This is a genomic window from Pseudomonas sp. CFBP2511, from assembly GCF_030209255.1.
GTDB classification, from domain to species: domain Bacteria; phylum Pseudomonadota; class Gammaproteobacteria; order Pseudomonadales; family Pseudomonadaceae; genus Aquipseudomonas; species Aquipseudomonas avellanae.
The window spans coordinates 57,672-112,764 of record NZ_JARVSI010000023.1; the positions used below are offsets into that span (position 1 = coordinate 57,672).

Sequence of the window (55,093 nt, forward strand, 5' to 3'; positions counted from 1 at the left end):
ATGCCCGCCGCCGACGTGTCAGGCACCCGGACATTGCGCCGAGGTGCCTGTGGTCATCGGTTCAGGAAAACAGATCGGCGTCTTTCAGGCTTTTGCCTTGCTGATCCTTGGCTGACAGGCTGGGCTCGCCGTTGAACTGCCAGTCGATCGCCAGGTCCGGGTCGTTCCAGGCGATACAGCGCTCGGCCGAAGGCGTGTAGTAGTCGGTGGTCTTGTAAAGGAACTCGGCATGCTCGCTGAGCACCACGAAACCATGCGCAAACCCTTCCGGAACCCACAACTGACGGGCGTTTTCAGCGGACAGCTCGACGCCGACCCACCGCCCGAAGTTCGGCGAAGTGCGGCGGATGTCCACAGCCACATCCAGCACTTTGCCGACAGTGACGCGCACCAGCTTGCCCTGCGCGTTTTCGATCTGATAATGCAGGCCGCGCAGTACGCCTCGTTGCGAGCGCGAGTGATTGTCCTGTACAAACTGCCGGGTCAGGCCAGTGGCTTCCTGAAAGGCCCTTGCGTTGAAGCTTTCATAGAAGAAGCCTCGTTCATCACCGAATACCTTGGGCTCCAGAATCAGGACTTCCGGCAGTTGTGTGGCTACTACGTTCACGTGACTTCCCCTGCAATCTTCAATAAATAGTGGCTGTTCGACAGTTTGCACTCAGGCGTGCCGGTCGAAAAGTGCGGCGCTCAGGCAATCAGGTCTTTCGGGTCAGTAAAACCCAATCGCTGGCCCTGATAACTGCCGTCCTGAACCCGGCGGCACCAGTCCAGGTTGTCCAGGTACCACTGCACGGTCTTGCGCAGCCCGGACTCGAAGGTTTCTTCAGGCGTCCAGCCCAACTCGTTGTCGATCTTGCTGGCATCAATGGCGTAGCGCTGATCGTGGCCCGGCCGATCAACCACATAGGTGATCAGGTCGCTGTAATGCTGCACGCCGTCCGGATGCTGCGGGGCGAGCTCGTCGAGCAGTGAGCAGATGCCACGCACCACGTCGATGTTCTTCTGCTCGTTATGGCCACCAATGTTGTACGTCTCACCGACTTCGCCCTCGGTCACGACCTTGAGCAGCGCCCGCGCGTGGTCTTCGACGTACAGCCAGTCGCGCACTTGCAGGCCGTTGCCGTATACCGGCAGTGGCTTGCCCGCCAGCGCGTTGAGAATCACCAGCGGGATGAGCTTTTCGGGGAAGTGGAACGGTCCGTAATTGTTGGAACAGTTGGTCACCACCACCGGCAGGCCATAAGTGCGATGCCAGGCGCGAACCAGGTGGTCGGACGCAGCCTTGCTCGCGGAGTAAGGCGAGCTGGGCGCATAGGGCGTGGTTTCAGTGAACAGATCATCGACACCGTGCAGGTCGCCATACACTTCGTCGGTGGAAATATGGTGAAAGCGGAACGCCTGACGCTCGACGTCCGGCAGCTTCAGCCAATAGGCGCGCGTGGCCTCCAGCAGGCTGTAAGTGCCGACGATGTTGGTCTGCACAAACTCGGCCGGGCCATCGATGGAGCGGTCGACGTGGGACTCGGCCGCCAGGTGCATGATCGCCTGGGGCGCGAACCGCTCCAACACTGCGCTGACCTTGGCTTGATCGCAAATATCGGCCTGCACGAATTCATAACGCGTGTTGCTCGCAATCGACTGCAGCGACTCAAGGTTGCCGGCGTAGGTCAATTTGTCGAAGTTCAGCACGTCGTGTTCGGTGTTGTTTATCAGATGGCGGATCAGTGCGGAGCCGATGAAGCCCGCGCCCCCAGTGACGAGTATTCGCATGAACTGACCTTCTTGTGTGTTCTGGAAGTAGTGCAGCATAGCGCTTGAGCGCGTATGACAGGATGAGGTCATTAAACCTGAGCACTCGAACGAATAAAACTCAGCCGATTTTCGATCTGAATCAATCGGCCTGATTGCTATAGTCGCCCGGCTGCCTATAAAGCCCTGCTCGCCGAGCCGGGGCCTGACAACATGATCGAGGTTTCCTCAATGCCGCTCGCCACGCTCATCCGCCGCTCCAGTCTGCCGTGCCCCGAAGTGAGCGTGGATCAGGCGCTGCAACTGCTTGCGCAGCATTACGGCCTGAGCGGCACGCTGAAAACGCTGGGTAGCCAGCAAGATCGTAATTTTTTGCTTGAAACCGACAAGCGGCGTTACGTGCTGAAAATCTGCCACGGGGCGTATTCGACCCGCGAGTTAATGGCCCAGCACGCGGCATTGCAACACCTGGCCAGCCACCGCGCAGTCAGTGTGCCCGGCGTGATACGCGCCAATGACACCGAGCCGCTGTTGTCCGTCGATGTCGACGGGCAGGCGGTGCACGTACGCTTGCTGGAATTTATCGACGGGCAGTCGCTGGGGCATGTCGGGCACCTGAGCCATGACATCGTGGTCGGGCTGGGCGAGTTGTGCGCCCGCGTTGATCTGGCGCTGGCCGATTTCGAGCATCCTGGCCTGGAGCGCATCCTGCAATGGGACCCGCGCCATGCTCAGGCGCTGATCAAGCACCTGTTGCCCGTCATCAAGGACGCCGATGCCCGTGCCTGCGTGATTGAAGCGGGCGAGCAGGCTCATCGTCGCCTGTTGCCGTTGATCCCTTCACTGCCGATACAGGCGGTGCACCTGGATATCACCGAGCACAACGTGGTCTGGCTGCGTGATTCGCAGCGCCAGTGGCAAATGCAGGGGCTGATCGACTTCGGCGATCTGGTGAGCACCTGGCGAGTGGCTGACCTTTCGGTAACCTGCGCGGCGCTGTTGCACCATGCCGAGGGCGATCCGTTGTACATCCTGCCGGCCATTCGCGCCTACCACGCGCTCAATCCGTTGAAGCGCGAAGAGTTACAGGCGCTCTGGCCGCTGATCGTGGCGCGTTCTGCGGTGCTGGTACTCAGCAGCGAACAGCAGGCCAGCGTCGAGCCAGGCAACGCTTACATTCAGGCCAACCTTGCTGGCGAATGGAACATCTTCGACGTTGCGACTTCAGTGCCGATGGCCCTGATGGAAGCGGCGATTCTGCAGGCGGCAGGGGTAGATCTCCCGTCTGTCGATCAGCCCGTCTACCAGCCGCTGTTGCCCGGTCTGCCGGGGCTCACGCCGACAGTGGTTGATCTGGGCGTGCTCAGTGAACACTTCGTTGCAGGCAACTGGGAGCAGGGCGGTATCGATGAATACCTGCTCTCGCAAGCGGCCGGTGACGATGGCCTGGCGGCCAGTCGTTTCGGCGAGTATCGGCTGTCGCGCACCTTGCCTGACTGCGCGAAAGAGCCCGAGACGTTCGCCTTGCACGTTGAACTGCACGTGCCCGCCGGCACCGCTGTGCATGCTCCCTTCAGCGGCACTTTACGACTGACGGCAGATGCGGCATTGCTGCTGGTCGGTGACGCAATAAGCCTGAAGCTGTGGGGCGTTTTGCCGGATGCTTCGTTGGCGGATCACGTGTCAGCAGGCACGTTGATCGGGCAGGGCGGCGGTTCGCTGTTGCTGCAACTGTGCACCGCGCCAGACCTCAGCCCGCCACTTTTCACCACGCCATCCTGGGCGGCCGCCTGGCGCAGGTTCTGCCCATCGCCTTCAATGCTGCTCGGCTTTGACTGCGACGCGCCGGCGCTTGCAGACCCCGCGCAGTTGCTGGCGCGCCGTGATGCCAGCTTCGCCCGCTCGCAAAAACACTACTATCAGGCGCCGCCGCAGATCGAGCGCGGCTGGCGCAATCACCTGATCGACATGCAGGGCCGTTCCTATCTGGATATGCTCAATAACGTCGCGGTCCTCGGCCACGGCCACCCGCGCATGGCTTATGAAGCGGCGCGGCAGTGGTCGCTGCTCAACACCAATTCGCGCTTTCACTATGCGGCGATTGCCGAGTTTTCCGAGCGCCTGCTCAAACTTGCGCCCGACGGCATGGACCGGGTTTTTCTGGTCAACAGCGGCACCGAGGCCAACGATCTGGCGATCAGGCTGGCCTGGGCCTACAGCGGCGGGCGCGACATGCTCAGCGTGCTGGAGGCTTATCATGGCTGGTCAGTGGCAACCGATGCCATTTCCACGTCAATCGCCGACAATCCGCAGGCGCTCAGCACCCGTCCCGACTGGGTGCACCCGGTCACTGCGCCCAACACTTATCGCGGGCCGTACCGTGGCGCAGACAGCGCGCCGGAGTACGTGCGCAGTGTCGATCAGGTGCTGGCAGCGCTCGCCGAACAGCAGCGCCAGGTGGCGGGTTTTATCTGTGAGCCGGTGTATGGCAATGCGGGCGGCATCTCGTTGCCGGCGGGCTATCTGCAGCAGGTGTATCAAAAGGTTCGCGCGGTGGGTGGCGTGTGCATTGCAGATGAAGTGCAGGTGGGCTATGGCCGCCTGGGTCATTACTTCTGGGGCTTTGAAGAGCAGGGTGTGGTCCCGGACATCATCAGTATGGCCAAGGGCATGGGCAACGGCCACCCGCTGGGCGCGGTCATTACCCGTCGTGAGATTGCCGAAGCGCTGGAGGCTGAAGGCTACTTCTTCTCGTCATCTGGCGGCAGCCCGGTCAGTTGCCGAATCGGCATGGCGGTGCTGGAGGTCATGGAGGAAGAAAAACTGTGGGACAACGCGCGGATTGTCGGCGACCACTTCAAGGCACGCCTGCAAGCACTGACCGATAAACATCCGCTGGTGGGCGCGGTGCATGGCATGGGGTTTTATCTGGGCGTTGAGTTGGTCCGCGACCGCCAGACCCTGGAACCCGCCACAGAAGAAACCGCGCAACTCTGCGAGCGCTTGCGTGAGCTGGGCATCTTCATGCAGCCGACCGGCGACCACCTGAACATCCTGAAAATCAAACCGCCGATGTGCACCACTCGCCAGAGTGTGGATTTTTTCGTCGATAACGTGTCGAAGGTGCTGTACGAACTGGAATAGAGGACGCAGAGCGTCCAGAACGGCATACCCACGCGGAGCATGGGCACGATAGGTGGCGCCCGGACGTCCATCGTTCCACAGCGTGGGAATGCCGTTCGTGACGCTCCGCGTCATACCCAGCTCGCAGGAATAGGCACAGTCATGAAATATAATCAGATTAATATCGGCAAAAATAACAAAATACCGTGCTATCGCTGAATTTTTCGCTTTTAATACCGATTTTTATCCGCTATAAAGACCCCCCATAATCGTCATCGCCCGTCTGCTATGGTGATAAGTCCTTTGCATCCGCCCCTGGAGATATTTTCATGAGCCGTATCGTTTCTGTCGCTGCTACCCAGATGGCCTGTTCCTGGGATCTGGAAGCCAACATCGAAACCGCTGAAAAGCTGGTGCGTGAAGCTGCCGCCAAGGGCGCACAGATCATCCTGATTCAGGAACTGTTCGAAACCCCGTACTTCTGCCAGAAGCCGAACGCGGACTATCTGCAGTTGGCGACTACGCTGGATTCCAACGTTGCGATCAAGCATTTCCAGAAAATCGCCAAAGAGCTGCAAGTCGTGCTGCCGATCAGCTTCTTTGAGCTGGCGGGGCGTGCGCGTTTCAACACCATTGCGATCATCGACGCAGACGGCACCAACCTGGGCATCTACCGCAAGAGCCACATACCGGATGGCCCCGGCTACCACGAAAAGTACTACTTCAACCCAGGCGATACCGGCTTCAAGGTCTGGCAGACCCGTTACGCGAAAATCGGCGTCGGCATCTGCTGGGACCAGTGGTTCCCGGAATGCGCGCGCAGCATGGCGTTGCAGGGCGCAGAAATCCTGTTCTACCCGACCGCCATTGGCAGCGAGCCGCATGACAAGACCATCAGCTCCCGCGACCACTGGCAGCGTGTGCAACAAGGCCATGCCGGCGCGAACCTGATGCCGCTGATTGCCAGCAACCGCATCGGCAACGAAGAGCAGGACGGCTACGACATCACCTTCTATGGCTCGTCGTTCATCGCCAACCAGTTCGGTGAGAAAGTCGCCGAGCTCAATGAAACCGAAGAAGGCGTGCTGGTTCACAGCTTCGACCTGGACGAGCTGGAGCACATTCGTAGCGCCTGGGGCACGTTCCGTGATCGCCGTCCGAACCTGTACGGCGCGGTCAAGACCCTCGACGGTTCGCTGGAGTCCTGATCGCCATGACCACGCTCAACAGCACGCCACGCGCCGACGGTTTTCACATGCCTGCCGAATGGGCACCGCAAACCCAGGTCTGGATGGTCTGGCCCGAGCGCCCGGACAACTGGCGCCTGGGTGGCAAGCCCGCCCAGGCCGCCCACGTTGCCATCGCCAAGGCCATCGCCCGCTTCGAGCCGGTCACGGTGGCAGTGTCTGCTGCGCAGTACGACAACGCCCGTGCGCGGCTGGACATGCCCAACATTCGCGTCGTGGAAATGAGCAGCAACGATGCCTGGGTGCGCGACAGCGGCCCGACCTTCGTCATCAATGACCGTGGCGAACTGCGTGGCGTGAACTGGGAGTTCAATGCCTGGGGCGGCTTCGATGGCGGCTTGTACGCGCCGTGGAATCTGGACTCGCAAGTGGGCAGCAAGGTGCTGGAAATCGAGCGTTGCCCACGTTATGCCACCCAAGGCTTCGTGCTGGAAGGCGGCTCGATCCATGTGGATGGCGAAGGCACACTGATCACCACTGAAGAGTGCTTGCTCAATCGCAACCGCAATCCGCACCTGACCCGCGAACAGATCGAAGCGGTACTGAGCGACTACCTGGCTGTGGATAAGATCATCTGGCTGCCGGATGGCTTGTTCAACGACGAAACCGACGGGCATGTGGATAACTTCTGCTGCTATATCCGTCCGGGCGAAGTGTTACTGGCCTGGACCGATGATCCCGAAGACCCCAACTACCCACGCTGCCATGCCGCGTTGAGTATTTTGGAAAACAGCCGTGATGCGCAGGGTCGTGCGTTTATCGTTCATAAAATGCCGATTCCCGGCCCATTGTTCGCGACAGAAGAAGAATGCGCAGGCGTCGATCAGGTGCACGGCAGCCAGGAACGCAACCCATCGGTGCGCCTGGCCGGCTCCTATGTGAATTTTCTGATCGTCAACGGCGGCATTATCGCGCCGAGTTTCGATGATCCGATGGACGAAAAGGCCCGTGAAATTCTGCAAAAGCTGTTTCCGGAGCACGAAGTGGTGATGGCACCAGGCCGGGAGCTGCTGCTCGGCGGGGGCAATATTCACTGCCTGACGCAGCAACAGCCAGCCCCTTTCAAGGCCTAGTGCTTCATGACTAGTTGTATCTGACAGCAACTGGTTGGTCCCGATCTTGCTCTATCAAGCTCATCATCTGATGGGCTTTTTTTCGTTATCTTATAACTACATTTCACGCAGGCTCAGTGGAAATTGTTGTAAATCCGATTGGCGAAAAACCGTTTCATTAGCTTGACTGTCACACGGCGGCAGTAGATTTAGCCCCTCATGAATCAAGAGGTTTTCGTTATGAACGCAGGTATGAACCAGCAGTATGTTCGTGGTTTCTCTGCTTCTCCCAGTAACGAGGCCCGCCAGTTGATGGCGGATTGGTTAAGGACAACCAGGCCTGCGAAACCAAGACCGGATGTGCGCGCGATGCTGTTGCGGCGCTACCCGGCAGGACTGTTCAACGATGCTGAATTTGAAGCATTGCTCCGCGTTCTGACTGACTAGACAACACTCAGGCCGAACGCTCTGGCTCGGCCATCTGCGCGTTTGACACCTTCAGGCACCGGGACTAGGATTCGCGCCCCACTGCCTGTGGCCAGACCCCCTGTACGTGCATCAGTAGTCCACTGCGATTCTCGTGCGGCTCTCTATACTGCTTGTTCAGAGGCTGGAAGCCAGGACGGCCATTGGCCGTCGCCACAGCGCGTGTCAATTCGCAGAAAAGGAAGACAGGATGCTAACCAAACGTATGGGCATGCTCGCTTTGGGCATCATCAGTGCCAGTCAGGCCATGGCCGAAGGGCAGGCAGATTCAAAGGGTTTTGTTGAGGACAGCAGGCTGACCGTCAACCTGCGTAACGCCTACATCAATCGCGATTATAAAAACGACCGGGAAGACAAGTCCGAATGGGGCCAGGCTTTCATGGGCACCTTCGCGTCCGGTTTCACTCAAGGCACGGTTGGCGTGGGCGTCGATGCCTTTGCGCTGTACGGCATTCGCCTGGATGGCGGCAAGGGCCGCAGTGGCAACGGCGGTATCGATTTCTTCAAGCAGGGCGACAGTGGCGCAGCGGCCGATGACCTGTCTCGGGCAGGTGCAGCGGTGAAGGCGCGCTTCTCGAAGACCGTCATCAAATACGGCGACCAGATGCCGCAATTGCCGGTGCTGAGTTACGACAATTCCCGTCTGCTGCCAGAAAGCTACACCGGCACCATGATCACCTCGAAAGAGATCGACGGGCTTGAAGTGGTTGCAGGACGTTTCACCCAAGAGGCCCGTAAAAGCGCCGAAGGTCGCGACAGCGGTGATCTGAAAAGCATCAACGTCTACGGTGCCAGCTACAAATTCACCGATGAGTTCAGCGCTGCGTTCTACGCTTCCGACAACGAAGACGTGCTCAAGAAGCAGTACGTCAACCTGAACTACGTCTTTGCCCTGCCGCAAGACCAGTCGCTGACCTTCGACTTCAACGGCTACAAGACCAAGCTGGATAAAGACTTCACCACCAGCGATGCGCGTGACAACAAAATCTGGAGCCTGGCAGCGACCTGGGCCGTCGGCATCCACTCCTTCACCCTGGCGCACCAGCGCAGCACCGGTGACATGGGCTACGCCTACGGCGGCTATCGCAACGACGGTGGTTTTGGCGACGGCGGCAACACCATCTACCTTGCCAACTCCTACTGGTCCGACTTCAACGGCAAGGACGAGCGCTCGTGGCAAGCAGCCTACGGCGTGGACTTGTCCAGCGTCGTCATGCCTGGCCTGAGCTACAAGGCTGCCTACGTGCGCGGCGACAACATCGACGATGGCACCGCTGGCAGCGGCGACGGCACCGAGCGCGAGATCTTCAGCCAACTGACCTACGTGGTTCAAAGCGGCCCGGCCAAAGACCTTTCGATTCGCCTGCGCAACTCGTTCCTGCGCGTCTCCGATGATGCACAGGCCTACAACAGCGAAGGCAACGAAACGCGCATTTTCGTTGATTATCCGATTAACGTTTTTTGATCTGAGGGCGGCGGCGTGGCACAGAGCGTCGCCTATCACTCAATCCGCAATCAACTGCACGAACACTGCGAAGCTGCCAAGGAATATCCAGAAAAAACTGAACAGCCAAGGGCTGCGCTTGGAGAACAACAAGGACTTTTTTGGCCCGGTTTCGCTGGACTCCCAGTCGCTGAATAACGGTGAGTCGTCGTAGGTCAGCCCGATGACAGGCTCGCTGAGCAGCAACTGAGACTGTTTGTGATGCCAGTGCTGAATGATGTCGCATGCCGCCCGAATGCCTGGCCAGGCGAACAACGTACTGAGCAGCCCCAGCAAGGCCAGCATCGGCGGCACCACCAGCGTGAACATCGCGCCCCATTCTGTGTTCATGTTCGCCATCGACGATGCGTAGGCAATTACCAGAAATGACTGCGCCGACAAATAAGCGTTGGTGCGGTTGGACAGGTTAGTGGTTTCGTAATGAATTTCGCGTCGATAGAAATCCAGCCGTTCCTTGGGCGAGCCAAATAATTTGACCTGCTGCTCATCCACCACATGCTGAGGTGTCTGATCCGTAATGATTCTGGGCACTGGGCTTACCGATGTGTAAAAGATGCTGGATAGACCCCCATCTGCATCAAGCGGTTCGACTTAAAACCCCGGCATAAGGGACCGTTCATCCTGTGAGCACTGTTCGACGCAAAGGGACATCGCCATGACCATTCCTGAAAAACCTACCAGCAGCAACCAGCGAGATCGCCTGAAGAACCTGGGAAAAGCCGTTCGCAAGCGACTCGACGAACAGTGAATGCCTGGCCGGTGAGGTCGGCCAGCAGAACTCAAAGCAGGCACAGAGCTCATTTTCTGGTGAAAGTGACTCCAGAATCGGGTGTCTGACATCAAGCTTTTGATACTGGAGCAAATAGAGTGCAGCAGATCTTGAAAAATGCTTCCGAAGTCACGCTAACAACCGTTCAGCCTGAAGACTTTGAAGCCCTCGTTGCACTGCGTATCGAAGCCATGCGCGAAAGCCTCGAGCGCGTTGGCCGGTTCGATCCGGTGCGCGCTCGAGAGCGTTTTCGTGAAGGCTTCTCGGCGCCGGATACCCGCTACATCGAAGTCGCCGACAACAGGGTCGGCTTCGTCGTCGTCAAGGCGCTCGCCGATGGTCTGGTGCTGGACCACCTGTACATCAAACCCGATGCGCAAGGGCAGGGCACAGGCTCTGCGGTGCTTCGCCAAGTGTTCGCCGAAGCGGACGCAACTTCGTCGACATTACGAGTCGGCGCGCTGAAAGAAAGCGACTCAAACCGTTTCTACCTCCGCCACGGTTTTCAGCTCGTTGAAAGCGGCGAGTTCGATAACTACTACGTCCGCCCCAACGCCTGATGAGTCGCTGACAGGGTGTGATCAACCTGCCGTGGCGGCCTTTTCGGCTGCACGGGCGGCATCGAAAGCGACCAGTGGGCGTGAAAATTTATAAGTGAGCTGTGCGCCTGCTTGCAAAGACAAATGTTTTTTGTCAGTGTAAAGACCAATGTCATTACAATCGGAGGCCGTACTGATGGCGTCTATTAATGTTCGTATCGACGACGATCTCAAAGCGCGTGCTTATCTCGAGCTTGAAAAGCTTGGCGTCACTCCTTCGGAATTGCTGCGTCAAACCCTGCAGTATGTGGCAGAGCGCGGCCAGCTACCGTTCAAGACCGTACTGATGACCGAGGAAGACGAAGCGTTGCTTGCAACAGTGCGCGAGCGCCTTGCGGCTCCGCAACGGGTCAAGGTTTCACTGGATGACTTATAGCCTCGAGTTTGATGCGCGAGCTCTGAAGGAATGGGACAAATTAGGGGATACCGTGCGTCAGCAGCTCAAGAAAAAGCTGGCTACGATTCTGGTTGCACCGCGCGTTGAAGCAAATCGTCTGCATGCGTTGCCCGACTGCTACAAAATCAAACTGCGCAGCAGCGGCTATCGGCTGGTTTATCAGGTTATTGACCAAGAGGTTGTGGTCTTCGTGGTTGCTGTGGACAAGCGTGAGCGAGATGAGGTTTACCGTAAGGCGGCTGATCGGTTGAGTGGGTAAATGAGGGCCGGGTTACTGCGTACCGAATGAAAACACACACGTTGCTTAGCCCGCCGTCAGCTCTGGTGCGCAGGCTAATGCAACCCATCGACTGCGGGTGGGCACGCTGAAAGAAAGCGACTCAAACCGTTTCTACCTCCGCCACGGTTTTCAGCTCGCTGAAAGCGGCGAGTTCGATAACTACTACGTCCGCCCCAACGCCTGATGAGTCGCTGACAGGGTGTGATCAACCTGCCGTGGCGGCCTTTTCGGCTGTACGGGCGGCAAGCATCGCGGCTTCCGATTCCTTGGTGTGCAGCTCACCTTTGTAAGCCAGTTGGTTGAAGAACATACCGTCTACCTGCTCCTTGGACGGCGTCGATCCCTTGGGGATAAACAATGCGCCCAGATCCAGCGAATTGGCGAAGTTCTCCTTGGTCAGGTTGTACCGCCCCAGATAACTGCCGCTCCAGGGCGAGTCGGCATCGACCAGGTCGATAGCCGTCTCCCGATAAGTGGCGGCTGCCGCTTTCAAGCCACTGGATGCATTCAACAGCGAGTTCAGCTGCTCCGTGTCCGCCTGGCTTAATTCACCGGAACTGTTGGTCGCTTTCAAATTGCCGTCGGCCTCGATCGTGAAGCCGAACTTCTTGCTCGCAAGATCCGGATACACCGACGCCAGTGTCGATTTGAATGATTCATACGACGTCTTCAACGCCTCTGTCGAGTTACTGTGTTGCGCCGCCATCTTCGGAAAGTCAGGCGACTGCGAGCGACCGATCCAGGTTTCGATCACGACCACAGGTTCAGTCGTCGCAGGGGCTTCTGTGCTCGGGTGATAAACGACTGCGGGCGTATTGGCGGCGGCGTTCTTCAGCGCTTCTTTCTGCGCGTCGGTAAGCGGCTGCGGAGTGAGTGTCACGCCAGAATGGGGAAGAGTGACAGTTGGAGAGGTGTTATTGCCGGGTGTGAGTGAGATAACCATTTCATCGATCCATGATTGCGGGGTGTAGGCAGGATATCGACGGGGTTTGGGGGAGCTTTAGTAACGGCTGCTCAGGCCAATCCATTCAAGATGTTTCGAGTAAACGACTAACGAGCGATACTGATGCTCTATCTGACCAGATCGGGAATGACGATACGAAGTGCTATTCAGTCTGGCCAGAAAGGGATTAGCCCGCGCTTGGACACGAAAAAAAAGCCCTTGGGGCTCGTCAGGCGATGGAGAGAAGGGCATCTTGTAAGTGGCATAAAAGAAGCGGCAATGGCAGTCGTCAACCACTATGGCCAGACGGCGAAAAGACCAGGCAATCAACACATAACCTTACGAGGGGTAACCATGCAGTTGACCAACGAAACCATGGCCAAACACGCCTTTCTGAAAGGCATGTATCAGGACGAGTATTTCCCTGACGCCGTTGTAAAAATGTGCGAAGACGTGCTGGTCAATCTGTGTCACGAAATCGAGCAGCAAAAGCCTTCCGGCCTGACCGCACTGTATGCCCTGACCCACAAGGCGACAGAGCAAATCAACGACCTGGAGGAAGTGTTTGAAGAAAACGGCAGCGAAATCGAGACCTTCGCCCGCGAAACCATTGGTGAGGACTTCATACGAATAGCAGACGCTTATGGTTTCCCCGATGCAGACATCGAGGAGCTGATCGCTCCGCGTGAGTGGTGATCAACGTTCTTGACGCCCCGAGACACTGATTTTCAGCAGCGCAAACTCAGCCTTCTACTACGCACGAGCCCTCGTTAATGAAGCACGTCAGGCTAATTCGTCACGGTGAAAGTGCCGCCAATGCAGGCCAATCCAGCGTGGATCACGCAACTATCCCTCTCACGCTGAAGGGTGTCGAGCAAGCGCAGTCAGTGGCCCGGTCATTCACGCATGCTCCGGCCTTGATCGTCGCCTCGCCGTTCTCACGAGCGCAGGCAACGGCGATGGCCACCGTATCTACCTTTCCTGCCACCCCATTTGAAACCTGGCCCATTCAGGAATTCACCTACCTCGAACCCGCACGGTGTACCAACACCACCGTTGCGCAGAGACGGGGTTGGGTCGAAGCCTATTGGGCGAGGTCAGACCCGGCGTTTACGGAAGGCGCAGGCGCTGAGTCTTTTCTGGAATTTATTGCCAGGGCTCAGTCTTTACTGGTTCGACTTGCAGAGCACCCTGCCCAGTACATCGCAGTGTTTTCGCACGGGCAGTTCATCAATGCCGTCGCCTGGCTGATAGAGCGCACGCCGCAGCGCATTGATGGGCGAGCAATGGCCGACTGGCGTGAGTATGAAATCACGAACCCTGTGCCCAATGGCTGTGGCTATGTGCTTTCCAGGCACCCAGACGATGCCGGCTGGAGAGTGAGATAAGACGGTCAGACGGCCTGTATGTTGTGATCCGCCCCATTGGCCTCCTCACTCACCTTTCATGGTTGGACTGCCGCCGCCAGCTTCGACGCCTCGGCCAGCGCCGCAGTGAAATTAGCCTCCGCCGTCGCAGGATCTGCGAGCGTTGCTTCCGACAGCACCGCGCCGATGGTCGGGATCCCCACCATCCGTGCCCAGGTTTTGAGGTAGGCGACTTGATGGTCATACGCTTCGGTGGGGAAATCTTCCCCAAGTGCTACCCCGCGAGAGGCGAACACCACCACGTTCTTGCCCTTGAGCAGGCCGCGCATGCCTTGGGCATCAAACTCGAACAGCACACCGCGCTGCGAGACTGAGTCAATCAAATGCTTGAGGCGGTAGGGAACACCGAAATTCCACATCGGCACACTGAACAGGATGACGTCGGCTCGGTGGAAACGCTCACCCAGCGCATGGATCTGCTTCCATACCGCCTGCTGCTCGTCGCTCATTTGCACACCTTGAAGGTCGGCGTATTTGGCCTCCAGAGCAGGGCCGTCGAAGGGCAACAGATCAGTCGTCCACACGTCCAGAACATCCACGGTGGATTCAGGATGAAGCGAGGTCAGCGTCTCAAGGTAGCGCGAGGCCAGTTTCAGCGAAACGGAGCGCTCTCCACGAGGAGAGCTGGCGATATGAAGAATATGCATCGAGTTGATTCCTGTTGGGTGCACCCGGGGGAGTTACTCAATTTAGTCTACTCGCTGAAGGCCAGTGTTCCGTACGGCGGGTGGCTTGAGAGGATTAGATTGCAGTATTGGCCGTAACGTACTGTCAAGCGTCTCTATGCCAGGAGAATTGTTCACCAAGGCTTCTGGGTGGCAAAGGCCTGGTCTAGCAAATGTGGATGACTACCTTCCTTGGCTTTTAGGTACTGTTGAATCGATAGCTGAGCAGCGTTCATGGTTGTCCGTCGCTTTCCTGATGCTCCAGATAACGACAGATTTGGGGGGGGAGTTTTATCGTTATTTTGAGTTCACAGTGACATCTACCGTTTTCTGCGGGCAGCACGCGGCAACCGGGTTATTAGCCCGTTGCGCGTATAGCCTGCAAAAAGAAGCGTTTAAATCAATTAACGGTTTTGATACGGCCGATCAAAGAGCCCGCTTCAAAGTAAGTACCCGCTGGTTGGGTAATATTAACGTCGCCAGCACAAGGGGCCAGAACCGAAGTTTCCATTTTCATCGCTTCTACCACGGCGATAACTTGCCCGGCGCTGACCGACTCGCCGTCTTCGACGACCCAGGTATGCAGGTTGCCCGCTACCGGTGTCAGTACCGCCTGAGGATCAACCGCTTCGCTTGGAGCCGCGCTTTCGCTGGCAGGGCCTGCTGCGTTCAGGCTCATGCCGCGCAACAATGCTGCAGGCAGGCCCAGTTCGTGGCGCTTGCCGTCAATTTCGACGAAGGTGCGCAGTACTTCTGGGTTCCCCGACTGGGCGTTGCGTGGGGCGATGGTGATCTGTTCGGCGAAGTCGGTCTCGATCCAGCGGGTGTGCACGCCGAATCGGACAGCGCTGGTGAAGTCGGCATGGTCCATCACGGCCCGGTGGAACGGCAGCACTGAGGCGATGCCTTCGATGTTGAATTCCGCCAGGGCGCGACGGGCGCGGGTTATCGCCTGCTCACGAGTTGCACCGGTGACAATCAGCTTGGCCATCATCGAATCGAAGGTGCTCGGCACGCTGGAACCGCTGACCACGCCGCTGTCCAGGCGCACGCCGGGGCCAGAGGGCGGCAGGAATTCTGTGATTTGCCCGGGGGTGGGCAAAAAGCCTTTGCCTGCGTCTTCGGCGTTGATACGAAATTCGAAACTGTGGCCGCGTGGCGTCGGGGTTTCGCTGAACGACAACGGCAGGCCGTCGGCGATACGCAGTTGCTCGATCACCAGGTCGATGCCGGTGGTTTCTTCTGTCACCGGGTGCTCGACCTGCAAGCGCGTGTTGACCTCAAGGAACGACAGGGTGCCGTCCTGGCTGAGCAGGAACTCCACGGTGCCCGCACCAACGTAGCCCGCCTTGGCGCAGATGTCCTGAGCCGACTGGTGAATGCGCGCGCGCTGTTCTTCGCTGATGAACGGTGCTGGCGCTTCTTCCACCAGCTTCTGGTTACGGCGTTGCAGGGAGCAATCGCGTGTACCGACAACCACGACCTTGCCGTGTTTGTCGGCCAGGATCTGGGCTTCGATGTGGCGTGGGCGGTCGAGGAACTGTTCAACAAAACATTCGCCACGCCCGAAAGCGGCTTCGGCTTCGCGCACGGCGGAAGCGAACATTTCGGCGACTTCATCAAGACGCCAAGCCACTTTCATCCCGCGCCCGCCACCGCCGAAAGCGGCTTTGATGGCGATCGGCAAACCGTGCTGCTCGGCAAAGGCCAGCACTTGGGCGGCGCTTTCGACCGGGCCGGGTGTGCCGGCAACCAATGGCGCGCCGACCAGATGAGCCAGTTTGCGCGCCTCGACCTTGTCGCCCAGCACATCGATGGTCTCGGGGTTGGGGCCAACCCAGATCAGACCGGCGTTGATCACCGCCCGGGCGAAGTCTGCCCGCTCAGACAGAAAGCCATAGCCCGGGTGCACGGCGTCTGCCCCGCTGCGTTTGGCGACAGCTAGCAGCTTTTCGATGTCCAGATAGGTCTCGGCAGGGCGTTGGCCGTTCAGAGAATAAGCTTCGTCGGCCTGGCGCACGTGCAGCGCGTCAATGTCGGCGTCGGCGTAGACGGCAACCGACTGCACACCGTAGTCGCGGCAAGCGCGAGCGATGCGGACGGCGATTTCACCACGGTTGGCGATCAATAATTTTTTCATGAATTGTTCTTCGCATCGGCAGTTGAAAAAGAGGCTTCGGTGCTGGGCTGCATTTCTTCGAACGCCCCCAGCGGGTTGAAGCGAATCTGTGCATTGACCGGTATCTGTCCTGCCAAATCCAGATGGTGGCTGGCCACCGAGGCAATCACCGGATAACCACCGGTCAGTGGATGGTCGGCCAGGAACAGCACCGGTTGGCCGCTGGCTGGAACCTGGATCGCGCCAACAGAAGTACCTTCGCTGGGCAATTCCTGATGATTACTGCGCTCCAGTGGCGTATCACCGGCCAGACGGATGCCGACCCGGTTGGATTGCGAAGTGACGCGCCACAGCTGGCTGCTCAGAAGCTGGATGGCGTTTTCGGTAAACCAGTCGGTGCGCGGCCCCATCACCACATCGAGGGTGACAATGTTGGCGGTGGTCGGCAGCTCAAAGGCTGGCGCTTCGTTCAGCGATACGCTGGTGCCGTTGACCGGTGCGGTAAAACCCAGTCGGTCGCCAGCCGCCAGCGCTTCAGGACCGAGCTGCGCCAGGGTATCGGTGGACAGGCTGCCGAGCACCGGCGTGACGTCGAAACCCCCACGGATGGCCAGATAACTGCGCAAGCCGGCCTTGGGTGAGCCCAGGCTCACGCGGTCGCCCGTTTCCAGCTCGATGGGCTGATAGTTGCTGGCTTGCCATTGCAGGCCGCTGGCGCTGGTGATGGTGACTGGGGTGTGTGCGCCGGTGATGGCGATCACAGCACTGCCATGGCAACTGAAACTCAGGCCTCCAAGTACCGATTCCACGCAGGCCATGTCCGAAGGGTTGCCGACAGCGCGGTTGGCCGAGCGCAGAGCACCCAGGTCCAGAGCGCCGGAGCGGGATACGCCTTGGCCGGTCTGGCCGGGGCGGCCCATGTCCTGCAATACGCTGTGCAGGCCTGGGCTGGTGATCTCCAGATACGTTGCTGTTGTGGCGTCGGTGCGTGCTGGCGCCGAAGGTGCTGGCAGGCCACCGGCAGGCAATGGACCGGCGTCCGTGAAGCGTACTTTATAGCCAGGGCGCAGCAGGGCAGGCTCGGCGCGGCTCAGGTCCCACATCTGCAACGGCGTCACGCCGATGATCTGCCACCCACCAGGGCTGGCTTTGGGATAGACACCGCTGAAGTCGCCCGCCAACGCCACCGCACCGGCAGGGATGCGAGTGCGCGGCGTTTGCCGACGAGGCACCTGGAACCCGGCGCCGCCCGTCAGGTACGCGAAGCCCGGCGCGAAACCGCAGAACGCCACGCTGTAGTCATGAGCGGTGTGACGCTGGATGACCTCTGCGCGGCTGATATTCAGCAGCGTTGCGACTTCGTCGAGGTCTTCGCCGTTGTAATGCACCGGGATTTCCACCCGACGGTGTTCGCCCTCACGGCGCTGGCTGAGGTCCTGGCCAGCTATGCGGTTGACCAGCGCCTGACGCTCGATGGTGCTGGGGCGGAACTGGATCAATAGCGTGCGTGCGGCAGGAACGATCTCATCCACACCCGCAATTGGCTCCGCCGTCAGGGCGTCGAACAAGGCCAGGGTTTCGTCCAGATCTTTCAATTCGACGAGCAGGACGTCCAGGTTGACCGGTAGAAAGCGCACAGAGAACTCCTAGACGTGGTAAGTGCTGTCAGGCACGTCGGTGATGAACATATAGCCGGGCGAATGGGTGATGGCGAAGGGTACACCTGATGCCATGACTGCTGCCTGAGGGGTGACACCGCACGCCCAGAAAACCGGAACTTCGCCGGGCTTGATGCTAACGGCATCGCCGAAATCGGGTCGACTCAGGTCGTTGATACCCAGCCGTCCAGGCTCGCCGATGTGGACTGGAGCGCCGTGCACCGAGGGGTAGCGCCCGGAGATAGCGCTGGCCTCGGCAACGCGATCAGCCGGAATCGGACGCATCGAAACCACCATTTCGCCGTGTAACCGACCGGCAGGACGGCAGGCGCGGTTGGTGCGGTACATCGGCACATTGCAGCCATCGGTGATGTGCCGCACTTCGATGCCAGCCTCTTGCAGCGGGGTTTCAAAGGTAAAGCTGCAACCGATCAGAAACGCGACCATGTCGTCGTGTTCAGCCCAGGCCTGAGTTGCGTCGCTGACTTCTTCCGCCAGCTTGCCATCGCGCCAGATGCGGTACATCGGGATGTCGGTGCGCAGGTCCGCGCCTTCAGCCAGGAGGGTGGTCGGGCTGCCGGCGTCGCTGACATCCAGGATCGGGCAGGCTTTGGGATTGCGTTGCGCGTAGAGCAGGAAGTCGTAGGCCCAGTCGCGGGGCAGGGCGATCAGGTTGGCCTGGGTCATCCCCGGTGCAACGCCTGCCGTGGGGGTCACCAGACCGTTGCGGTAAGTGCCACGCGCCTCGCGGGCTGCGGCGATGGCGCTCTGACGGGCTCGATCAAAGGCATTCATGAGCGTTTTCCGGCAAAGGGCTGCAAAGATGCACTGGCTTGTTCCAGTACGCGGCGCAGCTCGCGGGCCATCTCTACGGCGGCGGGGCTGTCGCCATGCACACAAATCGAGTCGGCCTCTATCCTGACCAGGCTGCCATCAATGGCTTCGATGGAGCCTGACTGAACCAGACGCAACATGCGCTGGGCCACCAGCTCCGGGTCGTGAAGCACAGCCCCGGGCTCGCGCCGCGAAACCAGAGTGCCTTGTGGCGTATACGCACGATCAGCGAAGGCCTCGGCGATGCACTGCAAACCTTCGCTACGGGCCAGCTCAATCAGGGTGGAGCCCGCCAGAGCGACGAGCACCAGCGCAGGATCAATGGCGCGGATCGCCTCAATCACCGCCATCGCCTGTCTGCGGTCGTGCGCAATGGTGTTGTACAAGGCCCCGTGAGGCTTGACGTAGCGCACCGAGGTGCCAGCAGCCTTGGCCAGGCCTTGCAGCGAACCGATCTGATAAATCACGTCGGCGGTCAGTTCGTCGCTGGCCACGTCCATGTTGCGGCGGCCAAAGCCAACCTTGTCCGGGTAGGACACGTGAGCGCCAATCGTGACGTTCTTTGCGGCAGCGGCTTTCAGGGTCCGCAGGATGCCCGCCGGGTCGCCGGCGTGAAAACCACAGGCGACATTGGCGCTGGTTACGATGTCGAGCATCGCGGCATCGTCGCCCATGCTCCAGGCGCCGAAGCTTTCACCCAGGTCGCTATTTAGATCAATCGCACGCATTTGAAATAACCTCTTCGTAATCAGGCATTTTTAATCAGGCTGCGCCAATGAACGCAAAGATGGCACCTGCCGACTTGTAGGCCATGAACCACGACAGCAGGCAGGTCAGAATACCCAGCACCAGCAACCAGCGTGGATAGTGGTAGCCATCCATCAGGTCAGACCGGGCCCAGCCCACGTACATGAAGATGCTCAGGCCCAGCGGCAGGATCAACCCGTTGAAACCGCCAGCAAACACCAGCAACGCTGCCGGTGGCTTGCCCAGCACGATATAGACAGCCATGCAGATGACGATGAAAACCACGGTCGCGAGGTTACGAACGCGCTCAGTGATCTTCTTGGAGAACACCGTGATAAAGGACATCGACGTATAAGACGCGCCGATTACACTGCTGATACCCGCTGCCCACAGCACCAGACCGAACATCATCATGCCGATGTCGCCTGCCGCTGCCTGAAATGCCTGACCAGCAGGGTTCGCGCCCTTGCCAGACACATCGATAACCACTCCGCTTGCCACCACACCCAGAATAGCCAGAAACAATACGTAGCGAGCAATGCCTGTGACCAGGATGCCGGTCAGCGCTGCGCGGGATACCGCCTGAAGATTTTCTACACCCACGGTGCCGCGATCAAGCAGACGGTGAGCGCCGGCATAGGTGATGTAACCGCCTACCGTGCCGCCGACGATGGTGGTGATGGAGGCAAAGTCGATGAAGTCAGGCCATACCGACTGACGCAGGGCTTCGCCCAGCGGAGGATGGGTCGCAAAGCATGCGAACACGATCAGGCATATTTTCAGGATGCCCAGCCCCATCATGATCCGGTCCATCGCCACGCCAGCGCGATGAGACGAGAAGATCCCAATGGCAAGCAGCGCACTTAAAGCACCACCCCATTTAGGATCAAGACCGGTCAGCGCATTCAAGCCCAGACCTGCACCGGCAATGTTACCCAGCATGAACACCAGCCCACCGCACAGCACCAACACCGTCAGCAAGTAGCCACTGCCCGGAATAGCGGCGTTGGCCAGATCGGCCGCGCGCATTTTAGTCAGCGACACGATGCGCCAGACGTTCAGCTGGACGACGAAGTCAATCAGGATCGAAGCCAGAATGCCGAATGCAAACGCAGCACCCAATGTTGCCGTGAACGTAGCGGTCTGGGTCAGGAAGCCTGGCCCGATAGCAGACGTGGCCATCATGAAGACAGCGGCGACTAAAGACGCCCGCCGCGCCTTTGTGAACTCTTTTGTGGTCGTTGTCACGGCATCATTCCTACAGTGGGAGGTATCTCGACTGAGCAATGAGCATGCCAAAACTCAAGGATCACCGCTGTCATGTAGGTTGATAAAGGATTTATTGTTGAACAATCTGTTATTCATGGCTGATACAAGAGCACCAAATTGTTACCTTAAGCGCTTGCGGTGCTACCTAATGAAGCATGTTCCAGGCTTCATCCTTGTGCCACGCACTAGGCTCTGATGGAATAACCCCGCGGTTTTCCTCATCCTGGACCTCTTAATGAACGACGCCTCTCCCACCCTTCCCCGAACACTGGGAGAAACCATCACCCGAGAAATACGCAGAATGCTGGTCGAGGGCGAACTCGTGCCCGGCCAACGCCTTTCAGAAGCCGCACTGGCAGAAAACCTCGACATTTCGCGCAACACCTTGAGAGAGGCATTTCGGGTTCTGACACGCGAAGGCCTGCTCAAACACGAACCTAACCGCGGAGTGACGGTTGCAGAACCCGACATGGCCTCGATCATCGACATCTACCGGGTGCGCCGCTTCATCGAGTGCAAGGCCATCGCCCAAGCCTACCCCCAGCACCCAGGCACCCTGCACATGCGTGAGGCTGTCGAATCAGGCGTGCAGGCGCGCGAATCGAAAGACTGGGTAGCGGTCGGCACGGCTAACATGATTTTTCACAACTCAATCGTCGAACTGGCAGATAGCCCACGCCTGCTGGTGTTTTACGGGCAGATCTCGGCTGAATTGCGGCTGGCCTTCGGGTTGCTCAACGACCCCCGATTACTGCACTTGCCGTTCCTCGATATGAACGCATCGATACTTCAATGCGTTGAAGAAGGCCGAGCGGGCGACGCGACGATCATGCTGGATGCCTACCTGGTGCAATCTGAGCGAACTGTCCTGGCCGCTTACGAGCGCAGTATGAAGCGGTAGTCGCGTTGGTGGGGTACTGGGAGTACCGGTGTGTTCGCTGGTGTTTTCGTTTATGCGGGCATTGGATGTACGGGGCGCAAATAACGCTATTTTGTGGATTGATGATCCAGCTAGGGTGGAACGTAGATCCTTTTCCGGGGTGAGGAATCGTCACGGGTCGGTGCGTTGGCTGCCCACGTCCGGCCTGTGCGAAACGACCTTTGACATTCCCACGCCCAGTGCCTGGAGCACCTTGAGGATGGTCGAGAGCTTTGGGTCGCCACCAGCCGCAATAGATCTGTAAAGGTTGGGTCGGGCCAGGCCTGTGTTCTTTGAGAGGTTCCCCATACCGCCTCTCGCCTCGATCAGGCGACGGATGGCTATAAGGAAAGCGTCTTCGCCACCGTCCTCGTCGATTTCCTCCAGCGCAACAGACAGGTACTCGATGGCAAATGCTTCGTCCTCACGAAGCATGTCGAGAACGCTTTCGTCATGAGATCGCGTATGAGTGGTCATTTCTTTTTCACCTTGTGGCATTTCCATAGCGCCTTGGCTTGGTCGATGTCGTTTTGTTGCTTGTCCTTTGAGCCACCGCCCAAGAGAAAAAGTATTTTTGGCCCTGAATCGCGTAATACACGCGGAAGCGGGGAACAAAATTCAGCTTTATTTCGAAGACCCCGTCACTCACCGGTTCTGTTACGCCGAAGTGGCCAGGCGCCGCTCGGACGACTCTGGTGGTGATCGGAAATGCCGTAGCATCCTTCAAACGTCGTGGCAGGCGCAAACCACTGCCCAGCATCAAGGTCATGCATGAATTGCCCTGTGCCTGCGGTTATGCGAAACCTCCGTCACGTTGAAAAGAGGGGGTTAGATTACGTGGATCGCTGCAACTGAGTATTGTCATAACGCTGATCCTCTTTTCATACAGCGCTTTAGTTTGAAGCGCAGTACCACGCGGATAGCATAGACAAGGTCAACGGTTTTTTATCTTGTAGCCATCAATCGGAATATCTTCTGTACGCTTATATAGTGGCGCATCGCTGAAATTGATTTGTTCAAATGCTTGTGTATCCCAGCGTCCCGCTTTCAAGGCTAAATACAACATCCCCACTCTTAGCGGTATGTTTCCGCGTCTGTCTTTGGCGCGTCTGAAGGAAAAAAAGTTGTAACCCTCTTCCAAAAAATACCGATAAGGGTCGTAATCATTGAGGTCAATAGAGAATCTTTCGAAAAACTCGACCATCAGATCATTTGCATCATCGCCATCTATACCTAGGTCCCTTGCGACATCGGTCGCCAAGCTGAAGCTTTCAAATGCCTTTCTTCCAAAGCCTACGGTATCTTGGATGCAGACGACAATGCTATCCATTATTTTGTAATCAAGGGATTCGTTCATGGCTAGAAAACCTGATCTTCGGTGCTCACAATGGAGTTATAAGTTACAACTGTCTTGTAGCCTATCATTCCTAGCTCCGCAGCCGTATATGCCCAGCCTGCGACAGGGATCGCGCGTGCTATGAAAGCGCCAATGCTAGGAGTTCTGCGAATGCGCGGGGGCCGCCAACCAACTATTGATGGGGCTCTATAGCCTCCAGGGAACCGTCGATTCTTAAGTGCGCGCCTTAATAGTATAGATAGAATGGACGTATTTTTGGTTGCACCCCCGGGTTTTGTGCGTGTGGGAATTATGTTAGCTCCGGTCACGATGCCGAATGCAGCCGCAACATCACTGATTCCCAGTTCATCCATCACAGTTTCAGATGCAATTATCCATAGCAGCTGATTAGCAGTAAGTCCGCAGTCTCCGTCATAACAATATATTCTGGCCACTTATACTATCCTTATGCGTATGTGTTGTTGCTTATCTGATCCCAGCCTGCGGAAACTTGTCCGACCAGCAGTCCGGATTCTCTGCTTTGCTGCGAATAGATCATCTTGACTTTGGCATAGTCAAAGCGAATGACCTCTTCAGGAAATGAAGAGGGTGTTCCATCGAAAAGGTTTCCTGACTCAACGCCGCTGATGATTACTTCTTCAAATGTGACTTCCATGTACTTTTGTTTTTCTCCACCTGCACGGTACAGGCTCAAAATTACCTTCTTCAGATGTTGGCCAGCGCAGCAGGCTTGAAAGATTTTTGGTGTCGATGAGTCAACCAGCTTCACGATACTGAAATCACTGAGATAGACCCGGCCTACGGTTGCACCGCCCGAAGAACTGGCAGTTCTAGAAACACCTTGCGTCGCCGCCAGATTGAAGGCAGTGGCCTCAATCCAGCCCTCGTGGGCCGAGTCCCTGGATTCTCCGGCGATACCGTCAATCCAGATAAATGCGTCAAATGCCATTCCTGCTCCTTGGAAATGAATTTTACAGTTGAGGCCGAGTAACCTCCTCAGTGAAGGCTAACGTAACGAATTTCTATTTGCACCCCCCTTCAGGTTTGTCATGTGTCATGTCTTTGTCTGCCACGGTGAGTGTCTTTGCGCTTTGGGTGGCCTCAAGCGACGTCATCAGGCCAGATCGACGATGGCTCGGGCGCCAATCAAGGGGAATACGTGAGTCTTGAACCTGCTCATTACGGTTTTGGAGTGGGGTGGTGCCCACTTGGCATACAGTCCCCTGTGCCAATCCAGCGCTACATTTTTGAATGTGCGGCCGTTGATAGCAGCAGCGGTCTCGGCGTTGCGCTTTGACTCAACGGGGCCAACGCCATTCGCCAATTATCTTTTCTCCTTGAGCCGTTTCGGCACCAGGAGTTGAAAAGAAAGATGTCTGGCTGAAAAGTCGGGTAAATTCACAAGTCCACCAGACTTGATCAATAATCTGCTAGGAGGAGATATAATTGTTATCTGCGATTTGTTGGCTTTTCGAGTTGTTCCTCAAGTCACGAACCCTAGGTTTTTAAGTCTTGCTGCGAGTGAATTAGTGGGCGATACGGATTTGAATTGAGTGATTAATGTTTGCGCTTGCTCGCTGAAGCTTTTGGCATTCCATCTATATAAAATATGTCTGATGCTGGAAATCCTTCGGTGTCAAACTGTCTCTTTATTGCATTCAGCTTTGTCAAAGTATTTCCTAGGCTTCCAACGTTTATTAGTACGAAAATCCCTTGGTCAGTGTTATCTCCACGTTTATAAATTTCAAGCTGCGTGTCATAACCATGTAGTGCCGCGCCATTGGTAGATAGTTTGAATTCAATGACTAACTTGCATGCATTGCCAGTTGAAATTTTAAAGTCGACAGGCCCATTTCCAGAATTTGCTTCAGGTGTAATGTCGAGGTCGTAGGCTTCACAGAAAACAGACGCCATGCTAAAGAAAAGATTTTGTACTGTCTTTTCACTCCTTGGTTTTTCATCAAGCCAGAGTTCTTTCCAAAGGCCGCGGTTCTCAATTTGATTTTTGAAAATGTTCAGCATATCTATTATGACGAGTTTTAGATTCTGAGCGGTATAATTTCCCTTTAGAGTATTTATTGTCTTCGAAGTAAGAGATGTATTGTTGTTGAAGACTTCTTTCCAGAATGCTGGGTTTCGTAACTCTTGGCTGATGTTGTTTATCGAACCAGTTAGGTTTCGTTCAAGTGCATCAATTCGCTCGGCTAATTGTTGCGTGTCTAGGCTTTTGTTGTGTCTTAGTCTGTTTATATAGCTAATAATTTGGGTGGGGGTAGGGGCAATGTGCATCTCGACTAATAACTCCATGGCATTACTTTGCCATTCGGTGCCTACGTGCTTTTCAAAGTTGTGAGAGAGCGCGATATCCCAAAGGGCCTGTCGCATATCAGTCGAAAAATCAGAAAGGAAATCAACATCAGGCGGTGTTAAGAGATACTCAAGGCAGTAGTCCTTCTTAAAAGGTTTTTTGATATTGGTGATCATTCTAATTAAGCCGGCACTGATGCATGCCTTTCGAAAACTCTCGTTATCATGTGATTGAATTGTTTCGAATAATTCAATCAATGGGGAGACATTGTTGAGTCTCGATATGGAGAACTCTCCGATGCCATCCCATATTTCATTTGCTAGCACGAACCCTCTATCATCAATAAGCGCATATGGAGTAATTATACATACGTGGCCATCTTCAAAAATATATGCTCTTAGGCCTTTGGTTTTATAGATGTAGTTGTGTGCGCTTGAGCCGGCAGCAGTTATGCCATCATGAAGTAAAACAGCTTTTTTCTTATAGAATTCTCCCTTGTTGTTCATGCGAGTGTTTCCTGCCATGGGCAAGTGTATTTCTGTGAGTGGCTCTGCTATGACATGAAGGTTTTCAGGAAGCAATTCAAAAAGTATATTTTGATCGAGTACCAGCTCAAAAATTTCCTTTGATAAGCTTACCAGGTCAGCCTCGATTCCTTTCGACTCCCTTACTCTTGTTTCCAGCAGTTTCTCCAATACGCTCAAATCAATGCTCCTAAAGTTTAAAGTTGAGATTGGTTATGATCGCCATATGTTATTTTGCTATCGATGGTTGGGGTTGATCAAGCAGTATCGAATTTCTAGGTAGAAACGTATACGTATCAGATCCCACTCAACGATTGAAAACCCATGACATTTCTAGACGTCGAGCCAGCAGCCGGGCCGTAAGCACGTAGTAGCGTGTCGCCTGACTGCGGTGGCACATGCGATGTTCTAGAGACCAAGAGGTATACATTTTCTGCCAACCTCGGAGAAAAGGAGACAGACTTATTTAATGGCACACATCAATCAGCGCCAAAAAACATTTGTCCCCTTTGCTAACTTTTCTAAAGCTATCCTAATTGATGTTGGTGAGACCTAAAGCCTTACTGATAAGTTGTGGGTTGGTCTGAGGTCTTTCTATTTTTGAAGCAGCTGAAATAGATACGCTAAAGCCACGCTGAGAAAGATTGTCGTAGGCGTGCACTAAATTTACCTTGCTAAAAAAAGGTAAGTTATCTTTTACCGTGCTTGGCTCATCTCCAAGTATTAAAAATACTACCTCGTAATCCGAACTCTTAAAATTATCAATTGGTACGAGGTCTCGCGCGGCATTGCCAAGCGTGGCAAGAACTTTCCTGGCTGATTTTCTAAAGTCACGGTCTCCGAGCAATATTTCTGCAGCGACACTGCCTTGAGCAAAAAGATGACTCAAGCCGGCTGAACCACCTTTTCGATGTTTTACATGGATAAACTGCTTTGCTGACGTAAGCAGGTCGCATAGTTCAACGGAACTTGTTGATTTGTTACTTTTAATAAGTCTTTTATCTAGTAAGTAATAGCTATGCGCTTGAGCCGCTCTGATGTTATAGTCGCCTTCTGCTTCGATTTTGGATTTATTGCTTTCTTCCCATGTATGTATTTGCGGAAATCGAAGAGGTGAAACGGCGATCTGTGCCAAGCTCGCATTTGTTCTTCCCAGGAACGAGTTGTCGATTTCATACCAAGCTCCACCAAAAATCATGGTGGTTTTGTTTGTTTCAGCGACTTCGTAGTATATGCATTTGTAAATCGAGTGGCTAAATTCATTGTCGTGTATGTCAAAAACGTGTAGCTGGTCCCGTTTAATTGATTCGATAGAGACCTTAGTGGTGTCGATATTAGCCAAGTATAGGTCAGTGGAAATTGTAGGCGTTTGATTGGATTTTGTGCGTGTAAAGCTGAATCCCGCGATTGAATCCCACTTTTCAATTTCTGGCAGAGTTAAAACTATATTTGCGTCGCGAGCTTTAATGGCTGCCAATAGAATAGCATCGAAGTAATCTACTCGAGACTTTTCCTTGACTTTTCTAACGTTGTCGACCCACAGAAAGTTATCTTTGTAGTCATTTTTTTGATATTGAGATTTCAGCGTTCTAGCTATATCGACTAGATCGTGTATCTCCATTTCTATACCGAAAGAAAACATAGAGTCGCCACCCGATATATTCTTAAACTCGACGCCAATTTTTGGAGTGCCGGTGACCGCTCGCAAAATGTCTTTAGAAATGTCGATGCCAAAAACACTTATTTCAGAGTCTCGCGTGGCTTGTGACTTTTTCTGCACAGGCTGATCGTCAAGGGTATGTATGTCAACGCTTCGAAGGCTTTCATGATCAAGAGTATTTAGTGCTGTTTTAAGTCCAAAATCTTGGACAAAAAATGATAGATTTATTAAGTGCCTGCCATAACCGAATGCTATTGCAAATACATCATTATCAACCCTTATGAACAGAACCGCTGAACTGGATTTGTTACCGATATCCGTAACGGTTTGCCCAGCAATTTCGTCAGCTATATCTGACCAATTTGGCTTTTTTTCAGTTGCACGCTTTACGTATAACACGCCATTGAGGTCAAGGCTTGAGGCAGTCTCATATGCAACTACGTCTTTGTCCGCAGCGAGAAGTTCAGCAAAGCCACTGTAGGTGACTTCGGGTTTTTTCAAGAAAATATTGAGATGGCGATATTTTTTCCCTGGCATCGCTTCTTCCCTAACCTAAGGTAGTGGCTATTAGCCTTTATTCATTGATATTGCTTCAATCTGCTAGCTTTGACAACCCCTGTTTAGTCAGCCCACTGGCCAGTGGCAGCGGTAGCCTGTGACGGTAATGACTAATTGGTAACTCGACCTATCGACTTAAAAATTATGGTGGCGTCTTCGCGTGCTGTTTTTTATGAGGTTTTGGAGGAAGTAATTTCCTTTAACTCAAGGCGTCGAGTGTCACCTCAAAAAGTCAGTAATTTAACTAAGTCTATGAAACATAAGGATTTCTAAGGTGGGTTGGCGGACCTTCGTATCAGGACCAGGGTTGACCATTGGCCAGCCAGCTTGGCCGGACCTCATGTCCATTTTCCAGCCTGCAGTGGGGCCGACTGAATTGATTGCAAAAATTAACGGTCACGGGGAGGGGACAGTGTTCTCGGGATGGCACAGCTGCCCATCACAAATTCACCATGACATTCAATCAACGCTATTAGAAATAGTCTCTAGCAATTAGATCTAGAGTAGTCCCCACGTCATCTCGCCAAGAATGTTGAGTGTTATCAGGGCTCAAGGCCCCTGCGGCCTGTAGGGATGTCCACTAACGCGGGACTGACGGCTCCTTACGACCGGGAGCATGGGTTTCTCATGCTCTGGCCTCCTAAGCACCGATAGCGGTGGGCGGGTTGAGGCCGCGTTGGCTAACGAAACCAGCACCGCGAGATCCTGAATCGGGCGAAGGCAGCTATGCGGTGACCGAGGCATGCCTGGCTGTCAGCCAGGTGCAGTCCAATCCATGGTCTGCGGCACCATCATCTACACCGCTGTTGCTGGTAACTTCGGTGTTTGTCACGCCGATTGTCACGAGGAGGATTGCGGCAAAGCCAAGCGCGACAAAGGCTGCAGGATGGTCTGAGCGCCCGGTTATTTCTGGAGGCGGGCAAAGGATTGGCGCAGGGAACCGAGAAGGCGGATAAATTGCTGCAGCGTAACCGGAGAAAAAATTACTTCGAGGCGAGGTTTCGTTACTTTTAACGGCGAAGCTTCAATTCCCTGACCCGCTTGATAACGTACTGCTCGAACAACGGATGATTCACTACAGCTTCGTATCGTTCGTAATTCGAGAACGCCCGATATACCGCACCGCAAATATCGTGCTCGCTTTGAGTTTTGTTTTTGTTGCAAGCGCCTGCCAAGATAGCGCTGACGCTATTAAGGTTCGCATGCATACCTGTTTCGTTGAGTATATCGATATAAATTGCACGCCAAGGTCGCGGGTCAACCTCCTTGATCTCACGGCCTACAAACCACCAGCTAACAAAGCGCTGGCCATCAATTACGAACTCTTCGTATCGGTTGTCCGCCATGAAGCAGTCTGGGCCAGTCAAGGCGCTCTGTGTGAGCAGTGAGGGAGCGGAGGGCGATCGTTGTCCATTAAGTATGCGTGAATCGCTATCAACCTGGGCGCAGATTATCGGCGTTGGCAAAGATCTGAATAATTTGTAGAAGGTCGCCTCTCTGGATGCACCCACGGTGTCTTGCACCTTACGAAAGTAGGCCTCGACGGTGTCGGCATTTTCAAACTGATCGACCAGCCAATCTGAAGGCATGAGCAATTCTGCAGCGAAGCGATTGGCTTCGGTTTCCATCTGCATGTAAGCAGCATCTGCCTGATGAGGGGCGATGTGCGAAATAATGGTGCCGGTGTGCCAAGGGATAACGATGTGCCCGAGTTCATGGGCCAAGGTGAATTTACGACGTTTCGCCGGAGCTGATTCGTTGACCAATATTCGAGGTTTTTGTGTGCTGCCGATTCCGATGGTGATGCCATCGACGTCGTAGGGAATGTTCAGGTATTCGAGTTCGCCGTATTCGGTGCAAGGGCGTCAAATGGGGGAAGTAGATTGCGTCTGGCCAGCACACGGCGCGCCATTTTTTCCTCTGGATACATCAGATCTTGCCAACGCTGCGCAGCCAGGCTTCCACTTTGGTCGCTTCGGCTACTGAGCCTGCGCGAGCGGCCATTTTAGATCTGTCCTGTGCGAGCTCTTGCTCCAGAGAGGTGCCCCGTTTTCTGGCGGCTAACACGAAAGAAAGCACTGACGGGGCTGTTGCCCATATTTGATATTCCTCCCAGCTCATGCCGAGATACTCATGCAGCTCCACGTCTGCACCTTCGCGTCCTTCATGCCAGTCCTCGACAAACTGATCGATTTCTTCTTCCAGTACGCTTCCTTCAAGGCAAAGCTCAATAAAACTCATATGAACCTCTCAGTTCGGTTTGATTCTTCGTCCGCGGACGGCGGGCTTCAAGGAAAGCCCTGTATCAGGGCAGACCGAGCCCAAATGGAAGCCGCGTCGGTCGAAAACTTCAAACTCGCCATGGAGCGAATCCCATGAATAGTATCGCTGCTCTACGGCATCAAAATAATACTTACGGCCACCTTCTGCATACGCGACTCTGAAACCGCTGACAATAGAGGGATTGGGTCTCGGCTTGCCACCCATCCAACATTCCTTATCCTGACGTTGGGCTCGGCATCGCTGCCAATGAGCTGAAACTATAGCCCAAGCTGTTCGGGGCGAGTGGCTTCGGGCGGTACTGATTGGTATCAAGAAATCGCAGATTGCTGCTTTGCTTTCGAAACGAAAAAACCCGCCAAAAGGCGGGTTTTTCGGAGATCTCAAAGGCTGCAAAAACCACCTATGAAATCTTGTATGGTGCCGGCACCAGGAGTCGAACCCGGGACCTACTGATTACAAGGAAGATGCTTTAAACCTATAAATCAATGGCTTACAGATTTTCCTATTACGTCAAAAGTTTCCCAAAACCCCGCTCAGCCGGGGGCGATCGTTCCTTGTTACGTGGCGAAAACCGCCTCGAAATGCTCCAAATGGCGCTAATGCTGCTCGCTGAGTCTTGCCTTTGTACTCGACGCCAAATTTGCTCTGTGGCTTTCCCCAAGCTGCCGTAGTAGCGTTACGCCCTTACCGATTGGATCAAGGGCTTGCGAGCCCAGCACGGAGCTCCAAAAATGGATTTTCTTGAGTCACTCAATTCTCTGTCCGCGAAAGTTCGGCAGCAAGCCGCCTCGATTCAGACAGAAGAGGCAACCAAAACAGCTCTAGTCATGCCGTTCATTCATATGGTGCTTGGCTACGATGTGTTCGACCCTTCTGAAGTCGTGCCCGAATACACCTGTGATGTAGGAACGAAGAAAGGTGAGAAGATTGACTATGCCATCGTAAAAGATGGAAATATTCAAATTCTTATTGAGACAAAGAAGGTCGGCGAACCTCTTAACATAAATCATGCTAGCCAGCTTTTTCGGTATTTCCATGTAACGACTGCAAGAATTTCAATACTGACAAATGGTAGGGTTTACAAGTTTTTCACGGATCTTGATGCACCTAACAAGATGGACGAAAAACCATTCTTAGAATTGGATCTTCTTGCAATCGATGATCATGCGATTCCTGAGCTTCAAAAGCTGACCAAATCATCTTTCGACGTTGATTCAATTCTAAACGCAGCTGGTGAGCTAAAATACGTCGGTCAAATAAAGCGCATGATTGCTGCTCAGTTCAGTCAGCCTGATGACGACTTCGTCAGGTATTTCGCATCCCGTATCTATGAGGGGGCTATCACTCAAAAAGTACGTGAACAGTTCACCGTGTTGACGAAAAAAGCCACCTCGCAATTTCTGAACGACCAAATCAATGATCGATTGAAGTCAGCTATGAGCGGGGTCACCGTGCCTACCGTCGCTGAACAACTGATAGAGGCCAATACAAGTGTCGAGAAAGATGCTTCGGTAGAGGATCGAATAGTTACTACGGTAGAAGAGATGGAAGGCTTTCACATCGTCAAGTCTATCATACGCACGGTGGTGGACGCTAAGCGGATTAACCATCGCGACACCCAAAGTTACTTTGGTATTCTCTTGGATGACAACAACAGGAAGCCTATTACACGGCTACATTTCAATCGTGCTCAAAAGTACATTGGTATATTTGAGAAAGATAAAGGTGAAACTAGGCATCCGATAGCAACTCTCGATGATATATACAGCTTCAGTGAAATGCTAAAAGAAACAGCCTTACAATACGAAGCGAGTTGAATTTCAATTTTAATTGAAAATTAGTAGGGCGTCGAAGATGAAAGCTTTTCTGGCGCACTGTTTTTAGGGTTCCTATAGCGCGCCTTATGTTCAATCGATCCCACAAAAAGCCTGCTCTTACGGGCTTTTTCGTCGTCTGCTGGACGCCAGAGGTACCGCTCGGCAAGTGATGGGCTGGGGCGCAAAAAATACTGCAGGTCCTAGGCTCTGTACGTAAAGTGGCTACGCATCGGTAATGCTGCGTTAAAAACAGGCTCGGAATGCTCATTTACAACCCGTAGACTTCGCTTCCTACCCCGTTTTTGCCTTGTCTGACCTTCGCCGGCGACTTTTCGTACAGAGCCTAGTTGCGTGGAAATGTCGGGCATCACCCCTTCTTTGAAATACTGATTAGGGATCAATCGAAAGCGAAATAGCGGTATCTGATGCTTTTCAGTTGTCGACTAAAAACGGTTGCACTTATCCGCGTAGCTATGTCCATAAATCAGGACGAAACCTACCAACTCAACACTAAGAAACTCTAAACTCGTTTACGCAGTATACGTCGTAATTCAAGTTGTTATAGTGATCGATCAAAGCTTTAAGCATCTGGGGGGCTTCACTACGGGATGATTGAAACTCACCAAGATTGGGATCGAACAATTTGAACCTAGTTCCTTCACAAGAACTAGCGATTGCGTGGCCTTGAACGCTTGCAAAGCGCAAGCTTAGCAAGTGCTTTCTACCTGCCTGAGCCAAATCGTTTGCCAATGTTTGGGCTAATTGCGCACTACCACCTGATGCATGAACAGTTTTAGGTTCTCTGCGTAATGAGAAACCTGCATTCTCGACGACAGCGGTGCTAGCAGTGAAAAACGGCGCTTCATCGTCATTTGAAAGTGCCGAGGATAAAGCATCGTCATAGACCTGATGCCTCTGTGCTCCGTTACTTTGCCCTTCTCCATTATAGTCAAGGTGGTCCATGCGCGACTCAGCGTCGCCGCTGTTGCTCATTACAAGCCACTCGGTGGAAAGACCTGCGCAGATGTTGTTTCGATTAACATCTCTTGACGCGACCGCAAAATCTTCTAAGTTAACTTGTGTAGTAGAATCATCTCCTAGACTTACACTTGAAGAAGATGCGCAGCCTTTGTCACCCAACATCAAGGCTAGAAACGGATGTATCCCGCGTGCCCTGGGCCTCAATGCTAAGTCCAGAGGCTGTTGCTCATTTGTTTGCCCATGCTCAGGTTGAGGCGCGCTTGCTGCCTGTGGAGCATGGTTTTCCTGATGATGCAAGAAAGCTATCGATGGCGTTGCCATATTTATCTTCATACGTACCTCAGATTGTTTTCGACATGGCTCTTGGATCAAGGAGCTGGCTAGCTACCCTAAAATTGATAGGTGAGTGTCCAGATGAGCCATTCGGTTCCACGACATATGGGTGGGCGCTATTTCTCTCGACATTCCATCTTGCTCTGTCTCCACATATGCGTCAGCTGCTGATCACTCTCGCTCGATGCGAAGCAGGCGTGTGAGAAAATCCCTCTGTTACGTATCCATTAGATTTACGTCCGTGAGGCATTAACAAGTGGCAGGCTGAGATCGTAGACATCCATCATGGCCCCGTCCCGGTGACCGCTGGCCTCCTGTTTGTCCGCGCGGTTGCCGGCTGTGTCGGTAATCCCCCGCCGCTTAAGGTCATGCAGGCCAAACCGCTGCTCGACCGTTATGGTGCCGTCCTCGATGGCCGAGGTGATGAATCGTTGCCAGGCCGTATCCAAACTGGATTTGCGTAAAGCCCCACCGTGACTTGCCACGATGATGTAACGCCGGTCGGGACGAATCGGAACGACCGTCGGTTTGCTGGCCCACACCTTGGCCCGGTATGCCTTCGCTCCCTCCCACGCGGCGCGCAGACGTGGCGTCCAGCGGACAATGTTGTCCCGGCTGCCCTTGCGCCGGTTGGTCATAATCCCTTCAGTTAGTTCATGGGCATCTGTCAGCGTGATGGTCTCAATGCCCCGCAAGCGACAGAGGTAACCGATCTCCATTACATAGCTCAGATACTCCGGACAGCCGCCTTTCTCGTTCCTGGCCAAGCGCCCGAACGCCAATGCACGGTCGACCAGCGCTTCCATTGCCAGGTGTTCCGGCAAACGCCGGCGCTTGCGCTCCACAGGCGCTTCAATACCCTGCGCCGGATTGCTGTCGAGGTACCCCCGGTTGCGGCCCCACTGCAGCACCCGACGCAGGTAGCGTAGGACATGTGCCGCTTTGGACGGCGTGCCTTCGTCGGCCAGACGATCGACAATCCGCTGGATCAACGCCGCCGTGAATTTCTTCACCAGTAGATCCCCCAACGGCTTGCCCAGCTTGGTGGGGATACTCAGCAGGACGTCCCGCGAATAGCAGTAATCGCTGTGAGTCTTGAGGCTGAGTTTCTTGTAACGATCGCTCAAGTGAAACTGCGTGCAGACGTAACGCAATGTGCCTTTATCGACGCCCGAGGTTTGCTCCATGATCTGGTGCAACTCGGCCAGGCTCACGTCAGCAGGTGCCACATTGCGCCGGCGCTGCTTGCCTGTCTCGTCGTAATGCAGCGTGTACCAGACGCCGGCGTTGCGATGATCAAAATAGATGGCCGCTGGAAGAGCGGCCTGGTCGATGTGCGGGGGGATGTGCGGAGTGTGCTTCCGCCTACGCGCTTTCCTCATAGAATATCGGTGCCATAACTCTCTGAGGTTACAGGCTCTATGCCCGCAGCATGGTGGATGAGGTCCAACGTCGTCCACGGACCAGTGCGCCCCCGGAACATGCGGATCCCCTGAGTGATCAGCGAGCGTTCGACGTCGGAGCGGCGTTGGTAGCCGGTGATGCGCTGCAGGTCCTCAAAAGTGAGAACGTTGCTTGTTTGGGAGTTCATGATTGCTCTCTATCTCAAGCAGCAATCAGGGCAGTGTAACGTCCCGCCCTGATGCTCAAAGCCAGAACCTGACGGCTCAATTACTGGGGGAGGGGATGTCGAGAATGCTGGCCAGAACGCGCATGTCGTTGGCGCTCAGGTCACCTTGGGTCGTGGCCTGTGTGGCCAGGCTTTCAAGTCGCCCGCGAGCGTGCGGAGTCTTGTGCACCTGGTAACTGATCAATGCTGCGCCGATCAGGGCGATAGTCAGCAGGCTTTGGGATGGTGTGCTAGCCTTTGGATCGCTGCTGCTTGGGTGTTCCGTCTTCATCACCGTACTCCTAGTAGTGGTTGGTACTGGGGAGCTGCAACTCCTCAGTACCGTTCTTTTGCTGACATCATTGCCGTCAGTTTCTTATGGCTGCGGTCCTGCCCTGCGCACCAGGTGAATCACCAAGTCTTCCAGATCGACCAGATCTTCCGTCTCTGATTGCCATTCCAGCACCGCCTGGATCTGATCCCGGCTGCATTCCAGTACTAAAAGCTCCTGCTTTGTGGCGCTCCGAACTTCCAGAATCTCTACCAGGCCAGCAGCGCTGTATGCCTCGGCATGTACCAGCTGGTTTGCTTCGCCGATCCATTCGTGCAGTTCTTTCAAATGCTTGAGCTGCTTCGTAGCACCTTGCCAACCTTCGCCCGTGATGACTTGAATGTGCATATGCGTTCCTCCTTGTGGTAGTGATCAAGCGGCCTGAAAAATCCAGCACCGCACGGTTTTCGGCTTATCGGCGGCGTCGATATCCCAGGACGAACACACGTTGCGGTTTGTCTCGATGAACTTCGGGCACTTGCTAGTTTTTAGGTGACGTTTGAGTTCGGCCAGATCCGGGAGCTTCTGCCGCTTGTTCGCCGCAGCTTCGGCAAAGTCGTTCAGGTTCACCGCAATCAGCCCCTCATTACGAGAGTGGTTCAACGCACCAGCGTGGCTGTTCAGGTACTCGTAAAGCTCCCAGAACTCAACGACCATCGGGTGATCAGCGTTGATTGCCAGTTGTCGCTCTTTGGCCATGCTTTGAACCTCGGCATGGGCAGCGTCAACCTGGTGCTGCTGCAGCGGCACGACATGCACCAGGGCGTCGACCAGCGCATGCAACTGGGCGTGGTTCTTGGCAATACGCACCGTGCGGATCTCGGGCAACTGCAGCAGCCGCTGTTCATAGAGCGGCACACTCGCTTTCACCGTCTGCATCACTTGCGCTTCCCGGGTTGTTGCCATCAACAGAAAGCCACTCACCTTGTCGACTGGCATCTGCTCGAGCTCTTCCACCAGCAGTTTGGTTTTGGCTGTCTGGCCGTCCTTTGTCATGCCGACGTGGGCTATCCGCTGCAGGATGGGCTCAGAGGCGTTCACAGCATGGTTTTGGGCGAACACAAAAGCACCGCGGAACGGCGGTTCCCGCGTGTCGTTGCCGTTGTTCTTGACCCCGGTCGACCGGACGCTACGGCCGTTGTAAGCGGTTTTCAGCTCGTCCCAGTCGTACTGCTTAGTCGCGCTGCCATCTGTCTTTTCCCGTTCGGATTCGATCAGCACGACCGGTAGGTTGCCGACCTGGGCGAAGTTACGGGCGCGGGCGACCGGTGTGCCCTTGGATGGGTCAAAGCCTTCGTAGTCGAGGCGACCGAGCAGCTTCCACAGAAACTCGATCAGCGTGGACTTACCCGCACCGGCTTCGCCGACTACCTCAAGAAACAGATAGCTCTTCTGGTGTTGCCGGATCTGCTCCGCGAACAATGCTCCAAGCCAGTACGCCAGAACGACGATTCCTTTGGCCCCAAAGCACTGCCACAGAATGTCGAGCCAGCGCGTTGTGAACTTGCTCAGATCGGTGTTGATGTTCAGCGTGACGGACTGACTAAGCGTTTTAATGCTCAGTTTCTCCATGTCGAAAAAGTCTTCCTCGTTCAGTTTGTAAACCTTGCCGTCGCGCACTGCCACGTCGCCGTAAACGTAGGCACCGTGTTCGCGGGTGTAGCCGGTGAAGTCGATTGTCTGCACGGTCTTGAGCGCGTTTGTCTGCTCTTCAATGAACGCGTCCAGTTGCTGAGTGGTGCCGGTGAACATCCCACCGGGCGCGATTCCGAGCAGTCGTTTCTTGAACTCGGCGGACGAGGCGATCTGCGAGCTGGTAAAGGTGTTCTTGATCGGCTCGGCGTCGTGGGCAAACGTAATCCGGAAGTAATACCAGGACTCGTCGGTAAGCTTGTTCTCCTGGTAGTACAGGGCCTTGGGGTTGCAAGTGGCAATGCGCTGAATCGCGCCGCACTGCTGCATGGCCTTGGCCCGGCGCTGCTTGTCGTTCAGTAACTGATCGTCCTGATGCTCGCTGTCCTCGAGGTCTTGCATGGCCCGGTTGAATTTCTCCAGGTCGAGCTTGAACCAGTAGAGGCGGTTACCGAACTCAAGGTGGAATTCACTACGGTGTTTCCAGTCGAAAAGCACCAACGCCTTTTCCGTTACGTTGTCGGCGATCAAGAGGGCGCCGTGGTGCCTGGCAACAGTCAGGTCCTTCTGGGTCTGCTCGGTCCGTTTGTCATCCTCGTCTATAGCCCACCAACGCTGATGCAGATCGTTCCAGTCGACCTTGCGACCGTCACGCTGGGGGATCTGGGCCGCCTCGCAGACAAAGCCCAGTTCCCGCGCCTGGCGGACCCAGCGCTTGGTATATGCGTGTGCGCCTGGCTCGTTGTCCAATGCCCACACCAGCTTCGGTAATTTGCCTTCACGGTCTTTGGCGAGGCGCTTCAACGACTCGTCAGGAAATGCGTTGGACGACATAGCGGATACTGCTGCTACGCCGTGATGCACCAGCGCGATGGCATCAAAGATCCCCTCGACAATCCACAGCTCTTTGACCTCGAGCAGCTCGACACACGGTGGGCACCACCACACGCCTTTGTAGCTTTCGCCTGGCTTGAAGCGCGCCTTCATTTTCCCGAACCGGGCAGGGCGGTCAATCAACCGCTCCCAGTAGCCACCTTTTTCTAGTGCGAAACGCACTGTGGCGCTGCCGGCATCATGTTGTGACGAGAAGAAAGTGTCTTGAGTGAACCAGCCGGTAATCAGCGACATGTCGAAGCTGCGGGCAAATTCCATGTAGGCGCGAGCTGTTGCGGTAGGGGCGTTATCGGTCGCGGGTGCGCGCTTGCTCCAATCCTCAAACAGGTCGTCGTAAATCTCTTTGACGTGCAGCGTGTGACCACACTTCTCCTGCCGGCCGCAAATCAACTGCCACGGGCTGTCAAAGCGTGTGTATAGCTCCTTTTTGTTGCACTTTGGGCAGGTGCCGCCGCGCATATAGTTGGTTGATTTGCGGAGCTTCAATCCGTAGTCGGACTGAATGCGCTGCAGAACGTCGTGGCGTAAATCGTCTCTCATGAATGCTTCACTGCTTTGAGGCTTTGGCTCAGGGCTGCCATAAGGCGTTTTTGCGCTGCCATAACAGGGACGTGGGCGAGAATTGCGCCATGGCGTTGGCCGTCCGCTACAAAGCGGTATTGGTCGTCGTACCAGTATTCATTGAGCCTCAGGCGATACTGTTCACGCAGTGCTTCAAGCAGTGCTTGAGCCTCTGCCTGGGGCAATTGAGCGGTGACGATCACGGCGTTGGCCATCGTTAAACCTCGAATTTAGGCGCAGCTCACCCATACCCACTGGAGTGGGGCAGGCAATGTTTGGGGGTGTTTAAGTGGCGGGGGGGACGGGTTTGCCGTGGCCGGCAGCGATCAGGTGTTCATAGATCAGATGAACAGGTACAGACCAAGCGAGTCCTCGAATGGGATCACTGATCACTACTGTCATTTCTGCGCTTGCCTGAAGGTCTATACGCTGGCGACCGATGACTGCCAGAACGTTGCTGTAGGCCTGGTGCACCAGATGGTTCGCAAAAGACTCTTTGACCTCAAAGCTTTCGACCAGGTGATCGGTCGTTCGACTGAGCAGTTGGCCTAGATCGCCCAAATGCTCGCCCTGATGGCGCTCGATAAATGCCTGAGCTGCAGCGCGGATGGTCTCTTGATAATCCATATCAGCTGGTACGTTATTCATTTTTCAGTCCCTGATTTAGCGCGGTACAGATCGATAGCTGCTAACACTTCCGCATGACGTGCAGCCATGTGCAGGTTGTGTGCGTTGAGGATGTGTTCTGCCTCGGCCTCATTGATGCAACCGTCTGCAAGTGCCTTGGAGATCTCCAGGTCGACACATCCACGCTTTGCCGCCGCTTGAATGGAAAGGGCATACATCTCGACGTTGTCCAGCGAATCAGGATCAGCCACCGGAACGAACAGGCCGCCGTACATCGAGGCCACATAGTTGGGTAGATGCTGGGTTCCGGCTTCCTGCTCCAACTGGAACAACTGAGCATCATTTAGCGGACGACTGTTGTTGTTCTCGTAGGCGTGGTTATCAAACTTTTTCAAAGCAAGACCGATCCGAGCTGCAGCGCATTCACGTCCGCCTGGATAACTGCATATGATCGCGCTGACTACTTCACGGCGTGTCTTTAGAACTGGACTTTTCATGTTCTGCTTTTCCCTGCTGGTCCATATGATTACTGTGCGTTTGCGCTATCTTTCGGCGGGCATTCGATGCTTTCAGCGAGAATTCCCGGCAGTACCTCCTCCCCGATGAATTTCGATAAGTCGCGCAAAATGCAGAACGTAAGTCGCCCTTGAGGTAGCGAGTCGTGTCCGGCCCATCGCTGAACTGCTTGCGTGACCGTTCGAGCACCGTAGCCGTGACTCAATGCGAACTGCCGGAAGTTACTTCCGTGTTCGATCAATCGAGCCTGTATCTGTCGCTTTTCCATTCTGGAATCTCAGAGGTGGATGGTTCGGGTGTTCCTATTTGGTTAAGATGTTCTCAACTGGGCGCAGGTTATGTTCTCAATTGGGCGTATGTCAAGGGGAAAAATCCCGTATGGGAATCAACGATAGGATCAGGTTGGCTATCGAGGCCCGCGAGTTATCACTTAAAGAGGCTGCTAAGGTTTGTAGCTTGTCCTACAGCTCGCTGCAGAACTGGGTTGGAGGTATCCGAGAGCCCAGGCCTGAAGCACTAATAGCGCTAGGTTCCCATTTGGGCATTTCTATCGATTGGCTGCTAACCGGCGAGGGACCAATGCTGCGTGGCGGCCCGCATACGGATAGCAACAACGATCAAACGACCAGCCCTCAAGAGAAGGCGATACTGGCTTTGTATCGATCGCTGAGGGAATCGGACCAGCGAGATATACAAAGCGCTGCTGAGGAAAAGAAACGCATGAGGGATATCGAGCAGCGTTTGGAGGAGTTGACTACTGCCCTCGCCGACGTTAAAAAACACGCTTGAAACTCTAGTGTGCCTTTGTTAATCATCTTGTCCCTACCGGTCGAGCAGGTGATTGGTGAACTCATTTTTGATGATTCACGCGACTGCCTTCCGTCCCAACTGCTCAAACAGCTCTCTCTGTTTGTCAGGTGTCAGATCCCGTAACCGATCAAAAAGCATCACGTCCAGCTGCTGCCCGGACGGCCGGAGTGTGTGCGAAAACGTCAGGTTGGCCACCCATGTATGGCCGCAACTGGCGTCCAAGCATTGGCAGTACAACTTCACATACGCCCTCGTCACTTCCTCCCGTGAGCTGATCCGTCCCTTGTGCCCGCATGTTGTGCAATAAATCCGCATGTTCCCTCCCCAGGGCCAGCCTATGGCTACTATTTTGCCATATCCGTCATGGCATTATCTGTGCTTTCGGTCATATCAAGCCGTTACAGATGTGTCCGGCAGCGGTTTCCAGGCGAACCGCCTGTCCTCTCGCAAAGTCGCATTAGCCTGGTCAAACAGCTGACAGATCGGCCTGATCTCGTTGCTGGTGTAAACGCGATCGATCTTCTCGATGTCACCGAATCCGCCACTGTTCTCCGGGATGATTCCGGCCAGCGCAGGGTTCATGCGCCAGGCCGCGATCACGTCGTTGCGCGTGATGTTCTTGACCTTCTCCAGTTCGTCCTTGGCCTGGAAGTCACCCACCGGGATGATCTGAATGGCCTTCTCGGAACCGCCCGGAATGTTGACGAACATCGATCGGAAGTTGCCCACGCCTTTGCTGGCCGTGATCTGGGCACGTAGCTCGTCTTCGTCCTCTTCGGTCAGGTTCGGGTCGTTGGTGTAGAAGATGTATCCCGCGTGCGCGCCGTTGCTGTAGTAGCGCCGGCGAAACAGCGTCGCGGCTTCGTTGAGCAGCAGCGCCTGCAGGCCGCCCAGGTACTCAGGCACGCCATAAATGTTCTGCTCTACGTCGTAGTTGAGGACGTGCTCGATCTCGTCGGCGTCAAACTCGGTTTCCTTACCGTTCTGTTCCAACTGGACGAACCCACCGTCGACCTTCACCCGCATGTTGATGGCAGGCAGATGTCGCAGCTCCAGAATCTGGCCCAGCAGGTTAGGCACCCGGTAGAAGTACGCTTCGCCAAACACCATGAAGTCCAGCGCAGCCCGACTCATATCGGCCACTGACAGGCCGGCTGAAGGGATGAACTCACGCAGCAGCAGATTGCGTTTGAACCCTGGTATCGCGCCGTGGTGTGCGTTGGCCTTGAGCAGCTTGGCCAGCCCCCTGCGTGAGACTGGCGGCGTGAAGATACGACCGTCGTCGCTGGCGAACACGCCCAGGTACTGCGCGATGTTGTCGGTCAGCACGGATTCCGGCGCACCGAATGTGAATGCACGCATGGGCCGTTGCGCCGGTTTTTCCTGCTGCAGGGTTTTGGGTTTTGCCATGGGAAGTTGATCCAGTGAGTGCGTAGCGACTGCGCCGCCTTTTGTCCGTGTTGAGGGGTTCGTACTGCAGGGCGTGCATGACCGCCCATGCCACGTCCGCGTGACCGGTCGCGTCGGTTCGCGACGCGCTGTAGGTCACCTGGCCGCTGGCGGTTGTGCCGCGCTTGATTGTCAGGAAGGCCTGGGCGATATCGTTCCAGCCGGCGTCCCACTCGATGCGGCTGCCCTGGATGGTGTCCTGCGCCTTGAGCACCAATAGGTTCTTGGTTTCCAGGCTGTAGTGGATCGAGGTCGCACGCGGGTAGAAGTCGCGCACCAGGTCGAAGACGCCGTAGCCGATGCCGGTCGTGTCGATCCCGATGTGCTGTACGTTGAAGCGCTCGGTCAGCTTCTTGACCTGCTCGGCCTGGTACTTGAACGACTGACCACGCCAGCTGTGCTTCTCCAGGATCCGGAACTTGCCGCCGTTCTCCAGTGGCGGTGCGATGACCACGCACGTCGCGTCGTCGCGTGTCCGGCTCGGGTCGTAACCGATCCAGACCGGGCTGTTGCCATACGGGCGCGGATCGTCCGGGTCGAAGTCTGCCCACAAAGACAAGTCCGAATAGCAGCGTTCCAGATCTGCCAGGGAAAACGCGCTCTGGCTGCTGTCGATGAATTTGCACATGAACAGCTGCTGGAACTTGTCGTCGTCGTACTCCAGCTGCAGCTGCTCGAGGTCGAACAGATCGCAGCCGCCGGCGATGGCGTCCAGGATGGTGATCACCTTGCGCCACTGACCGTCCGGACACAGCGCGCCGGCAGAGATCTGCTTATCGCTCGGCCATGGCTCCTTGGCGTTCTTGCGCTTGCTGTTGCGGAACTTCTCGCCTTGCCAAAACGGATAGGCCTGGTGCGACACGGCGCTGGGCGTGGAGAAATAGGTTTTGCGCCACTTTTTATGGGTCGCCATGGCGCTGGCCACGGTGTTCAGTTTTTCGAAGTCGCGTATCCAGAAATATTCGTCAACGTACACATGGCCATGGTGACCCTGCGCAGTGCTGCTGTTGGTGCTGAGAAAGCGCAGCTCGGCCCAGGGCTTGCCGTCCTTGCTGAGCACGATCGGGTTGCCGGTCAGCTCCAGGCCAAACCACGCCTGGGCAAAGGCGATGATGTAGCTGCGGAAAATCTCGGACTGGGCGCGGCTGGCCGACAGGAACACTTGGTTATCGCCGGTCAGCACCGCGTCCATGAAGGCTTCGCCGGCGAAGTAGTAGGTCAGGCCCACCTGGCGGCTTTTGAGGATGTTCCGGATCCTGGCGGTCAGCGGGTTCTGTTTCGCGGCGAACAGCTCTTTCTGGTAGCCGTACATTTTGCTGATGAACTTGTCGAGAAAGTCCACTTCGCGCAGCTCGCTGACGTCGTTCTTGACCTTCTTTTCCCGCTTCTTGCCGTCTCGCTTGCCACGCTCCCGACGCTCACCGCGTTGATCATCGCGGCGATGGCCATCGTCGTCCTGGTCATCACGGACCGGCGCAACCACCGGCTTTACACACTGCTTAACCAGGCGTTCGCGAACAGTCGTCAACCGGTCCAATTCGTCCAGCTCGCCGTTGGTCAGAGAGTCGGCTTTCTCCAAAAGCAAGGTGATACGCCGGCTGACGGCGGTCAGCGGTTCTTCATCCGTCATCATGTCTTCCCAGCCACCAACGCGGATCCAGTGGTACACGATCCGGATGTTGGGCAGGTTCAACTGCGCCTGAATTTCCTTGGCCTTGTGACGGCGCAGAAACAGGCGTTTGGCGGCTTCTTTGACTTCGGTTGAGTAGTACATGGGCCGCAGTCTATGCGGCGAAAACGCGGAAAACGTGCAGTTAAATTTCGCGTTTCTCCTATAAATCGAATATCGGAGAAACGCGAAAGTAAACCGTTTGTTGGAGGCGTTGCGGCTCCCTATCTTGGGGCCTCAACTTACCGATGAGCGCAGTTCTTCCCATGCCCCGTTCCCTTGTCAGCTTCTGGAAACGCGTCGCCACCAGCGGTCCTACCGTCGATGGTCGCGTCATTACGCCCCAGGAACTGCGCGACATCGCCGAGACGTACAGCACTACTACTTACACGGCCACCATCTGGTCCGAACATGACCGCTGGCCAGGCTCCTACGGCACCGTGTTCGCCGTGCGCCTGATCGAGGACGTCGGGGGGCTGGCCCCCGGCCAAGTCGCGCTGGAAGCGCAGTTGAAGCCCAACCAAAAGCTGTTGTGGCTCAACGACCAAGGCGAAAAGCTCTTCACCAGCATCGAGATCATGCCCGACTTCGCTGGCACCGGCAGGGCGTACCTGACCGGCCTGGCCGTCACCGACGAGCCGGCGAGCTTGGGCACTCAGGAACTCTACTTCTCCCGCAATCCCGGCAATCCCGGCAAACGCGTGCATTACGCGGCGGCCGTCCCGTTGGGGACGATCGGTGAAGAGGAACCGCAGGGCGAGGTGGCCAAGCTATTCAGCCTGTTCACCGGCCTGTTCAAGCGCTTTGGCATTGAAGAGGTGCCAGCCGAAACCACCCCGCAACCCCCTACCGAGAGCAAACCCCCAATGGATGAAGCTACAGCCAAAGCGCTGCAGGCCTTAATCGAACAGCAACTGATCGTCGCCGCCGGCATTCAATCGCTGATTGACAGTTTCGCAGAAGCCCCGCCGGCACCTGATCAGGCCCCGATCGACGACGTACAGACGGCAGTCGATGACATTGTCGCCACAGCAGAGGGCGAAAAGCAGCTGAGCCGAGAAGTCTCTGCCAACGCTGCCGTTCTCGCTGGTTTGGCCAAATTGGACGCCCGGTTCAGCGCCTTGCTGGATAAGCCGGAAGGCCGTCACCTGTCACGCACCACCGGTGCCGCTGACCCTAAACCAAAGCGGGTACTCTGACATGGCCCAGTCACTGAGCGCATACGGCGCGAAAATGTTCGCGGCCCTACAGGTCGCCCTGGCTGAATCCTATGGCGTCGAGCTGGCCAGCAAGACGTTCAGCGTCGAGCCCTCGATTGCCCAGGAACTCAACGAGGCGATCACCCACAAGTCCGATTTCCTGCAGCGCATCAACGTCATCGGCGTGACCGAGATCAAGGGTCAAAAGGTGTTCCTCGGTGTGTCGGGTCCTGTGACCGGTCGCACGAACACCAAGACTACCGATCGCGAAGCCAAGGACGCATCGGCGCTCGATGACAGCACCTACGAGCTGTTTTCCACCGAGTCCGACGTCAGCCTGCCTTACGCCAAGATCGACGCCTGGGCCAAGTTCCCGGACTTCCAGCAGCGCTACTCCGCCGCGGTGCAGAAGCAGATCGCACTCGACCGTCTGATGATCGGTTTCCACGGTCTCAAAGCCGCGCCGCAGACCAACCTCACTGAATTCCCGATGCTGCAGGACGTGAACAAGGGCTGGTTGCAGATCGCTCGCGAACAGATCCCGGAGCAGGTTCTCAAGGAAGGCAAAGTCGCTGGAAAGGTGACGCTGGGCGAAGGTGGTGACTATGCCAACCTCGACGCCCTGGTGCATGACACCAAGCAGATGGTCGACGAGCGCGTTCGTGATGGCGGCGACCTGATCGCAATCATCGGCAGTGACCTGCTGGCGGCTGACAAAGCCAAGCTGTACGCCAAACAAGGCGATCTGCCAACCGAGAAAGAACGCATCGAAGACGCTCAGGTCATCGCGACCTATGGCGGTCTGCCGAGCTTCAGCGTGCCGTTCTTTCCGGTCAACGCCGTGGTGGTCACCAGCTTCGACAACTTGTCGATCTACTTCCAGGATTCCAGCTGGCGCAAGCAAACCATCGATAACCCGAAGCGCTCCCGCGTCGAGGATTACAACAGCCGTAACGAAGGCTATGTGATCGAGCAGCTGGAAAAGTTCGCCATGACTGAAAACATCGAATTGGTGAAAGCATGAGCCTGGCACTGGCGCACAAACGCCGCTTGATCGCAGAAGGCCCAGCGGCTGCGATCGCCGGTGCCCAGATGGCTTATTCGGCTGACACCGCGCTGTCCAGTCCTGCCAATGCACGCAAGCATTTGAAGCTGATGGAAGACGCCTTGGCCGGTGATCTGGAGCGCATCAGCGCGATCAATAGCCGCGAGCAGCGCCAGATGCTCAAGCGTGACGAGCTGCTGCCCAAGTACCTGGATTACGTACAGCGGTACCGCGATTCGGAATTGAATTTCCAGAACTCGGTGCTGGTATATGTCCTGATCTGGCTGTTCGACACCGAGCAGTTCACCCAGGGCCTGGAGCTGGCCGACTTCGCAATATCCCAGGGCCAGGCGCTGCCTGAGCGCTTCAACCGCGACATTCCGACCTTCGTTGCAGACGAGGTGATCGACTGGGCCGAGGCGGAATTCAAGGCCAGGCGCAGCCCTGAGCCCTACGTTTCCAACCTGCTGCCCCGTGTCGACGGCGAATGGCAGCTGTTCGAGCGGATCCCGGCTCGTTACCACAAGTTGCTGGGAATGATCGCGCTGCACCGCAAGGACTGGCCTGTAGCAATTCACCACTTCGAACGGGCCGAACAGCTTTACGAAAGCATCGGCGTAGGGACACGCCTTTCTGACTGCCGCAAGGCGCTGGCCAAGGCGCAAGCCAAAGAAAACGCCGGCAACGGCACCGAATAACCGACTACCCCCCCGGCGAGAAACTGTGGATGTGAGCCAACCATTTATGGCCCTGACCCACTGAAACAGTTTTCCCGCCCCTAATGCAAAAAGCCTTGCGCATGGCGCAGCTTTAAGAGGTTGCTATGTTCATCGGGTCACTGCGAAAGGTTATCGATATCAACTTCCCCCTCGGGGAAAGTTGCGGTCGTCCGCAGATCACTGCCCCCAAGAACCTGGACGCATCCTCTCAGTGTGCTCATGTACCTGTCAGCGATTTTCAACGCTGCCAAGACGACATCCGGATGAAGATCGCCGTTTGTTTCAAGGCTAATAAGTGCAAGCGTGTGTGCCTGCCTAAGCTTTTTCTCTTTGAGGTATTGCTGGCGTTTTATGGCCAGTTCACGCTCTCTAAGCTTTTCTTCCAGGTAGATAATCTTTTTTCCTATATCGTCCATTTGCCGTCCTCCTCCGTTGCTTGCAGGAAAAGTATATGAGGTTTTCCGGCAAAGCTCAGGAGTTTCTGAGCCAGTGGCGATATAAGCTCTTTAGCGCATCACTGCAAGAGCTTATTTATTGTGACTTTCCCGTCCGGGAACGTCGCAGTAATTTCTACCTGACTGCCTCCAAGGACCTGGACGCATTCATTCAGAGTGCTGACGTACCGGTCAGTAAGCCTCAATGCCTCCTTGACTGCATCAGGATGAACATTCTGCGTGCGCAGGCACATCATCGCCATTGCATGTGCTTCCTCGATCCGTCTATCAAGGATCTGTTGCTTACGCCTTGCCGACGTAAGGCGCTCTTTGAGGCGCATTTTCAGAGATACAAACTTTCCTTTCCCATCACTCATGGTCCGCAGTCCTCCATTACAGGCGGGAAAAGTGTATGAACTTTTCTGGCAAACCTTCATGGTCAGCAGACGAACGGTGCCTTAAGGCTGATAGCAGATTATTACGAAAGTTTACTTGTTGGCACCCTTGCATCAGGGAATGTTGCGGTGATCTCCAGGTCGCCGATTCCCAAAACCTGAACGCAATCTGCCAACACAGTGGCGCAAGTGTCAGCGATTGCAAGTATGTCTTCGACGTTTTCAGTTTCGCGGTGCTCCCCATCGAGCAGTCGGAGCGTGATGGCTTGTGCTTGCTCAAGCTTATTTTTGACATCATGAATCTTAAATTTTTCAGCCATTTGGCGCTCTTTAAGCCGCGCACTCAGCGATTCAATCCTTTCTTCGTCATCGTTCATGACTCGCAGTCCTCTATCGCATGGAGGGGGAGTGTATGAGCTTTTCCGGGAAACCCACCACCTTTGTTGAACAATTCGTCAGAAACGACGGTTTCTGGCCTGATCTTGCAGTCTCCGAGTTTCAGAAAGGTTACCGCCTGCCAGCGGAATACCTGGTAGAGATGCTGGCCGCCGATCTGAACATGGCCATGGTCGAGGTCAATACCGATCTGGCCAAGTTAAAAGCGCGCTGGCAGGGCGTTGGCGTGTCCAACGTTGAATCCGCAGACACCACCATCCTGCCAGAGCGCACCTTTCAAGCCGCGACCTATAAGCGCGCCGTCTACAGCCGCGCCAAAGCCAGCCTGCTGACTCAGTTCGCCACGGTCAATCGCCGCGAAAGCGCCGAAAACGTGGGCAAGGAACTGCCAGAGCGCTCCGAAACCTTCCTCGCTTTCAGCCAGGCTGCTGTGCGGTCGCTGCAGGGCCGTGGCCGCATCACGGCGGCGCTGCTGTGATCAAGCTCAAGGCGTTGACCGCCTACCTGCTCGAGCGCCAATTGGTCGCCCCTGAGCAGCTCGACAGCTGGACCGACCAGGTGCAGGTCGAGCTGGTCTGGAAACCTGACACCCAAGGCATGCACATGGGTGACATGCATTACGGCGCGACCATCTCGATCGAGCGGTTCGCGGATCACCCGGCGCGCCTGTTTGCCCTGGTAGGCAGCTGGCTGGAAACCCACGACCAGGACCGCGACGGTCTGCCGAACGTGGTGTTCGATGTGGTCATGCTCGACAACGACCTGGCCGACGTCGACATCAAGCTGCAGTTCACCGAGGCGCAGTACCTGGCCGAGGATCCTGCCGGCGAGATCGAGGCCTTTGGCAGTACCTGGTCGTTCGTACCGTTCGAATTGTGGGTGGCTGAGAGCGGCGAGGTGACCGGTCATGGCCTTTGATCTGGACATTCGCGGCATGCTCGAAGCCCAGGACCTGCTGGCCTTGATGGAGCTTCCGACGCCCAAGCGCAGACGTCTGTTGAACAACGTTGCCAAGCGCGTGCGCAGTCTGAGCCGCCAGCGGATCCGCAACCAGCAGAACCTGAATGGAACCCCGTTCGCTGCCCGCAAGGACACGTCCAAGGGCAAGAAGAAGATGGAAGCCGGCCTGGGCAAGCTGCTCGATGTCACCCGCCTGACCGGTACCGAAGCGGAGCTGGGCTGGCGTAACACGCTGACCCGTTGGGTTGCCTCGCAGCAGCACAACGGCGTGTCCGAACGGCGCACCGCCGCGCAGATGCGCCAGTGGAACAACGTTCCGCCGGGCACCGCCGCTACCGAAAAACAGGCCAAGAGCCTGCGCCGTCTGGGTTTCAAGACCCGTCAGGAAGGCAAAAAGACCCTGACCCGCCCATCTGTGGCGTGGATCCAGCAACACCTGAACTACGCCCGGGCGGGATTGCTGATCCGCGTCCTGGACGACGAACGAGCCGAATCCACCGGTGCGCAAAGCTGGAACATCCAGCTGCCTGCGCGTCAGTTCCTCGGTGCCAGCGACAGCGAAACCAGCCAACTGGTGCACCTGGTGCTGCAACAAATCCTTAATTCACCCCGCTAACGAGGCACCGCTTTATGGCACTCGGCAAAGTCAGCGTTAACAATCTCAACCTCGGCCAGGGTGCCGTGAGCGAGATCGAACGCTATTTCCTGTTCATCGGTCCCGCCGCCAAGAACGTCGGCAAGCTGGTCCCGTTGGACACCCAAAGTGATCTGGACGTCCAGCTGGGCGTTGCGGACAGCGACCTGAAAACCCAGATCCTGGCAGCACGCAGCAATGGCGGCGATCGCTGGGCCTGCATCGCCGCTCCGATCGCAGGCGAAACCACCTGGCAACAGGCGCTTGAGAGCGCGACCCGCAGTTATTCCTTCGAGGCGGTGGTGATCGTCAACCCGGTTACCATTCAGGCCGAGCTGTCGGCGATGCACGTTGCTGCCAATGACCTGAGCAACAAGCTGGGCCGCCGTGTCTTCGTGCTGGCGGCCACTGCCGGCATCGCTCCGCAACTGAGCTGGAGCGCTTACGTTGTCGAGCAGAAAACCATTGTCGACGGCCTGGCTGCGCCTCGCGTTCTGCCGGTACCGCAACTGCACGGCAACAACCTGGGCGTGCTGGCCGGTCGGCTGGCCAATGCCGCCGTGAGTATTGCCGACACGCCGATGCGGGTTGCCACCGGCGCGGTCTTGGGCCTGGGCGCTGAGCCCAAAGACATGGATGGTACCCCGCTGACCTCCGCGGTGCTTTTGCAGCTCGACGCAGCGCGTCTTTCTGTGCCCCAGACGTACCCGGACTATCCGGGCACCTACTGGGGCGACGGCAACATGCTGGACACCCCTGGCAGTGACTTTCAGGTGATCGAGAACCTGCGCGTCGTCGACAAGGCAGCCCGCCGCGTGCGCGCTCTGCTGATCCGCTACGTGGGCGACCGGACCCTGAACAGCTCGGCCAACAGCATGGCGACCACCACGTCCAAGCTGATGGCCCCGCTGCGCGCGATGGCCAAGTCCACCAAATTCGCCGGCCAGGTGTTTCCAGGCGAGATCGAGCAGCCCAAGGACGGCGACATCGTGCTGACCTGGAGGAGCAAAACCTCTGTCGTGGCCTACCTCAAGCTGCGCCCCCTCAACTGCCCGAAAGACCTGACCGCGAACATCGCGCTGGACCTTTCCGTTACGGATTCGGAGTAAACCATGGCCGCAAAAATTGGCGGTAAGAACTTCGATGTGAACTTGGGCGATCTGCTCGTTCACGTCGAGGCCGGCACCATCGACATCACGGACAACAGCACCGTGGCCCAGACCAAGGGCGTGCCCAATGGTCACGTCGACGGCGATGTCGCTGCAGCCGGCGAACTGGAGCTGGACACCACCAACTTCAATCTGCTCATCGAGCAGGCCAAGACTGCCGGCAGTTTCCGCGAGCTGGAGCCGTTCGACATCGTGTTCTTCGCCAAGGCCGGCGAAGAGGAACTGCGCATCGAGGCGTTCGGCTGCAAGGTTCGCGTGTCCAGCCTGCTGAGCATCGATCCCAAAGGCGGCGCGAAGAACACCCACAAGGTGCCGTTCGACGTCACCAGTCCGGACTTCATCAAGATCAACGGCGTGCCCTACCTGGCTGCTGCTGAGATCGAGGGCCTGACGTAATGGTCTGCCCGTTCGATCGTGCGCAGGCTCTGGAGCAGCGACAACGCGACCAGGCCATTGCGGCCCAGTTGGCCAAGCCGCGAGCGAGCGGGCCGAGCCTCACTCATTGCCAGGACTGCGACAAGGAGATCCCACCGGCGCTCCAGGCATTAGGCGGCATGACCCGTTGCGTGCCTTGCCAAACCCTGACCGAAAAAGGACTTCGCTGATGAGCACCAATCAAGCTGCTCAGGACACCGCCATTGCGTTGGTGAAGGCGTCGCCCGCGATCGGCGTCGCCGCCACCGGTGCGACCGGTGCCGTTGACTGGTCCGCCGTGGCCTACATGCTGACTGCGTTTTACATGGTGCTGCAGATCCTGCTGCTGATCCCCAAGTACCGCCAGATGCTGCGGGACTGGAGGGTCAAGCCATGAGCCTGCGGGTCAAGATCACCGCCGGCGTGCTGCTGCTCTGCAGCGCCACGTTGACCGCCTTCCTGGGCACCTGGGAAGGCAACGGCCAGAACGTGGTGTACGCCGACAAGCTGGCCAGTGGTTTGCCCACGGTCTGCAAGGGCATCACCAGGCACACCAGCCCGGATCCAGTGGTGGTCGGTGAATATTGGTCGGATGCGCGCTGCGCCGAGGTGGAAGGCCTGGTCATCGCCAAGGGGCAGTTGAGCCTGGCCGACTGCCTGACCAACCAGGCGATCGGGCAGAACACGTTCGACGCCTTGAGCAGCCATGGCCACAACTTGGGCATGCCGACGACGTGCGCAAGCCGTGCGGTTGGCCTGATCAATGCGGGCCGCATTGCCGAGGGCTGCAAAGCGCTGGCCTGGGCTTCCGACGGTATGACGCCGGTGTGGGCCTATGTGACCGGTGCCGATGGCCGTAAGACTTTCGTTCGTGGCCTGCACAACCGCCGGCTCGCAGAAATGAGGCTGTGCCTGCAATGACCATCAGCCCGCTGCGTCTTGCCCTGTTTTTGCTGGTGGTCGGTCTGCTGACCTGGTGCGCTTTCGAGTACCAGGGCAACCAGCTCGTCGTTGCCCGCGCTGAGCTGGTCGACGCCACTGCAGATCTGCACACCGAGCGAGAAGCGACGCGCCTGGTCCGCGATCAGCTGGCAGCGCGGGACCAGCTCGATACCCATCACACCGAGGAACTGAACCGTGCCCGCGCTCAAATCAACACTCTGCAGCTTGCTGTTGCTGATGGCAGTTACCGGCTGCGCATCAAAGCTTTCTGCCCCGCAATGCCCGGTACCGCCAGCGCCGCCGGCCTGGCTGATGCAGGCAGCGCCGAACTCGCAGCAGACGCTAGACCGGATTATTTCACCCTCAGAGACGAGCTTGCCCTAAGCCGGCAAATGATCCTCGGCCTGCAGGACTACATCCGCCAGGTCGTGCAACGCACGCCGGCACAACCCTGACCCTTTACAACTCAACCTTACGGAAACACCGACATGAGCGAAGTAAACCGCAGCATCACCCTGGAACGTGGCGACAAGGAATTCACGTTCAACCTGACACCGCAGGTGATCACCAAGTACTTCAATGCCACGACCCAGGCCAACAAGGTCGCCCCTGCCCACAACCTGCTGATGGGCACCGTCAAGGACGAAGACAAGGCGGCACTCAAAGCGCTGCTGGAAAACCCGATCACCACCATGACCCTGGCCGGCGCGTTGCTTGAAGAGTATTCGCCGGACGTTGAAGTGATCGTAAAAAAGCCCTCGAACATGCCGAAGGCCTGACCCAGGACGGGCTGGGCCAGTTGCTGGCCCTGACCCAACGCTGGCTGCCTGGCGCTGAGCCCACCATTGAAAGCATGGGCACTGCCAAGTGGCTTGAAGACGAACACTGGAGACGCATGGAAATTGCCGTCGCCAACGGCATTTCCACTGCCTTTAACGGATAACCCTGATGGCTGACCGTTCCGCCCGCCTGGCTTTCATCCTGAAACTGACCGACAAGGTCAGTGCCCCGTTGGGCAAGGTGAAAACCAGCTTTAGTGACCTTGCCGCCAAGAGCCAGCAGAACATCATTCAGATGGGCGCGGGCCTGGCCGGCATGGTGGGGGCGGGCAAGGCCATCACCGAATCACTGGAACCGGCGCTGGAAGTGAACCGGGCGCTAGGCGACATGCGCGCCTTGGGCACCACCGAAGACGCGCTGGCGTCGCTGAACCGGACTGCACTCGAATTCTCGATCACCTACGCCACCAGCGCCGCCGAGTTCGTGACGTCATCACGCGTCATCGATGGAGCGATCAAGGGCCTGGTCGGCGGCCAGTTGGCCACCATCACCAGTGCCAGCAACCTGCTGGCCAAGGTCACCAAGTCTGACGCCGAAACCACCGGCGCGTACCTGGGCACCATGTACAACCTGTTCAAGTCCCAGGCAGACAAGATGGGCCGGGTGGAGTGGGCCCAGCAACTGACCGGCCAGACCGCGCTGGCGGTGAAGCTGTTCCGCACCGATGGTGCCCAGTTGAAAGACGCCTTTAAGGAAGTCGGAGCGATCGCCACCCAGGCCGGTGTCAGCTTTGCCGAACAGATGGCGGTGGTCGGTACGCTGTCCAGCACCATGGAAGGCGGCGACGCCGGCGGGCGCTATAAAGCGTTTTTCGAGAATCTGGAGGCCGCAGCCAAGAAAACCGGTCTTACGTTCACCGATGCGGCAGGCAACGCACTGCCCATGCTGCAGATCATGGACAAGCTGCAGGGCAAGTACGGCGACCTGACCAGCGCGGCTGCCGGCACCAAGCTGATGGAAGTGTTCGGCGGTGAAGGTGCCCAGGTGATCGGCGCGCTGGCCAAGGATACCGATCGCCTGCGCAACGGCATTGCCGAACTGGGCAAGGTCCGGGGCCTGGAGAACGCCGAGAAGATGGCCAAGGCCATGGTCGACCCATGGCAGCAGTTCGGCAAAGCCGTCGAAGCGCTGCGCATCGCCTTCGGCCAGTCCCTGATTCCGACGCTGACCCCACTGATGGATCGCCTGGTGGGCATTGCCAAGACCTTGACCCGCTGGACGCAGCTGTTCCCGAACATCACCCGCATCATCGGTATCACCACACTGGTGGTCTTTGGCTTCATCGCCGCGATGTCGCTGCTGACCCTGGTAGTCGGGGTCAGCAAAATGGTCTGGCTGGGCATGCTCACCGTGTGGAAGCTGCTCACCTGGCAGGGCTTCAAATCGATCGCCATGTTCCTGTTCCACACGGTCATGGTCGCGGCATTCGTCGTCGGCCTGATCGGTCTGTACACCTGGATGGCGATCGTGCGCGTCGGCATGTTGCTGTGGCAGGGCGCGATCTGGTTGGTCAACGCCGCCATGCTGGCCAACCCGGTGCTGCTGATCGTGGCCGGCATTGTACTGTTGGCCGCTGCCGTGGTTGCGGCGGTCGTGTACTGGGACGATCTGTGCACGGCGCTGATGAACACCACCGCGTTCCAGTGGATCAGCGATCAGATGGCCAAACTGTCCAGCTGGTTCGACTCGATGGGCGGCTGGTCCGGCATCGCCAAAACTGCCTGGGACAGCATCCTGTCCACGGTCAAGGGCGCAATCAATGGCCTGATCGAGATGGCCAACAAGATCCCCGGTATCAACATCGAGACCACGTTTGGTGATCTGCCCGAGCCGCCGAAGGTGCCCGATCTGCCTGGTCAGGTGGGCGCACCTGTACCGGGTCCACAACTGCCGGCAGTGGTGACCACACCGCCGGCGGGCACCACACCGGGGGCCAAAGTCGCCTCGGCTGCACAAACTCCGGCTACCCAGACGCCTAAGCCGCTGGCCCTGGTGCCGGCTGCCGTCGCCCAGTCTGCGCGTGCGCAGGTTCCAGCGCCTGCAGTCCAGGTGAAACCTGCACCGCCTATCAGCCTGCCGCAACCCAACGTGCTGCCCTTCAAACCGCTGCAGATGCCTGCTCCGCAGATCAGCCAGGCCGACCCGATCATGCTGCCGCCGGCGTCGGCTGACCTGGCGTTTTCGATGCCGGCCAAAGCGGTACTGCCAGAGCGCGTCGAGAAGGTCATCGAGCTGCCCGC

General features: G+C 56.4%; 63 protein-coding genes and 3 pseudogenes (1 of these 66 running past the window's edge). 29 read left to right on the forward strand and 37 right to left on the reverse strand.

Annotated elements, in window-relative coordinates; genetic code table 11:
* Nucleotides 1-61: 61 nt before the first annotated feature.
* Together rfbC and rfbB are read right to left on the reverse strand one after the other, a co-directional pair.
* Nucleotides 62-607 (reverse strand): dTDP-4-dehydrorhamnose 3,5-epimerase, encoded by a 546-nt coding sequence (rfbC, locus tag QRN38_RS19150; RefSeq protein ID WP_044392907.1) that lies wholly within the window; start codon nt 605-607, stop codon nt 62-64.
* 80 nt (nt 608-687) lie between these two features.
* On the reverse strand, nt 688-1,770 hold the full coding sequence (gene rfbB / locus QRN38_RS19155; protein ID WP_057418399.1) for a dTDP-glucose 4,6-dehydratase: 1,083 nt from the start codon (nt 1,768-1,770) through the stop codon (nt 688-690).
* 210 nt (nt 1,771-1,980) lie between these two features.
* Between rfbB and QRN38_RS19160 the strand changes: the two genes are divergently transcribed.
* The 5 genes from QRN38_RS19160 to QRN38_RS19180 all read left to right on the forward strand — a co-directional run bounded on the left by QRN38_RS19160 (nt 1,981) and on the right by QRN38_RS19180 (nt 9,122).
* Nucleotides 1,981-4,893: an aminotransferase gene (locus tag QRN38_RS19160; RefSeq protein ID WP_057418391.1), complete on the forward strand. Its 2,913-nt coding sequence runs from the start codon at nt 1,981-1,983 to the stop codon at nt 4,891-4,893.
* A 308-nt stretch (nt 4,894-5,201) separates the two neighbouring features.
* Complete coding sequence (gene aguB / locus QRN38_RS19165; RefSeq protein WP_057418390.1) at nt 5,202-6,080, forward strand: N-carbamoylputrescine amidase; 879 nt, start codon at nt 5,202-5,204, stop codon at nt 6,078-6,080.
* A gap of 5 nt (nt 6,081-6,085) precedes the next feature.
* The gene (gene aguA, locus QRN38_RS19170) at nt 6,086-7,192 is read left to right on the forward strand and encodes an agmatine deiminase (RefSeq protein ID WP_057418389.1); all 1,107 of its coding nucleotides are present in this window, start codon (nt 6,086-6,088) and stop codon (nt 7,190-7,192) included.
* Between the two features lie 219 nt (nt 7,193-7,411).
* A complete protein-coding gene (locus QRN38_RS19175; protein ID WP_044392902.1) occupies nt 7,412-7,618 on the forward strand; it encodes a hypothetical protein in 207 nt (68 codons plus the stop codon).
* A gap of 229 nt (nt 7,619-7,847) precedes the next feature.
* Nucleotides 7,848-9,122 (forward strand): OprD family porin, encoded by a 1,275-nt coding sequence (locus QRN38_RS19180; RefSeq protein ID WP_005769894.1) that lies wholly within the window; start codon nt 7,848-7,850, stop codon nt 9,120-9,122.
* Between the two features lie 39 nt (nt 9,123-9,161).
* Here the strand turns inward: QRN38_RS19180 and QRN38_RS19185 are convergent, their stop codons facing one another.
* On the reverse strand, nt 9,162-9,656 hold the full coding sequence (locus QRN38_RS19185) for a hypothetical protein (protein WP_010209025.1): 495 nt from the start codon (nt 9,654-9,656) through the stop codon (nt 9,162-9,164).
* Between the two features lie 372 nt (nt 9,657-10,028).
* Here QRN38_RS19185 and QRN38_RS19190 point away from each other — a divergent pair, with 372 nt between their 5' ends.
* The 4 genes and pseudogenes from QRN38_RS19190 to QRN38_RS19205 all read left to right on the forward strand — a co-directional run.
* Nucleotides 10,029-10,490: a GNAT family N-acetyltransferase gene (locus QRN38_RS19190; protein ID WP_057418388.1), complete on the forward strand. Its 462-nt coding sequence runs from the start codon at nt 10,029-10,031 to the stop codon at nt 10,488-10,490.
* A gap of 175 nt (nt 10,491-10,665) precedes the next feature.
* Nucleotides 10,666-10,905: a type II toxin-antitoxin system RelB/DinJ family antitoxin gene (locus tag QRN38_RS19195; RefSeq protein WP_002551444.1), complete on the forward strand. Its 240-nt coding sequence runs from the start codon at nt 10,666-10,668 to the stop codon at nt 10,903-10,905.
* Complete coding sequence (locus QRN38_RS19200) at nt 10,895-11,185, forward strand: type II toxin-antitoxin system RelE family toxin (protein ID WP_057418387.1); 291 nt, start codon at nt 10,895-10,897, stop codon at nt 11,183-11,185. The genes QRN38_RS19195 and QRN38_RS19200 overlap by 11 nt, the downstream gene beginning before the upstream one ends.
* A gap of 67 nt (nt 11,186-11,252) precedes the next feature.
* Nucleotides 11,253-11,390 (forward strand): annotated as a pseudogene (locus QRN38_RS19205) (GNAT family N-acetyltransferase); the annotation flags it as partial.
* 21 nt (nt 11,391-11,411) lie between these two features.
* Here the strand turns inward: QRN38_RS19205 and QRN38_RS19210 are convergent.
* The gene (locus tag QRN38_RS19210; protein ID WP_057418386.1) at nt 11,412-12,149 is read right to left on the reverse strand and encodes a hypothetical protein; all 738 of its coding nucleotides are present in this window, start codon (nt 12,147-12,149) and stop codon (nt 11,412-11,414) included.
* 354 nt (nt 12,150-12,503) lie between these two features.
* On the opposite strand from QRN38_RS19210, the gene QRN38_RS19215 reads away from it, so the two are divergent.
* Nucleotides 12,504-12,845: a DUF5713 family protein gene (locus tag QRN38_RS19215; protein ID WP_003380754.1), complete on the forward strand. Its 342-nt coding sequence runs from the start codon at nt 12,504-12,506 to the stop codon at nt 12,843-12,845.
* Between the two features lie 77 nt (nt 12,846-12,922).
* Nucleotides 12,923-13,537: a histidine phosphatase family protein gene (locus tag QRN38_RS19220; protein WP_057418385.1), complete on the forward strand. Its 615-nt coding sequence runs from the start codon at nt 12,923-12,925 to the stop codon at nt 13,535-13,537.
* A 56-nt stretch (nt 13,538-13,593) separates the two neighbouring features.
* Here the strand turns inward: QRN38_RS19220 and QRN38_RS19225 are convergent, their stop codons facing one another.
* The 6 genes from QRN38_RS19225 to QRN38_RS19250 form a co-directional block, all read right to left on the reverse strand.
* Entirely contained in the window at nt 13,594-14,223 is a 630-nt protein-coding gene (locus tag QRN38_RS19225) for an FMN-dependent NADH-azoreductase (RefSeq protein ID WP_024667558.1), read from the reverse strand.
* Between the two features lie 418 nt (nt 14,224-14,641).
* Complete coding sequence (locus tag QRN38_RS19230) at nt 14,642-16,381, reverse strand: acetyl/propionyl/methylcrotonyl-CoA carboxylase subunit alpha (protein ID WP_057418384.1); 1,740 nt, start codon at nt 16,379-16,381, stop codon at nt 14,642-14,644.
* Nucleotides 16,378-17,997: a 5-oxoprolinase subunit B/C family protein gene (locus QRN38_RS19235; RefSeq protein ID WP_057418383.1), complete on the reverse strand. Its 1,620-nt coding sequence runs from the start codon at nt 17,995-17,997 to the stop codon at nt 16,378-16,380. The genes QRN38_RS19230 and QRN38_RS19235 overlap by 4 nt, the downstream gene beginning before the upstream one ends.
* A gap of 9 nt (nt 17,998-18,006) precedes the next feature.
* The gene (locus QRN38_RS19240) at nt 18,007-18,813 is read right to left on the reverse strand and encodes a putative hydro-lyase (RefSeq protein WP_024667561.1); all 807 of its coding nucleotides are present in this window, start codon (nt 18,811-18,813) and stop codon (nt 18,007-18,009) included.
* Nucleotides 18,810-19,580 (reverse strand): LamB/YcsF family protein, encoded by a 771-nt coding sequence (locus tag QRN38_RS19245; RefSeq protein WP_005769912.1) that lies wholly within the window; start codon nt 19,578-19,580, stop codon nt 18,810-18,812. Before QRN38_RS19245 ends, QRN38_RS19240 begins: the two co-directional genes overlap by 4 nt.
* A gap of 34 nt (nt 19,581-19,614) precedes the next feature.
* A complete protein-coding gene (locus QRN38_RS19250) occupies nt 19,615-20,847 on the reverse strand; it encodes an NRAMP family divalent metal transporter (RefSeq protein ID WP_007246591.1) in 1,233 nt (410 codons plus the stop codon).
* A gap of 256 nt (nt 20,848-21,103) precedes the next feature.
* On the opposite strand from QRN38_RS19250, the gene QRN38_RS19255 reads away from it, so the two are divergent.
* On the forward strand, nt 21,104-21,769 hold the full coding sequence (locus QRN38_RS19255) for a GntR family transcriptional regulator (RefSeq protein WP_080439222.1): 666 nt from the start codon (nt 21,104-21,106) through the stop codon (nt 21,767-21,769).
* A gap of 150 nt (nt 21,770-21,919) precedes the next feature.
* Here the strand turns inward: QRN38_RS19255 and QRN38_RS19260 are convergent, their stop codons facing one another.
* From QRN38_RS19260 to QRN38_RS19305, 11 genes and pseudogenes are all read right to left on the reverse strand, one after another.
* The gene (locus QRN38_RS19260; protein ID WP_025992609.1) at nt 21,920-22,285 is read right to left on the reverse strand and encodes an addiction module antidote protein; all 366 of its coding nucleotides are present in this window, start codon (nt 22,283-22,285) and stop codon (nt 21,920-21,922) included.
* A pseudogene (locus QRN38_RS19265) lies at nt 22,261-22,490 on the reverse strand (type II toxin-antitoxin system RelE/ParE family toxin); the annotation flags it as partial. The gene QRN38_RS19260 and the pseudogene QRN38_RS19265, both read right to left, overlap by 25 nt.
* A gap of 231 nt (nt 22,491-22,721) precedes the next feature.
* Entirely contained in the window at nt 22,722-23,144 is a 423-nt protein-coding gene (locus QRN38_RS19270; protein ID WP_005767267.1) for a DUF1493 family protein, read from the reverse strand.
* Between the two features lie 2 nt (nt 23,145-23,146).
* Nucleotides 23,147-23,578 (reverse strand): STM2901 family protein, encoded by a 432-nt coding sequence (locus QRN38_RS28055; protein ID WP_122223279.1) that lies wholly within the window; start codon nt 23,576-23,578, stop codon nt 23,147-23,149.
* An 11-nt stretch (nt 23,579-23,589) separates the two neighbouring features.
* A complete protein-coding gene (locus QRN38_RS19275) occupies nt 23,590-24,093 on the reverse strand; it encodes an Hcp family type VI secretion system effector (protein ID WP_005767265.1) in 504 nt (167 codons plus the stop codon).
* Nucleotides 24,094-24,264: 171 nt separating this feature from the next.
* A pseudogene (locus QRN38_RS19280) lies at nt 24,265-24,468 on the reverse strand (phage integrase central domain-containing protein); the annotation flags it as partial.
* A gap of 233 nt (nt 24,469-24,701) precedes the next feature.
* Nucleotides 24,702-26,156, reverse strand: coding sequence for a DUF8371 domain-containing protein (locus QRN38_RS19285; RefSeq protein WP_057419243.1), 1,455 nt, complete (start codon nt 26,154-26,156; stop codon nt 24,702-24,704).
* Between the two features lie 352 nt (nt 26,157-26,508).
* A complete protein-coding gene (locus QRN38_RS19290) occupies nt 26,509-28,173 on the reverse strand; it encodes a TIGR04141 family sporadically distributed protein (RefSeq protein WP_057419244.1) in 1,665 nt (554 codons plus the stop codon).
* A gap of 1,031 nt (nt 28,174-29,204) precedes the next feature.
* Nucleotides 29,205-29,960 carry an ImmA/IrrE family metallo-endopeptidase gene (locus QRN38_RS19295; protein ID WP_235814770.1) on the reverse strand — a complete coding sequence of 252 codons (756 nt, stop codon included), beginning with the start codon at nt 29,958-29,960 and terminating at the stop codon, nt 29,205-29,207.
* A gap of 163 nt (nt 29,961-30,123) precedes the next feature.
* Nucleotides 30,124-30,435, reverse strand: a complete 312-nt coding sequence (locus QRN38_RS19300) for a hypothetical protein (protein ID WP_057419245.1) — start codon at nt 30,433-30,435, stop codon at nt 30,124-30,126.
* A 9-nt stretch (nt 30,436-30,444) separates the two neighbouring features.
* On the reverse strand, nt 30,445-30,681 hold the full coding sequence (locus tag QRN38_RS19305) for a colicin E3/pyocin S6 family cytotoxin (RefSeq protein WP_081025541.1): 237 nt from the start codon (nt 30,679-30,681) through the stop codon (nt 30,445-30,447).
* Between the two features lie 527 nt (nt 30,682-31,208).
* Between QRN38_RS19305 and QRN38_RS19310 the strand changes: the two genes are divergently transcribed.
* The gene (locus QRN38_RS19310; protein ID WP_057419246.1) at nt 31,209-32,294 is read left to right on the forward strand and encodes a type I restriction endonuclease; all 1,086 of its coding nucleotides are present in this window, start codon (nt 31,209-31,211) and stop codon (nt 32,292-32,294) included.
* 510 nt (nt 32,295-32,804) lie between these two features.
* On the opposite strand, the gene QRN38_RS19315 is transcribed toward QRN38_RS19310, so the two are convergent.
* The 10 genes from QRN38_RS19315 to QRN38_RS19360 form a co-directional block, all read right to left on the reverse strand.
* Nucleotides 32,805-33,596, reverse strand: a complete 792-nt coding sequence (locus QRN38_RS19315) for a YopT-type cysteine protease domain-containing protein (protein ID WP_183140630.1) — start codon at nt 33,594-33,596, stop codon at nt 32,805-32,807.
* Between the two features lie 245 nt (nt 33,597-33,841).
* Nucleotides 33,842-34,990, reverse strand: coding sequence for a site-specific integrase (locus QRN38_RS19320; RefSeq protein WP_057419248.1), 1,149 nt, complete (start codon nt 34,988-34,990; stop codon nt 33,842-33,844).
* Nucleotides 34,987-35,199, reverse strand: coding sequence for a hypothetical protein (locus QRN38_RS19325; protein ID WP_004407165.1), 213 nt, complete (start codon nt 35,197-35,199; stop codon nt 34,987-34,989). Before QRN38_RS19325 ends, QRN38_RS19320 begins: the two co-directional genes overlap by 4 nt.
* Before the next feature lie 76 nt (nt 35,200-35,275).
* Nucleotides 35,276-35,509 carry a hypothetical protein gene (locus QRN38_RS19330; RefSeq protein WP_057419249.1) on the reverse strand — a complete coding sequence of 78 codons (234 nt, stop codon included), beginning with the start codon at nt 35,507-35,509 and terminating at the stop codon, nt 35,276-35,278.
* An 84-nt stretch (nt 35,510-35,593) separates the two neighbouring features.
* On the reverse strand, nt 35,594-35,896 hold the full coding sequence (locus QRN38_RS19335) for a hypothetical protein (protein ID WP_057419250.1): 303 nt from the start codon (nt 35,894-35,896) through the stop codon (nt 35,594-35,596).
* Nucleotides 35,897-35,920: 24 nt separating this feature from the next.
* On the reverse strand, nt 35,921-38,614 hold the full coding sequence (locus QRN38_RS19340) for a toprim domain-containing protein (protein WP_057419251.1): 2,694 nt from the start codon (nt 38,612-38,614) through the stop codon (nt 35,921-35,923).
* Entirely contained in the window at nt 38,611-38,850 is a 240-nt protein-coding gene (locus QRN38_RS19345) for a hypothetical protein (RefSeq protein ID WP_004407174.1), read from the reverse strand. The genes QRN38_RS19340 and QRN38_RS19345 overlap by 4 nt, the downstream gene beginning before the upstream one ends.
* A gap of 70 nt (nt 38,851-38,920) precedes the next feature.
* On the reverse strand, nt 38,921-39,283 hold the full coding sequence (locus QRN38_RS19350; RefSeq protein ID WP_054993744.1) for a hypothetical protein: 363 nt from the start codon (nt 39,281-39,283) through the stop codon (nt 38,921-38,923).
* Entirely contained in the window at nt 39,280-39,759 is a 480-nt protein-coding gene (locus QRN38_RS19355) for a YmfL family putative regulatory protein (RefSeq protein ID WP_046270884.1), read from the reverse strand. Before QRN38_RS19355 ends, QRN38_RS19350 begins: the two co-directional genes overlap by 4 nt.
* Before the next feature lie 29 nt (nt 39,760-39,788).
* The gene (locus QRN38_RS19360) at nt 39,789-40,046 is read right to left on the reverse strand and encodes a hypothetical protein (protein ID WP_024662771.1); all 258 of its coding nucleotides are present in this window, start codon (nt 40,044-40,046) and stop codon (nt 39,789-39,791) included.
* Nucleotides 40,047-40,156: 110 nt separating this feature from the next.
* Between QRN38_RS19360 and QRN38_RS19365 the strand changes: the two genes are divergently transcribed.
* Entirely contained in the window at nt 40,157-40,567 is a 411-nt protein-coding gene (locus QRN38_RS19365; protein WP_057419252.1) for a helix-turn-helix domain-containing protein, read from the forward strand.
* Nucleotides 40,568-40,642: 75 nt separating this feature from the next.
* On the opposite strand, the gene QRN38_RS19370 is transcribed toward QRN38_RS19365, so the two are convergent.
* The 3 genes from QRN38_RS19370 to QRN38_RS19380 all read right to left on the reverse strand — a co-directional run bounded on the left by QRN38_RS19370 (nt 40,643) and on the right by QRN38_RS19380 (nt 43,811).
* Complete coding sequence (locus QRN38_RS19370; protein ID WP_024662769.1) at nt 40,643-40,903, reverse strand: ogr/Delta-like zinc finger family protein; 261 nt, start codon at nt 40,901-40,903, stop codon at nt 40,643-40,645.
* A gap of 75 nt (nt 40,904-40,978) precedes the next feature.
* Complete coding sequence (locus tag QRN38_RS19375; protein ID WP_057419273.1) at nt 40,979-41,830, reverse strand: phage portal protein; 852 nt, start codon at nt 41,828-41,830, stop codon at nt 40,979-40,981.
* Nucleotides 41,757-43,811 (reverse strand): terminase large subunit domain-containing protein, encoded by a 2,055-nt coding sequence (locus QRN38_RS19380; RefSeq protein ID WP_057419253.1) that lies wholly within the window; start codon nt 43,809-43,811, stop codon nt 41,757-41,759. Before QRN38_RS19380 ends, QRN38_RS19375 begins: the two co-directional genes overlap by 74 nt.
* Nucleotides 43,812-43,972: 161 nt before the next feature.
* Between QRN38_RS19380 and QRN38_RS19385 the strand changes: the two genes are divergently transcribed.
* From QRN38_RS19385 to gpM, 3 genes are read left to right on the forward strand one after another with little or no spacing between them, the layout of a single operon-like run.
* Entirely contained in the window at nt 43,973-44,905 is a 933-nt protein-coding gene (locus QRN38_RS19385) for a GPO family capsid scaffolding protein (RefSeq protein WP_057419254.1), read from the forward strand.
* Between the two features lies 1 nt (nt 44,906).
* On the forward strand, nt 44,907-45,929 hold the full coding sequence (locus QRN38_RS19390; protein ID WP_003420283.1) for a phage major capsid protein, P2 family: 1,023 nt from the start codon (nt 44,907-44,909) through the stop codon (nt 45,927-45,929).
* Nucleotides 45,926-46,648: a phage terminase small subunit gene (gpM, locus tag QRN38_RS19395; protein WP_032655898.1), complete on the forward strand. Its 723-nt coding sequence runs from the start codon at nt 45,926-45,928 to the stop codon at nt 46,646-46,648. The genes QRN38_RS19390 and gpM overlap by 4 nt, the downstream gene beginning before the upstream one ends.
* A gap of 137 nt (nt 46,649-46,785) precedes the next feature.
* Here gpM and QRN38_RS19400 read toward each other — a convergent pair whose 3' ends face one another.
* From QRN38_RS19400 to QRN38_RS19410, 3 genes are all read right to left on the reverse strand, one after another.
* Nucleotides 46,786-47,085 carry a hypothetical protein gene (locus QRN38_RS19400; RefSeq protein ID WP_032655897.1) on the reverse strand — a complete coding sequence of 100 codons (300 nt, stop codon included), beginning with the start codon at nt 47,083-47,085 and terminating at the stop codon, nt 46,786-46,788.
* A 98-nt stretch (nt 47,086-47,183) separates the two neighbouring features.
* Nucleotides 47,184-47,480 carry a hypothetical protein gene (locus tag QRN38_RS19405; RefSeq protein ID WP_057419255.1) on the reverse strand — a complete coding sequence of 99 codons (297 nt, stop codon included), beginning with the start codon at nt 47,478-47,480 and terminating at the stop codon, nt 47,184-47,186.
* Nucleotides 47,481-47,581: 101 nt separating this feature from the next.
* Complete coding sequence (locus QRN38_RS19410) at nt 47,582-47,875, reverse strand: hypothetical protein (RefSeq protein ID WP_032703431.1); 294 nt, start codon at nt 47,873-47,875, stop codon at nt 47,582-47,584.
* Nucleotides 47,876-47,910: 35 nt separating this feature from the next.
* Between QRN38_RS19410 and QRN38_RS19415 the strand changes: the two genes are divergently transcribed.
* The 12 genes in view from QRN38_RS19415 to QRN38_RS19470 are tightly spaced (at most 33 nt apart) and all read left to right on the forward strand, a layout consistent with a single transcriptional unit that may run on beyond the window.
* The gene (locus QRN38_RS19415; protein ID WP_003420281.1) at nt 47,911-48,372 is read left to right on the forward strand and encodes a head completion/stabilization protein; all 462 of its coding nucleotides are present in this window, start codon (nt 47,911-47,913) and stop codon (nt 48,370-48,372) included.
* Complete coding sequence (locus tag QRN38_RS19420) at nt 48,369-48,812, forward strand: phage tail protein (RefSeq protein WP_044310733.1); 444 nt, start codon at nt 48,369-48,371, stop codon at nt 48,810-48,812. The genes QRN38_RS19415 and QRN38_RS19420 overlap by 4 nt, the downstream gene beginning before the upstream one ends.
* Nucleotides 48,802-49,470: a phage virion morphogenesis family protein gene (locus QRN38_RS19425; RefSeq protein WP_057419256.1), complete on the forward strand. Its 669-nt coding sequence runs from the start codon at nt 48,802-48,804 to the stop codon at nt 49,468-49,470. The genes QRN38_RS19420 and QRN38_RS19425 overlap by 11 nt, the downstream gene beginning before the upstream one ends.
* Nucleotides 49,471-49,484: 14 nt before the next feature.
* The gene (locus QRN38_RS19430; protein WP_057419257.1) at nt 49,485-50,597 is read left to right on the forward strand and encodes a DUF2586 domain-containing protein; all 1,113 of its coding nucleotides are present in this window, start codon (nt 49,485-49,487) and stop codon (nt 50,595-50,597) included.
* A 3-nt stretch (nt 50,598-50,600) separates the two neighbouring features.
* On the forward strand, nt 50,601-51,053 hold the full coding sequence (locus QRN38_RS19435) for a phage protein (RefSeq protein ID WP_003342306.1): 453 nt from the start codon (nt 50,601-50,603) through the stop codon (nt 51,051-51,053).
* Entirely contained in the window at nt 51,053-51,262 is a 210-nt protein-coding gene (locus tag QRN38_RS19440) for a TraR/DksA family transcriptional regulator (RefSeq protein WP_057419258.1), read from the forward strand. Before QRN38_RS19435 ends, QRN38_RS19440 begins: the two co-directional genes overlap by 1 nt.
* Complete coding sequence (locus QRN38_RS19445) at nt 51,262-51,468, forward strand: hypothetical protein (protein WP_003342302.1); 207 nt, start codon at nt 51,262-51,264, stop codon at nt 51,466-51,468. Before QRN38_RS19440 ends, QRN38_RS19445 begins: the two co-directional genes overlap by 1 nt.
* Entirely contained in the window at nt 51,465-51,992 is a 528-nt protein-coding gene (locus QRN38_RS19450; RefSeq protein ID WP_057419259.1) for a lysozyme, read from the forward strand. The genes QRN38_RS19445 and QRN38_RS19450 overlap by 4 nt, the downstream gene beginning before the upstream one ends.
* Nucleotides 51,989-52,468, forward strand: a complete 480-nt coding sequence (locus tag QRN38_RS19455; RefSeq protein WP_057419260.1) for a lysis system i-spanin subunit Rz — start codon at nt 51,989-51,991, stop codon at nt 52,466-52,468. The genes QRN38_RS19450 and QRN38_RS19455 overlap by 4 nt, the downstream gene beginning before the upstream one ends.
* Nucleotides 52,469-52,501: 33 nt before the next feature.
* Complete coding sequence (locus QRN38_RS19460) at nt 52,502-52,792, forward strand: putative phage tail assembly chaperone (protein ID WP_003342295.1); 291 nt, start codon at nt 52,502-52,504, stop codon at nt 52,790-52,792.
* Between the two features lie 20 nt (nt 52,793-52,812).
* Nucleotides 52,813-52,956, forward strand: coding sequence for a DUF6890 family protein (locus tag QRN38_RS19465; protein WP_003342293.1), 144 nt, complete (start codon nt 52,813-52,815; stop codon nt 52,954-52,956).
* A 5-nt stretch (nt 52,957-52,961) separates the two neighbouring features.
* Nucleotides 52,962-55,093, forward strand: partial view of a phage tail tape measure protein gene (locus QRN38_RS19470; protein WP_057419261.1) — the 5' portion only. The gene runs 238 nt beyond the window's last position; the window shows 2,132 of its 2,370 coding nt (coding positions 1-2,132); the start codon lies at nt 52,962-52,964; the stop codon falls past the right edge of the window.

Coding starts and splice junctions, on each gene's coding strand:
- rfbB (WP_057418399.1), bottom strand. CDS start 1,770: ATGCGAATACTCGTCACTGGGGGCGCGGGCTTCATCGGCTCCGCACTG.
- QRN38_RS19160 (WP_057418391.1), top strand. CDS start 1,981: ATGCCGCTCGCCACGCTCATCCGCCGCTCCAGTCTGCCGTGCCCCGAA.
- aguB (WP_057418390.1), top strand. CDS start 5,202: ATGAGCCGTATCGTTTCTGTCGCTGCTACCCAGATGGCCTGTTCCTGG.
- aguA (WP_057418389.1), top strand. CDS start 6,086: ATGACCACGCTCAACAGCACGCCACGCGCCGACGGTTTTCACATGCCT.
- QRN38_RS19175 (WP_044392902.1), top strand. CDS start 7,412: ATGAACGCAGGTATGAACCAGCAGTATGTTCGTGGTTTCTCTGCTTCT.
- QRN38_RS19180 (WP_005769894.1), top strand. CDS start 7,848: ATGCTAACCAAACGTATGGGCATGCTCGCTTTGGGCATCATCAGTGCC.
- QRN38_RS19195 (WP_002551444.1), top strand. CDS start 10,666: ATGGCGTCTATTAATGTTCGTATCGACGACGATCTCAAAGCGCGTGCT.
- QRN38_RS19200 (WP_057418387.1), top strand. CDS start 10,895: ATGACTTATAGCCTCGAGTTTGATGCGCGAGCTCTGAAGGAATGGGAC.
- QRN38_RS19210 (WP_057418386.1), bottom strand. CDS start 12,149: ATGGTTATCTCACTCACACCCGGCAATAACACCTCTCCAACTGTCACT.
- QRN38_RS19215 (WP_003380754.1), top strand. CDS start 12,504: ATGCAGTTGACCAACGAAACCATGGCCAAACACGCCTTTCTGAAAGGC.
- QRN38_RS19220 (WP_057418385.1), top strand. CDS start 12,923: ATGAAGCACGTCAGGCTAATTCGTCACGGTGAAAGTGCCGCCAATGCA.
- QRN38_RS19225 (WP_024667558.1), bottom strand. CDS start 14,223: ATGCATATTCTTCATATCGCCAGCTCTCCTCGTGGAGAGCGCTCCGTT.
- QRN38_RS19230 (WP_057418384.1), bottom strand. CDS start 16,381: ATGAAAAAATTATTGATCGCCAACCGTGGTGAAATCGCCGTCCGCATC.
- QRN38_RS19240 (WP_024667561.1), bottom strand. CDS start 18,813: ATGAATGCCTTTGATCGAGCCCGTCAGAGCGCCATCGCCGCAGCCCGC.
- QRN38_RS19245 (WP_005769912.1), bottom strand. CDS start 19,580: ATGCGTGCGATTGATCTAAATAGCGACCTGGGTGAAAGCTTCGGCGCC.
- QRN38_RS19255 (WP_080439222.1), top strand. CDS start 21,104: ATGAACGACGCCTCTCCCACCCTTCCCCGAACACTGGGAGAAACCATC.
- QRN38_RS19260 (WP_025992609.1), bottom strand. CDS start 22,285: ATGCCACAAGGTGAAAAAGAAATGACCACTCATACGCGATCTCATGAC.
- QRN38_RS19270 (WP_005767267.1), bottom strand. CDS start 23,144: ATGAACGAATCCCTTGATTACAAAATAATGGATAGCATTGTCGTCTGC.
- QRN38_RS19275 (WP_005767265.1), bottom strand. CDS start 24,093: ATGGCATTTGACGCATTTATCTGGATTGACGGTATCGCCGGAGAATCC.
- QRN38_RS19290 (WP_057419244.1), bottom strand. CDS start 28,173: ATGCCAGGGAAAAAATATCGCCATCTCAATATTTTCTTGAAAAAACCC.
- QRN38_RS19300 (WP_057419245.1), bottom strand. CDS start 30,435: ATGAGTTTTATTGAGCTTTGCCTTGAAGGAAGCGTACTGGAAGAAGAA.
- QRN38_RS19305 (WP_081025541.1), bottom strand. CDS start 30,681: ATGGGTGGCAAGCCGAGACCCAATCCCTCTATTGTCAGCGGTTTCAGA.
- QRN38_RS19310 (WP_057419246.1), top strand. CDS start 31,209: ATGGATTTTCTTGAGTCACTCAATTCTCTGTCCGCGAAAGTTCGGCAG.
- QRN38_RS19315 (WP_183140630.1), bottom strand. CDS start 33,596: ATGGCAACGCCATCGATAGCTTTCTTGCATCATCAGGAAAACCATGCT.
- QRN38_RS19320 (WP_057419248.1), bottom strand. CDS start 34,990: ATGAGGAAAGCGCGTAGGCGGAAGCACACTCCGCACATCCCCCCGCAC.
- QRN38_RS19325 (WP_004407165.1), bottom strand. CDS start 35,199: ATGAACTCCCAAACAAGCAACGTTCTCACTTTTGAGGACCTGCAGCGC.
- QRN38_RS19330 (WP_057419249.1), bottom strand. CDS start 35,509: ATGAAGACGGAACACCCAAGCAGCAGCGATCCAAAGGCTAGCACACCA.
- QRN38_RS19335 (WP_057419250.1), bottom strand. CDS start 35,896: ATGCACATTCAAGTCATCACGGGCGAAGGTTGGCAAGGTGCTACGAAG.
- QRN38_RS19340 (WP_057419251.1), bottom strand. CDS start 38,614: ATGAGAGACGATTTACGCCACGACGTTCTGCAGCGCATTCAGTCCGAC.
- QRN38_RS19345 (WP_004407174.1), bottom strand. CDS start 38,850: ATGGCCAACGCCGTGATCGTCACCGCTCAATTGCCCCAGGCAGAGGCT.
- QRN38_RS19350 (WP_054993744.1), bottom strand. CDS start 39,283: ATGAATAACGTACCAGCTGATATGGATTATCAAGAGACCATCCGCGCT.
- QRN38_RS19355 (WP_046270884.1), bottom strand. CDS start 39,759: ATGAAAAGTCCAGTTCTAAAGACACGCCGTGAAGTAGTCAGCGCGATC.
- QRN38_RS19360 (WP_024662771.1), bottom strand. CDS start 40,046: ATGGAAAAGCGACAGATACAGGCTCGATTGATCGAACACGGAAGTAAC.
- QRN38_RS19365 (WP_057419252.1), top strand. CDS start 40,157: ATGGGAATCAACGATAGGATCAGGTTGGCTATCGAGGCCCGCGAGTTA.
- QRN38_RS19370 (WP_024662769.1), bottom strand. CDS start 40,903: ATGCGGATTTATTGCACAACATGCGGGCACAAGGGACGGATCAGCTCA.
- QRN38_RS19380 (WP_057419253.1), bottom strand. CDS start 43,811: ATGTACTACTCAACCGAAGTCAAAGAAGCCGCCAAACGCCTGTTTCTG.
- QRN38_RS19385 (WP_057419254.1), top strand. CDS start 43,973: ATGCCCCGTTCCCTTGTCAGCTTCTGGAAACGCGTCGCCACCAGCGGT.
- QRN38_RS19390 (WP_003420283.1), top strand. CDS start 44,907: ATGGCCCAGTCACTGAGCGCATACGGCGCGAAAATGTTCGCGGCCCTA.
- gpM (WP_032655898.1), top strand. CDS start 45,926: ATGAGCCTGGCACTGGCGCACAAACGCCGCTTGATCGCAGAAGGCCCA.
- QRN38_RS19400 (WP_032655897.1), bottom strand. CDS start 47,085: ATGGACGATATAGGAAAAAAGATTATCTACCTGGAAGAAAAGCTTAGA.
- QRN38_RS19405 (WP_057419255.1), bottom strand. CDS start 47,480: ATGAGTGATGGGAAAGGAAAGTTTGTATCTCTGAAAATGCGCCTCAAA.
- QRN38_RS19410 (WP_032703431.1), bottom strand. CDS start 47,875: ATGAACGATGACGAAGAAAGGATTGAATCGCTGAGTGCGCGGCTTAAA.
- QRN38_RS19415 (WP_003420281.1), top strand. CDS start 47,911: ATGAGCTTTTCCGGGAAACCCACCACCTTTGTTGAACAATTCGTCAGA.
- QRN38_RS19425 (WP_057419256.1), top strand. CDS start 48,802: ATGGCCTTTGATCTGGACATTCGCGGCATGCTCGAAGCCCAGGACCTG.
- QRN38_RS19430 (WP_057419257.1), top strand. CDS start 49,485: ATGGCACTCGGCAAAGTCAGCGTTAACAATCTCAACCTCGGCCAGGGT.
- QRN38_RS19435 (WP_003342306.1), top strand. CDS start 50,601: ATGGCCGCAAAAATTGGCGGTAAGAACTTCGATGTGAACTTGGGCGAT.
- QRN38_RS19440 (WP_057419258.1), top strand. CDS start 51,053: ATGGTCTGCCCGTTCGATCGTGCGCAGGCTCTGGAGCAGCGACAACGC.
- QRN38_RS19445 (WP_003342302.1), top strand. CDS start 51,262: ATGAGCACCAATCAAGCTGCTCAGGACACCGCCATTGCGTTGGTGAAG.
- QRN38_RS19450 (WP_057419259.1), top strand. CDS start 51,465: ATGAGCCTGCGGGTCAAGATCACCGCCGGCGTGCTGCTGCTCTGCAGC.
- QRN38_RS19455 (WP_057419260.1), top strand. CDS start 51,989: ATGACCATCAGCCCGCTGCGTCTTGCCCTGTTTTTGCTGGTGGTCGGT.
- QRN38_RS19460 (WP_003342295.1), top strand. CDS start 52,502: ATGAGCGAAGTAAACCGCAGCATCACCCTGGAACGTGGCGACAAGGAA.